General features: G+C 46.9%; 41 protein-coding genes (1 of these 41 cut by a window edge). 22 read left to right on the top strand and 19 right to left on the bottom strand.

Annotated elements, in window-relative coordinates:
- The 3 genes from glnD to DN599_RS16075 form a co-directional block, all read left to right on the top strand.
- Positions 1-592, top strand: partial view of a bifunctional uridylyltransferase/uridylyl-removing protein GlnD gene (gene glnD, locus DN599_RS16090; protein ID WP_110458607.1) — the 3' portion only. 1,979 nt of this gene lie to the left of the window's left edge; only the last 592 of its 2,571 coding nucleotides appear in the window; the start codon falls outside the window, past its left edge; its stop codon occupies positions 590-592.
- Positions 593-904: 312 nt separating this feature from the next.
- Positions 905-1,729, top strand: a complete 825-nt coding sequence (dapD, locus tag DN599_RS16080) for a 2,3,4,5-tetrahydropyridine-2,6-dicarboxylate N-succinyltransferase (RefSeq protein ID WP_110458606.1) — start codon at positions 905-907, stop codon at positions 1,727-1,729.
- A gap of 280 nt (positions 1,730-2,009) precedes the next feature.
- Positions 2,010-2,354 (top strand): DUF3718 domain-containing protein, encoded by a 345-nt coding sequence (locus DN599_RS16075; RefSeq protein WP_110458605.1) that lies wholly within the window; start codon positions 2,010-2,012, stop codon positions 2,352-2,354.
- 232 nt (positions 2,355-2,586) lie between these two features.
- Here DN599_RS16075 and purU read toward each other — a convergent pair whose 3' ends face one another.
- The 5 genes from purU to DN599_RS16050 all read right to left on the bottom strand — a co-directional run bounded on the left by purU (position 2,587) and on the right by DN599_RS16050 (position 7,200).
- Entirely contained in the window at positions 2,587-3,420 is an 834-nt protein-coding gene (gene purU, locus DN599_RS16070) for a formyltetrahydrofolate deformylase (protein WP_110458604.1), read from the bottom strand.
- A gap of 72 nt (positions 3,421-3,492) precedes the next feature.
- Positions 3,493-4,926 carry a PTS transporter subunit EIIC gene (locus tag DN599_RS16065; RefSeq protein WP_110458603.1) on the bottom strand — a complete coding sequence of 478 codons (1,434 nt, stop codon included), beginning with the start codon at positions 4,924-4,926 and terminating at the stop codon, positions 3,493-3,495.
- The gene (locus tag DN599_RS16060) at positions 4,923-5,387 is read right to left on the bottom strand and encodes a flavodoxin (RefSeq protein ID WP_110458602.1); all 465 of its coding nucleotides are present in this window, start codon (positions 5,385-5,387) and stop codon (positions 4,923-4,925) included. The genes DN599_RS16065 and DN599_RS16060 overlap by 4 nt, the downstream gene beginning before the upstream one ends.
- A gap of 672 nt (positions 5,388-6,059) precedes the next feature.
- Positions 6,060-6,857: a tRNA pseudouridine(65) synthase TruC gene (gene truC, locus DN599_RS16055; RefSeq protein ID WP_204165146.1), complete on the bottom strand. Its 798-nt coding sequence runs from the start codon at positions 6,855-6,857 to the stop codon at positions 6,060-6,062.
- Positions 6,858-6,879: 22 nt separating this feature from the next.
- Positions 6,880-7,200 carry a YqcC family protein gene (locus tag DN599_RS16050; RefSeq protein WP_110458600.1) on the bottom strand — a complete coding sequence of 107 codons (321 nt, stop codon included), beginning with the start codon at positions 7,198-7,200 and terminating at the stop codon, positions 6,880-6,882.
- A gap of 149 nt (positions 7,201-7,349) precedes the next feature.
- Between DN599_RS16050 and DN599_RS16045 the strand changes: the two genes are divergently transcribed.
- Positions 7,350-8,363, top strand: a complete 1,014-nt coding sequence (locus DN599_RS16045) for a DUF3549 family protein (protein ID WP_110458599.1) — start codon at positions 7,350-7,352, stop codon at positions 8,361-8,363.
- On the top strand, positions 8,360-8,749 hold the full coding sequence (locus DN599_RS16040; RefSeq protein WP_110458598.1) for a DUF3301 domain-containing protein: 390 nt from the start codon (positions 8,360-8,362) through the stop codon (positions 8,747-8,749). The genes DN599_RS16045 and DN599_RS16040 overlap by 4 nt, the downstream gene beginning before the upstream one ends.
- A 1,473-nt stretch (positions 8,750-10,222) precedes the next feature.
- Here DN599_RS16040 and DN599_RS16035 read toward each other — a convergent pair.
- Positions 10,223-10,474 (bottom strand): Mpo1-like protein, encoded by a 252-nt coding sequence (locus DN599_RS16035; protein WP_110458597.1) that lies wholly within the window; start codon positions 10,472-10,474, stop codon positions 10,223-10,225.
- A 4-nt stretch (positions 10,475-10,478) separates the two neighbouring features.
- Positions 10,479-11,132, bottom strand: coding sequence for a GNAT family N-acetyltransferase (locus tag DN599_RS16030; protein WP_110458596.1), 654 nt, complete (start codon positions 11,130-11,132; stop codon positions 10,479-10,481).
- Positions 11,133-11,348: 216 nt separating this feature from the next.
- Here DN599_RS16030 and DN599_RS16025 point away from each other — a divergent pair, with 216 nt between their 5' ends.
- Complete coding sequence (locus tag DN599_RS16025) at positions 11,349-11,579, top strand: DUF2789 domain-containing protein (protein WP_110458595.1); 231 nt, start codon at positions 11,349-11,351, stop codon at positions 11,577-11,579.
- Between the two features lie 147 nt (positions 11,580-11,726).
- Here DN599_RS16025 and DN599_RS16020 read toward each other — a convergent pair whose 3' ends face one another.
- Entirely contained in the window at positions 11,727-12,131 is a 405-nt protein-coding gene (locus DN599_RS16020; RefSeq protein WP_110458594.1) for a DUF3192 domain-containing protein, read from the bottom strand.
- A gap of 115 nt (positions 12,132-12,246) precedes the next feature.
- On the opposite strand from DN599_RS16020, the gene DN599_RS16015 reads away from it, so the two are divergent.
- Positions 12,247-12,582, top strand: coding sequence for a hypothetical protein (locus DN599_RS16015; RefSeq protein WP_110458593.1), 336 nt, complete (start codon positions 12,247-12,249; stop codon positions 12,580-12,582).
- A complete protein-coding gene (locus DN599_RS16010; RefSeq protein WP_110458592.1) occupies positions 12,582-13,355 on the top strand; it encodes a Zn-ribbon-containing protein in 774 nt (257 codons plus the stop codon). Before DN599_RS16015 ends, DN599_RS16010 begins: the two co-directional genes overlap by 1 nt.
- A 99-nt stretch (positions 13,356-13,454) precedes the next feature.
- On the opposite strand, the gene syd is transcribed toward DN599_RS16010, so the two are convergent.
- Complete coding sequence (syd, locus tag DN599_RS16005) at positions 13,455-14,117, bottom strand: SecY-interacting protein (protein WP_110458591.1); 663 nt, start codon at positions 14,115-14,117, stop codon at positions 13,455-13,457.
- A gap of 60 nt (positions 14,118-14,177) precedes the next feature.
- Between syd and queF the strand changes: the two genes are divergently transcribed.
- A complete protein-coding gene (gene queF, locus DN599_RS16000; protein ID WP_110458686.1) occupies positions 14,178-15,035 on the top strand; it encodes an NADPH-dependent 7-cyano-7-deazaguanine reductase QueF in 858 nt (285 codons plus the stop codon).
- A gap of 222 nt (positions 15,036-15,257) precedes the next feature.
- On the opposite strand, the gene DN599_RS15995 is transcribed toward queF, so the two are convergent.
- The 3 genes from DN599_RS15995 to DN599_RS15985 form a co-directional block, all read right to left on the bottom strand.
- A complete protein-coding gene (locus tag DN599_RS15995; RefSeq protein WP_110458590.1) occupies positions 15,258-16,262 on the bottom strand; it encodes a 4'-phosphopantetheinyl transferase family protein in 1,005 nt (334 codons plus the stop codon).
- A 353-nt stretch (positions 16,263-16,615) separates the two neighbouring features.
- On the bottom strand, positions 16,616-17,809 hold the full coding sequence (gene hmpA, locus DN599_RS15990) for an NO-inducible flavohemoprotein (RefSeq protein WP_110458589.1): 1,194 nt from the start codon (positions 17,807-17,809) through the stop codon (positions 16,616-16,618).
- Positions 17,810-18,023: 214 nt separating this feature from the next.
- Entirely contained in the window at positions 18,024-18,380 is a 357-nt protein-coding gene (locus tag DN599_RS15985; RefSeq protein ID WP_239473332.1) for a RidA family protein, read from the bottom strand.
- 237 nt (positions 18,381-18,617) lie between these two features.
- On the opposite strand from DN599_RS15985, the gene DN599_RS15980 reads away from it, so the two are divergent.
- Both DN599_RS15980 and DN599_RS15975 read left to right on the top strand, forming a co-directional pair.
- Positions 18,618-19,094 carry a cupin domain-containing protein gene (locus DN599_RS15980; protein ID WP_110458588.1) on the top strand — a complete coding sequence of 159 codons (477 nt, stop codon included), beginning with the start codon at positions 18,618-18,620 and terminating at the stop codon, positions 19,092-19,094.
- 325 nt (positions 19,095-19,419) lie between these two features.
- Complete coding sequence (locus tag DN599_RS15975; RefSeq protein WP_110458587.1) at positions 19,420-20,274, top strand: PA4780 family RIO1-like protein kinase; 855 nt, start codon at positions 19,420-19,422, stop codon at positions 20,272-20,274.
- A 142-nt stretch (positions 20,275-20,416) separates the two neighbouring features.
- Here the strand turns inward: DN599_RS15975 and fusA are convergent, their stop codons facing one another.
- A complete protein-coding gene (gene fusA, locus DN599_RS15970) occupies positions 20,417-22,465 on the bottom strand; it encodes an elongation factor G (RefSeq protein ID WP_110458586.1) in 2,049 nt (682 codons plus the stop codon).
- A gap of 428 nt (positions 22,466-22,893) precedes the next feature.
- Here fusA and DN599_RS15965 point away from each other — a divergent pair, with 428 nt between their 5' ends.
- The 6 genes from DN599_RS15965 to pfaD all read left to right on the top strand — a co-directional run bounded on the left by DN599_RS15965 (position 22,894) and on the right by pfaD (position 41,735).
- Positions 22,894-23,193 (top strand): hypothetical protein, encoded by a 300-nt coding sequence (locus DN599_RS15965; RefSeq protein ID WP_162599229.1) that lies wholly within the window; start codon positions 22,894-22,896, stop codon positions 23,191-23,193.
- A 712-nt stretch (positions 23,194-23,905) separates the two neighbouring features.
- Positions 23,906-24,766, top strand: a complete 861-nt coding sequence (locus DN599_RS15955) for a helix-turn-helix domain-containing protein (RefSeq protein ID WP_110458584.1) — start codon at positions 23,906-23,908, stop codon at positions 24,764-24,766.
- A complete protein-coding gene (locus tag DN599_RS15950) occupies positions 24,766-31,938 on the top strand; it encodes a type I polyketide synthase (RefSeq protein ID WP_110458583.1) in 7,173 nt (2,390 codons plus the stop codon). Before DN599_RS15955 ends, DN599_RS15950 begins: the two co-directional genes overlap by 1 nt.
- Positions 31,938-34,154 carry a PfaB family protein gene (locus tag DN599_RS15945; RefSeq protein ID WP_110458582.1) on the top strand — a complete coding sequence of 739 codons (2,217 nt, stop codon included), beginning with the start codon at positions 31,938-31,940 and terminating at the stop codon, positions 34,152-34,154. Before DN599_RS15950 ends, DN599_RS15945 begins: the two co-directional genes overlap by 1 nt.
- Positions 34,154-40,021, top strand: coding sequence for a beta-ketoacyl synthase N-terminal-like domain-containing protein (locus tag DN599_RS15940; protein WP_110458581.1), 5,868 nt, complete (start codon positions 34,154-34,156; stop codon positions 40,019-40,021). Before DN599_RS15945 ends, DN599_RS15940 begins: the two co-directional genes overlap by 1 nt.
- Before the next feature lie 91 nt (positions 40,022-40,112).
- Positions 40,113-41,735: an eicosapentaenoate synthase subunit PfaD gene (gene pfaD, locus DN599_RS15935; RefSeq protein WP_110458580.1), complete on the top strand. Its 1,623-nt coding sequence runs from the start codon at positions 40,113-40,115 to the stop codon at positions 41,733-41,735.
- Positions 41,736-41,853: 118 nt separating this feature from the next.
- Here the strand turns inward: pfaD and DN599_RS15930 are convergent, their stop codons facing one another.
- Complete coding sequence (locus DN599_RS15930) at positions 41,854-44,154, bottom strand: penicillin acylase family protein (RefSeq protein WP_110458579.1); 2,301 nt, start codon at positions 44,152-44,154, stop codon at positions 41,854-41,856.
- A gap of 124 nt (positions 44,155-44,278) precedes the next feature.
- Between DN599_RS15930 and DN599_RS15925 the strand changes: the two genes are divergently transcribed.
- Together DN599_RS15925 and DN599_RS15920 are read left to right on the top strand one after the other, a co-directional pair.
- Positions 44,279-44,530, top strand: a complete 252-nt coding sequence (locus DN599_RS15925) for a hypothetical protein (RefSeq protein WP_110458578.1) — start codon at positions 44,279-44,281, stop codon at positions 44,528-44,530.
- A 301-nt stretch (positions 44,531-44,831) separates the two neighbouring features.
- Entirely contained in the window at positions 44,832-45,635 is an 804-nt protein-coding gene (locus DN599_RS15920) for a molybdate ABC transporter substrate-binding protein (protein ID WP_110458577.1), read from the top strand.
- A gap of 90 nt (positions 45,636-45,725) precedes the next feature.
- On the opposite strand, the gene DN599_RS15915 is transcribed toward DN599_RS15920, so the two are convergent.
- The 5 genes from DN599_RS15915 to DN599_RS18760 form a co-directional block, all read right to left on the bottom strand.
- Positions 45,726-48,560 (bottom strand): TonB-dependent receptor domain-containing protein, encoded by a 2,835-nt coding sequence (locus tag DN599_RS15915; RefSeq protein ID WP_110458576.1) that lies wholly within the window; start codon positions 48,558-48,560, stop codon positions 45,726-45,728.
- Positions 48,561-49,109: 549 nt separating this feature from the next.
- The gene (locus tag DN599_RS15910) at positions 49,110-51,542 is read right to left on the bottom strand and encodes a TonB-dependent receptor (RefSeq protein WP_110458575.1); all 2,433 of its coding nucleotides are present in this window, start codon (positions 51,540-51,542) and stop codon (positions 49,110-49,112) included.
- A gap of 273 nt (positions 51,543-51,815) precedes the next feature.
- Positions 51,816-52,346, bottom strand: a complete 531-nt coding sequence (locus DN599_RS15905; RefSeq protein ID WP_110458574.1) for an outer membrane beta-barrel protein — start codon at positions 52,344-52,346, stop codon at positions 51,816-51,818.
- Between the two features lie 263 nt (positions 52,347-52,609).
- Positions 52,610-53,347 (bottom strand): cytochrome b/b6 domain-containing protein, encoded by a 738-nt coding sequence (locus DN599_RS15900; protein WP_110458573.1) that lies wholly within the window; start codon positions 53,345-53,347, stop codon positions 52,610-52,612.
- 123 nt (positions 53,348-53,470) lie between these two features.
- Positions 53,471-54,304, bottom strand: coding sequence for a choice-of-anchor H family protein (locus tag DN599_RS18760; protein WP_239473331.1), 834 nt, complete (start codon positions 54,302-54,304; stop codon positions 53,471-53,473).
- Between the two features lie 444 nt (positions 54,305-54,748).
- Between DN599_RS18760 and DN599_RS15890 the strand changes: the two genes are divergently transcribed.
- The 3 genes from DN599_RS15890 to DN599_RS15880 are packed head-to-tail and all read left to right on the top strand — an operon-like array spanning position 54,749 to position 57,301.
- Positions 54,749-55,069 (top strand): PepSY domain-containing protein, encoded by a 321-nt coding sequence (locus DN599_RS15890; RefSeq protein ID WP_239473330.1) that lies wholly within the window; start codon positions 54,749-54,751, stop codon positions 55,067-55,069.
- Positions 55,070-55,095: 26 nt separating this feature from the next.
- Positions 55,096-55,773, top strand: a complete 678-nt coding sequence (locus DN599_RS15885) for a response regulator transcription factor (RefSeq protein ID WP_110458572.1) — start codon at positions 55,096-55,098, stop codon at positions 55,771-55,773.
- A 7-nt stretch (positions 55,774-55,780) separates the two neighbouring features.
- Positions 55,781-57,301: an ATP-binding protein gene (locus tag DN599_RS15880; RefSeq protein ID WP_110458571.1), complete on the top strand. Its 1,521-nt coding sequence runs from the start codon at positions 55,781-55,783 to the stop codon at positions 57,299-57,301.
- The last annotated feature ends 370 nt before the right edge of the window (positions 57,302-57,671 follow it).

Here is a 57,671-nt window from a genome sequence, read left to right as displayed (position 1 = left end):
AGCCTTGGTGCTCATCTCTAAACACACCACCCGTGGTGGTACAGAATTATTTGTCTATACCCCAGACAAACCGAGATTATTTGCCACCGTCATGGCGGTACTCGACAATAAAAACATCAATGTGCATGATGCTAATATCATGAACTCAAAAGACGGATATGCACTGGATTCTTTTGTCATTTTAGAGCAAGATGGCAGCCCAGTTTCGCAGTTATCTCGGATTCAGAGTTTAAGAAAAGCCTTGGTCAGAGCCTTAAGCAGCGATACCGCCAAACTGCCCAAGTTTAAAAAACTGCCGCGCAAGATGAAGCCCTTTAGGGTACCGACTCAGGTGAGTTTTTTACCTGCGCGCAAGCAAGGCACCACCATGATGGAGCTTATTGCATTAGACAGTCCCGGCTTATTGGCTAAAGTTGGTGATATTTTTTACCGTTGCCAAGTCACACTGCTGGCGGCCAAGATCACCACGATAGGTGAACGTGCAGAAGACTTTTTTATGTTACAAACAGCCGATGGCAAACAGTTAGACCCAGTTCAACAAGAGGAGCTCAGCGCCGCGTTAATCGAAGCGCTCGCCGAGCCAAATAACTAGGGCCTGTTAATCTTTCAAGGTTGTTTTTGCAGCGGATTGCAGGGTATTTATACAAGGCAGAAGCTTTGTAGTGTAGTTATTCTACATAAAAAGCTGAGAACGCAGTAAAAATACCCAACAAACGCTGCCCGAAGGGTTCGGCTAAAAACGTTTTACTCTTTGTTAAGTGAATTTTGCTTAGATGACTAGGCTGCAATCCACTCGCCTCGATTAACACGTTTTTGTCTCGAACAACATTCAACCAGCAAAGATCAACAGGCCCTAACTACTTTTTATTCAGCAATCATCTTTAATGATAATCGGGAGACGTTAATGGAGGCTTTACGCCAACGTATTGAAGCAGCTTTTGAAGCTCGCGCAGAAATTACCCCTACCACGGTCGATGCCAGCGTGCGGGCCGACGTAGAAAAAGTCATCAGTATGCTAGATAAAGGCGAGGCGCGCGTCGCCGAAAAAATTGATGGTCAGTGGCATGTGCACCAATGGTTGAAGAAAGCCGTTTTACTCTCTTTCCGTATTTTCGACAACCAAGTCATCGACGGTGCAGAGACTAAATATTTTGACAAAGTGCCAATGAAATTTGCCGACTATGACGAAGCACGTTTTAAAGCCGAAGCCATTCGAGTGGTGCCTCCTGCTGCCGTGCGTAAAGGCTCTTATATCGGTAAAAATACCGTATTGATGCCATCATATGTCAACTTGGGCGCTTACGTCGACGAAGGCACTATGGTCGACACCTGGGCTACTGTGGGCTCATGTGCACAAATTGGTAAAAACGTGCACCTGTCTGGCGGCGTTGGCATTGGCGGTGTGCTTGAGCCTCTGCAGGCTGGCCCAACCATTATCGAAGATAACTGTTTTATCGGCGCGCGCTCTGAAATTGTTGAAGGTGTGATAGTTGAAGAAGGCTCGGTTATCTCTATGGGTGTCTACATTGGCCAAAGCACGCGTATTTTTGACCGTGAAACTGGCGAAGTGCATTATGGCCGTGTTCCTGCGGGCTCTGTCGTTGTGTCGGGGAACTTACCGTCAAAATGTGGCACTTACAGCCTGTATGCGGCAATCATAGTCAAGAAAGTCGATGCAAAAACCCGTGGTAAAGTGGGCATTAACGAACTACTGCGTATCGTTGATTAATCCACATTGCACCGAACGTTAACGCCAGCTGCGCTATCAGCTGGCGTTTTTATGCCCTAAACACAGGCATAGCCTTATACGCGTCGCCCTATTCTACTCCCCCTTAATCTTTGGGTCTCTGACCGATTTGCCCCCACAAAGACACATTTGTTTACCTGCAGATACCATTCGATACATGCCTCACATTCAGATACATTTTCAGACAATTTACTCACAGCTTTTGCCGCTAAAAACGACTTAACTCAACTTTAACCGCCATAAAAGATGTTAGGAGTTCAACATGAAAAAGTTACTCTCAATCGCTATCATTGCCATAGCGCCGCTGGCTTTCTCAACTCAGGCCGCCATGACAGTGCAGATGGAGAACGCCTTAATTGCCGTATGCAAAGCAGGCGCCAGCAATAATGTAGTTAAGTTCAATGGCACCATGCAGGAATACCGCATTAATAAACAGCGTATTTTCCCAAGGCTCGTCTGTAATCAGCAGAGCTTTTACCAATTCGCGCAGTCCCAAGGTGCCGAGCGGACCGCACAGCAGATATTACGCTACACCAAAGGGAATGTGACCATTACAGATATTGCCATGCATTATGAAGATGTACAGATGCTTGCCGTTAACTATTAACGGCTCATCATGAGCCATGGAACGTTAACCAAGAGAGATTAGCCGTAATCAACAAACCAATGACGAAAGCTGAAGCTACATAGCCAATAGGTTAGCGATTCGAAGTTAAGGAGTTGATGTGGCTCTTAATTGACCCCGTCGCCTATCGACGGGTCAACAAGTGATCCAAATGATATTGATACCATCATTACTGTTGATGTCATTCAATTGCAGCGGAGCGAGAGCCATACTATCAGAACACGACCGTCTTATTGCCATAAACAATCACGCTTTCTTGCAGCACTAATTGCAACGCTTTACTCAACACACTTTTCTCTACATCACGACCACATTGAGCCAGATCATCGGCGCTAAAACTATGATCAACAGGGATCACATCTTGCTTAATAATCGGCCCTTCATCTAAACAGTTATTGACAAAATGCGCCGTAGCACCAATGATTTTCACCCCTCGTTCCCACGCTTGTCGATAGGGCGAAGCTCCCACAAAAGCGGGTAAAAAGGAGTGGTGAATATTGATGATGCGATTAGGGTGTTGCTCAACAAACTCAGGTGTTAACACCCGCATATATTTGGCTAAGACCAAGTAATCGGGTTGATATTGAGCGATAATATCCAACATGGTTTGCTCATGTTCTTGACGGGTCACTCCTTCATGAGAAACATGATAAAAAGGGATACTAAATTTTTCAGCTAACGGCTTAAGTATGTCGTAATTACCAATAATAGCTGAAATTTCAACATCCAAAGCACCGTAATACGCTTTCATAAGCAAGTCACCAAGGCAATGAGCCTCTTTGGTTACCATCACGACAATCCGTTTGGTGCTTTTGGTTACCAATTTTAAATGACGCTGAACGGGTAACACCTTACCGACATCAGCCAGCAATCCCGGCTCATCCTCGCAGCCTTCAACCTCGGTGCGCATAAAAAATCGTCCCTGAGCATTATCAACAAACTCACTGTTCTTAACGATATTCAATCCGTGGGCATAACAGACCCCAGTTATTTTAGTAATTAAACCAGGCGCATCGGCGCAGTCGGTGATCAATACTTTTCGTTGCATCATTTTTCTCCATTAACCTAGAGCTAAGCCGATAATGACATTTTTTTACTCACAAGCCCGGTAATTTAGTCGTTATGATGACGGTTTTCGCCGATTTAAATACTGCTGTAACAGGCGGCGAATACTCTCCGCTTTAGTACCGTAAACCAGTTGTACGCCACTTCCTACCATCACCACCCCTTTAGCACCTAGTTGTGATAGGCGTTGTTTATCAACAAGTGCAGCTTGCTTAACACCGATCCGCAGTCGAGTTAAACAAGCACTCAATTCACTAATATTATCTTTACCGCCTAATGCCGAGATTATGGCAATAATCCCAAGACGCTGCGCCGCCTGCCCGTCGACTCGCCCAGGGGTTTTTAAATTAAAGGTCATAATGGAAATACGAAACACCAGATAATAGATCACTGCCGTCAGCGGGCCTAATACCCAAAACCAATGTGTATTACGTGACAATCCAAACAGTAAGGTAAAATCCACCAGTCCATGGGAAAACACCACACTGTGGTGAATATCTAAAGCTATGGCCACCGCATAGGCAAGTCCGGTCATCAAAGCATGTAATAAAAACAATAACGGCGCGACAAGCATAAAGGCAAATTCGACCGCTTCGGTCACCCCCGTTAACCAGCTAGCCCCCGCAGCTGAGAGCATGATCCCTGCAACGCGATTACGCTCACTCTTATCCGCGCAGCGCCAAATAGCCAACGCCGCAGCGGGTAATCCCCACATTTTAATCAGATAGCCACCAGCCAGATGCCCCGCTTCAGCGTCACCCGCTAAATAGCGTGCCACCTCGCCCCGAACCACCTCGCTTTGTGTCACATATTGCCCCATTTCAAGATAAAACGGCACATTCCAAATATGGTGCAATCCAAACGGAATTAATAACCGCTCAACACTGCCGTAAATAGCAAAGGCCAATATGGGATCTTGATACACGGCCCAATCTGAGACGCCCTCAATCCAGTGAGATAGCGGCGGCCATAGTAAAAGGGCGCCATAGGCCAAGCCCATTGCAATAGGTAACATTAACAATGGGGCGCTACGGTGACCTTCAAAAAAAGAGAGCACCGCCGGCAGTCGCAATCGCTCGCTGAACCTAACCGCAATACAGGTTAATGCGCCAACAACAATGCCACCAGCAATACCTGTATCGAACGTTTGCGACCCTAAAATGGTCTGTCCCTCAAGTTGATATATATCGATCCACGCCGACAAACTGGCAAAAAACACCCCATAGCCAAACACCGCTGTAAAGGCGGCAATCCCTTGATCACGACAAAAACCTATCGCTATAGTCACCGCAAACAACATCGGCATCATAGCGAAAATCAACTCACCTATGGCTAACATTACTATGGCACTATTAGGCGAAATAAATGGAATGGGGTTAATGGCCAAGCCAACCATCAACCCCGCTGCTGGTAAAATAGCAATTGGGAGTAATAATGATTGGCTCAGTTGCTGGGCTAATTTAAACCACTGATGGCGAAGTTGTTTCAATCGACGTTACACGGTGAGGTAAGTAGCAACCATTGATTCAACCAGACTTTGGCTTCAACCTCTGGTTCCATGGTTTCACAAGCATCAAGCTTAAGTAGCTCACCGACCCTAGTTGCACCTAATTCAGTTAATAACTCATCAAACTTAATTCCTGCATGGCAGAAAGTCTCGTAACTTGAGTCACCCAAGGCTATGACCCCGTAAGCTAACTTAGGTAGATAAGGCGCAACCTCTCTGAGTGTCTCAAACCAAACATTAAGCTCATCAGGAATATCCCCCTGCCCTGTAGTCGATGTAACGATGAGTAATAACTCATCTTCTGGTGGCACAAAGCCTGCTAAAGTTTCGGGGGACATGAGCGCCACAGGCCAACGAGCATCGACTAGTTGTGCTTGTAAGGTTTCGGCCACAAACTGGGCGTTGCCATATACAGTGCCAAAAACTAGATTAATTTTTTTCATTTTTTCTTTAGCCCTCGGGACAAAATTTACATATAATTCAAACATACTTTATTGAAAGCTTGATGGCTACACTAGGTTATTGAGTTTCAAGGATCAATTAGATGCGTCACTCGAGCCGAAAAAAACATCTAAAGCATGTTCAACGAAGCGCCCATATTAGACGCATGTGTTATTTCAGAACCATCCACTCCCTCGCTTCACCTCATTCCTGTGTACTGGATATTAGCAATGAAACGCAGTTATTAATCTGCCAAACTGCCAAAGATAAACAGGAGAGTAAATAGTCAACTTAGCGCCAGTCATACTCTAATGGTAAAGATAAACCTTACTTGCTCAATTGAGTCACTCAAACGTCTGTGGGCCAGCTGACGTTTGAGTGACAATACGATTGAAATACGCCTTATGAACCAGCAATTGTTGTTACTCAAGGTGGCGTAAGGCGTTACATGGTGATGCAGCGGAGCATTTGCGTAATACCAATTACATTAGTTCTCAGGCCCTTTGGTGATAAAAATGTACTGGAGTTTTATTGTCAATTTTATAATATAAACAGCCCATTACTCCAATTAACACCTTATACAAGTGCATTTTACTCATCAATATCAATCGCGTATTTGCTGACTATTTATTGAGTTTGACTGGGATACATTAGCGGTGTTACACCAAAATGAATCAGCGAGCGATGAGTAAGTTTGGCTCATCAGACAACAACTCATCATTCCAACCAAAAGCGTCAAACAAGGTCAACCACTCTGGTTCTAACTCAGTTTCGACACTCATAGGCTCACCCGTTCTTGGGTGGATGAAGCTTAATCTTTTAGCGATAAGCCATAACCGATTGATGCCAAAGTGCTCCCTAAAAAAGCGATTCTGCTTACCATCACCATGAGTCGTATCACCCACAATAGGATGACGCAGATGCGCCATGTGTCTGCGAAGTTGGTGCTTACGCCCAGTATGAGGCGTTAACTGCACCAATGCATAGCGACTGGTAGGGTAACGTCCTGAAGCAAAGGGAATTTCACAATTAATCAGTGGCTGGTATGTGGTTTGCGCTTCTTGAGCTGCCTTATTAGGGTCCACATCCTTATCACCCAACTCATCAAACTCCTGTTTAAGTGGATAATCCAAGGTATCACCTTGCAACATATTTCCGCGCACTATGGCTAAATAATGCTTTTCAACCGCTTTTGAAGCAAATTGCTGACATAACATATTGGCCATTTCACTGCTTTTAGCAAACAAGAGTACACCCGATGTTGGCCTATCTAAGCGGTGCACAGGAAACACATGGCAACCGACTTTGTCACGCGTCATCTGCATGGCAAAAAAACGCTCTCGGCGAGCAAGGTAACTGCGATGCACTAATAAACCGGCTGGTTTATGGATCACGACCAGATCTTCATCTTCATAGAGAATAACAATCTCTGGGGCTGACTCAGCGGCACTACAGACTTCATCACAGGGCATAGCTTGCGGATCGGCTATTGGGTTATCTTGGTTCACTTAAAAACTCATCCAATTGATTAATAAGATTAATTAACATTTTCAGCTCGATGCGGTGTTGCCATACATATTCGGCCATCGGTGCTAACGCTATGTTAGTTGGCAAGGGAGCACGCTGGGCCACAAGCACACTCATCTTAAGAATAAAAATAAATTGTAGCCAATGCTCAAACGGCATCGACTCACAGGCAAACGGCGTAGGATCGGCCATGGCCTGCGTTGACGGTGGCTCATCAGCCCATAACGCCTGTGATTTTAGCTCCTGGGCAATGAGGGCTAATTGCTTTTGGGTAAACTGGTACAACATCGTAATTTCCTACCATCATTGACTATGAAACTTGTCTCTAGTGACGGATATCTTGGCTATTTTGCGCCAAATTATACCATCTCGGTAGAGTTCTCCCTATAATGACGGCCATTGAAATCTAGTCCCCACATGTAACGGCATTCTAACTCATGACTGAAATCACCACTCTTACCCAATTTTTAACCACGGCCAACTCGCAATTCGAAGTCTATGATCTAGGCCGCAGGGTACAACATATCGATAAGTTAACATTTGCCCAAATAGAGCAACTAGAAGCGCCTTACCCTTCACCTATTCAAGGCCATGCTCAGTTTGCGTTGGTATTTTGGGACGCTTCAAAACAGTATTACATCTGGTTTTTAAGGCTCCCTTTAGATGAGCGAGGCTTACTCTCTCCAGCCCCAAGAACCCAATTTATTCGTATGGTACTTGAGGCGCTGGGCAGCGACCCCACCCAACCCATATCTGAAGAACAACAAGATAGACTGGCTAATCACCCTTTCGCCTTTAAGCCAAGCGCCGAAAAGCTGGCACTGTTTAATGCCTTGGTTAGAAAGCAGCTCGGCCAAGTGGCTTCTGCGCAGTATGAATTCGCCTATCAATACCTCTCCGGTCAGGTGGATAGCCGTCGCTGGCAAGATGTTGGTCTGCAAGGGATTGCCGATATATGTGTTCGCTCTGATGAACTCGATCATCAAGCTCAGATTGAAAACGCTTTGGAGCACGGTGCCATTGAGGTACAAATCGCCCTATGTCAGCAATTAGAGCATTTAACCATTTCTGCCGAATTTGCTGAACGCTTATTGGAGAAGCTCTATAGCGTGGAAGCTGAACATAAACTTTACTTTATGCGCGCCCTAGCATCCCAAGCGAAGTATTCTCAAAAAGCTATTCATTACTTTGCCCAGCACGATTGTTTAGATAAAGAGACATTAATTACTATTGCAGCGCGTAATTGGATGGCGCTAAAAGACGATCAGACCCGCACTCTTTATCTCGAAGCACTTGCAAAACAAGATCAACACTTCTTTAACCAAATATTTGCTGATATCGTAGCCATTCCAGCGATTAGAACCGAGCTCTTAATGGAGCTACGTAACCCCAATCGCAGCACTACATTGTCTGCCGCTATAGGTGGATTATTTAAGGTAACGAAAGCATGATGACAGACTTTTTATTGATTGCGGCGCTCGTGATCATTGCGGCTTTTTTCTGGCAATTAAGGCAGATGGCAGAATTAAGCCGTTTGTTTGCCAGTAGCGAATGTAAAAAGCAGCGGGTACAGTTTTTGGCTATCGCCATGGAATCGGCCCGTCCCAGCATCGGCGGCAATAGTGGCCTTACATGGAAAGCTAAATTCCTATTGGACTTTAGTACTGACGGCCTCAATCAATATCAAGCAACTATCTGGATGCATGGCAAAAAGATACAAAAAATTCAGTGGCCAATATTCCCAGAACCCGAGTGGCTAGATGCGCCACAAGCCAGTGGCTCTATTGGCGGCGGTTGCGGCAGTCGTGGTGGCTGTAAACCCAATGGCTGTAAATAACACTATGCCTGTAAAACAACGCCAAAAGAAAATTAAAACAAAGCTAAACTCAATTTAAGCGATATGTGACAAGTCCTCAAAGAAAAAGCGCGGCTCAATAAAGAGTCGCGCCTTCTGTCTTTCGCTAAGCTATCCTGCTATGCCTGTGCTCCCTGCACCATCCATGGGTTCGAATTGCTCCTTGCCTCTTCCTTGTATCCCTTTCGTCCGTGTACTTGACGTACTGTCCCTTTACTTGGTCATCCTTTTACCAAGTTTGCTTACTCCTTAAGCATGTCCTATGTCGTCCTTGTGCTTCCTTGCAATACATTCCGTGTTTACTGCCATCCTAGACAGAACGTGTTCATCCATGAGTATTCGGCTTTCCTTAGTCTGCTAGCACTCATCCTGAGCGCTACATCCTTGTCACTCCTGTGTGCTATCGATCCTGATAGCACTGAATCATCTTGACTCATTGTCCATTAGCCTTCATCCCTGAACACGATTAATTGTAAAACATCGACGATCATTTAATGGGATATGAATAATTCCGTCTGGAGATTTACTATGTTCTGTATAGGTTGCAAGCCAAACAAAATATTGTTTAAAAAGGATAAAAGTGATCTAGCGCAGACTTTACTACATTAACAAACACCTTTTATCCTACGTGCTTGTGAGAGATAGCTTACAAGGTAATGAGTAGATACAGGCTGTTATAAAAAGAGGATAATTAATGCTTGTTAACCACGCAGTGAAACACCTAACCATGACTATAGCTCAATCGTAAGCTCAACTGATTATGCTATTTTACCTAAAAAGAAAAAGGCGCACTAAAAAGTGCGCCTAATATACTTTTGTTAGCCTTCCTGCTATCAAAATGCTCCCTGCTTCATCCTTAATGCTACAGCGTCCTGCTGACTCCAACCAGTCCTTTAACGTCCTAGTTGTCTCTCCTTAGATCAGTTATTCCATTAACTGAGGCACCCATTCCCTTGAATATTTATGCGTCCTGCAAGACAATCCTTGTACCAAAGACTTAAGTCGTTATTCCTTGTGGCAACATCCAATGTCACTAGAGTCAATCCTGACTCTTTCCAATACTTTATTCCAAGTACTTCATCCTGAAGTGTCTTAAAGTATGACTTAAGTAAAATCCATAAAGTAATAAGAGTATAATCATAACTGTCGAAGAATGGACTATGAGCAAAACAATCATAATTCCTAGGCTAAATCCTACCCACAAACAAAAACAGTAAGATATTGTTTTATAATGAAACAAACTAAATAACAGTAATGAAACACTCAATTTAAAAGTGAATAACGCACATCATTGTGAGAGATCTCTTACATATGCATGAGAGATCAGGTGCTATCCGCCATTAACCGCCAAATGAATTGAACAAGATGTTTCACTCATAGCAACAGCTAAAGCCACTACTCCCGCTGATTTGGCTTAAACCAGAATAACCCTATTACCCACTGCGTAAACATCAGCTAATCAGCCAAAAAACTGTATATTGGGTGAGTAAACATGACGGGACTATTATGCTCAAAAACATAGTGCCCTAGCCAAGCTGGAGCATAGCCCACAATAGGGAGCAGTAATAACAAGCAAACGTTACCCAATGAGATTGCTAAGGCAATGAATAGTAATACCAAACTACTGCCAACATAGTGCAGTGCACGACACATAGGATGCTGATGTTGTGATACATAAAACGAGTAAAAATCGCTAAAACGGCGCATAGGTTTATTCACTTTCTGCGCTGCGATAAAATAATAACTCGCCCTCTACATCATCAATGATCAGACTCTCTATGGCTGCGAATCCGAGTTTGGCAAATAGATGAGCATGCTTATCTTCAGTCACAAATACGCCAATACCATCAAGCTCTGGTTGTTCATCACACCAACTCACCACAGCCTGTATTAGGCGGGCTCCTAAGCCTTTATTTTGCTCTATTGGCGTCAATGCAATAAATTGCAAAATACCACAATGAGTACTAGGTAGCAGTTCTAATATTGAAGCTTCTTTGTTCATTAATGCTTGGGTCGAATGCCAACCAGTACTGATCAACATTTTTAATCGCCAATGCCAATAACGTGCCTCTCCCAACGGAACTTGCTGGGTTACAATACAGGCTAATCCAATCAACCTTTGGTCATCAAACAGACCAATTAAAGCTTGCTCTTCTTGCCATAAACTATGAAGTTCTTCACGAATTGCTCCGCGTAATTTTTGTTCATATTGGGCTTTATTACCTTGGTGCAGTGCCGCAATAAAGAAAGCGTCATCATGGTAGGCGTTGTACAAAATAGAGGCCGCTATACGCAGATCTTCAGCGGTTAAATATACAGCCTTCTTATAGTCATTATGGGCCGGCTCAGAAGCTTTATTGTTCATGACTGAATGTCCACATTTGCGATCAATACACTTAATGTAACAAAATTGTTAATTCGAGCAAACCCTAATATTTAATGGCTTCATAGTGATTTTCCTATAGTGATTAATTAAACCTTTCTCTACACAAAGCGTTGACTACTTGTCCTATGTTAGTAACTTAATCATTTTGATCCATACTCAATAGCAGTGACTTATTTTGTTTACAAGGGGCAAAAAATGGATATCACCACACCCAATCTCAATAGTTTATTTGCACAGTTAGGGTTACCTAATAGCGATCAGGCGATAGCAGACTTTATTGCGCAACACAAAATGGCAGACAATACCCATATTGCAAACGCCGACTTTTGGAATCAATCTCAACGCCATTTTATTAAAGAATCTCTCGAAGAAGATGCGCAGTGGACAGAGGTGATCGATCAATTAGACGCCCAGTTAAGAGCATAAACTTGCAGATTAAAGAGGAGAAAAAGCTTGGCTCGATATCGCATTAACGAGCCAAGTATCTAATCGCCGTCATGGCCTTTATCATTGCACCATATAACATAGCGAGCTCAAGATAATTAATCCTTTAACTGAGCAGCCACGCTTAGCTTAGAGGTTATCATAGGCCGCATTACCCCAACCAATCACTTGGTTATTGGCTAAGACAATCGGCGTACATTCTTCTTTAGTCGTGGTGCCATCTTCTTTGGTGCGCTGGGTACGATAATAAAGTACGGTAACCTCTCGATCTTGTTTAATATACGCCTCATTGAAATCAGCCGTGCCCATGAGAGTGATCACCTGCTCTCTATCCATCCCAATGGTTAACTTCGACAAATTAGCCCTATTTTTAGCTTGTGTGACTTGCCAACTCTGACCCTTATCCCAGCTGGCGTCTTCGTCACCAATATTGATCACACAACCTGACATTCCAATGGTTGATGCTGTCAAAATAATCAAACTCAGTAATTTTGTTTTCACTTTAACTCCCTGTTTATCTATTATAATCAGCATTGTTTACAGCAAAGTACATGCCATAGCGCTATCCATTTGAATAGTAATGACTTTTATTTATTCGACTATTTAGATGAATACAAAAATTGCTAAAAAGTAAGGAATTTCACTCATCATGACTCCGATCGAACAAGTCCTTGCAGTGGCGAAAGCGATTGTCGATTCTGGCAAGACTCCAAGCCTAGCACTGATAAAATCTAAGCTGGGAAATTCACTGCCTATGCCGGTGTTCATACAAGGCATACAGCGCTTTAAGGCGTTATCTAAGGAAGAAGTGGCGGCGCTTGATGCAAGCTATCGCCTGCCCGTCGTGCTAGAGCAGTCCACCGGTGCCGAGACCGCCTTAGCCCAATTGCAACAACAAGTACATGCCTTAACACAACAGCAACAGGAGTTAATCAATAGGATCTCCGCCCTCGAAGCCAAATTAACACAGCGAGATCACCATTAATGCACGTCGTGGAATTAAGATTTGAATGCTTCGATAACACCACCATCACCGCGGCAGAACAGGCTATCAATGGGCTTCTCGAAGCTTACCGTGCTAACGGCCAAGTCCTTGGGCGCGAATTTGCCGTGGCATTTAATGACGGGGAGTTTCGCGTACGTCTGCTGATGCCAGAAAAAAGCAGCCTAGCAAAACGCTATAACAGCCCATGGGTCGAGCACGCCCTAGGCAAGCTGACCGAAGCAAAACTGTTGCACCCTCGCGAAAAATATATCGGCCAAGATATCAATTCAGAAGTGACCAGTACAGAGACACCGAGTTGGCAGCTAATTTACACCAGTTACGTGCATATGTGCTCCCCACTTCGCAACGGTGATACCCTGCAACCTATTCCGCTATACCAGATCCCAGCCACCTTTAATGGCGATCATAAGCGGATCATTAAATGGCAAACCGAATGGCAAGCCTGTGATGAACTGCAGATGGCTGCGGCCACCAAAGCCGAATTTGCAGCACTTGAAGAGTTAACCTCGAGTGGCAGCGACCTGTTTAGACGAGGTTGGGATCTGCGCGGCCGCGTCGAGTACCTAACACACATCCCAACCTACTATTACTTATATCGCGTTGGGGGCGAAAGTTTAGCGTCTGAGCAACAACGGCCATGCCCGCGCTGTGGCAATCAAGACTGGTTACTCGATGAGCCCTTACTAGATATGTTCCACTTTCGGTGTGATGACTGCCGCATTGTCTCTAACATCTCATGGGATCACCTTTAACTATTAATTGAGTGAACTCCCTCCAACAGGCTCATCAACGGGGCATACATTGATGAGCCAGATTGACTCAGTTGTACTGTTAGCCAGCAACGTAAACCTTTAGCTTTTACCTCTGAGGTTAGCCCACATGGTTTTAATCCGCTGCCATATACCGGGATGCTCAAGCTCGGGCAGAGACTCTTCGACATGCTTAACCGGCGGGCATACTCTGGGAGATAACGCGTCGATAAACTCATTTAAACTCTCGGCTAACTGTTGATGTGGCACCTGTCCAGGGATCTCTAGCCAGACACTGCCATCATTATTATCGACCACCAACATCTGATCGCCTTCATTAAGCACGCCAATAAACCAAGTTGGGCTCTGCTTAAGTTTTTGCTTCATCATCAAATGGCCAATCAAGTTTTGCTGTAAATATTCAAAATCTTGATGATTCCACACCTGCAGTAGCTCACCCTGCCCCCAGGCAGAGTCAAACATTAACGGCGCCGCATAGTAAGCCCCATAAAAGGCATTGATGCTGTGATGCAGTCCCAGCTCTAAGGCATGTTCAATATTATTAAAGCCTGCGGGTGATTGCCGCTCAACAGCCTGCCAACGCACAGCAACCTCAGGACGCTTCAATACATCGGCTTTATCTTCGCTTAAAATACACTCAGAATCCTCCCCTTGAGGGTAATATCTAGGCGGTTCAGCTAGCTTTTCAATATAACTTTGGTGGTAAACGTCAAAAAAATTATCTAAAGCAGGTAAAGAAGACACTTAGCAGCAGTCCAAAATGTGAGTATAATGTATGGCTATTTTGACATGGAAATCCACTCGATGACACCAGTTCATGACCCATACAGTGATGCTCCCGCCCTTGCTGAATTAACCTTAGGCAAATCGACGGGCTATCAAGCACAGTACGATGCCAGCTTATTACAGGGCGTGCCGCGCAAACTTAATCGTGATGCCATTGGTTTAAGCGATCAATTGCCATTTCATGGGGCCGATATTTGGACAGGTTATGAACTTTCATGGCTCAATGCCAAAGGTAAACCTATGGTTGCCATTGCCGAGTTCAGCCTAGATGTGAATAGCGCCAATTTAATCGAATCTAAGTCGTTCAAGCTGTATCTCAATAGCTTTAACCAGACTAAATTCAATAGCATTGAACAGGTGCAGCAGACACTAACAGACGATCTTTGCGCATGTGCTCAAGGAGAAATCTCGGTTAAAGTTATCGAGCCAAAGCACTTTGGCAGCCAAAGAATCGTCGAGCTACCCGGTACCTGCATCGATGATTTAGATATCGAAGTCGATGACTATCACTTTAGCAGCGATTACCTTATCGACAGCACCGATGACAAAAGTATTGTCGCAGAAACCTTGACCTCAAACTTGCTCAAGTCCAACTGTTTAATCACCTCACAACCGGACTGGGGCACTGTGATGATTCGCTATCAAGGCCCTAAGATTGATCGTGAAAAACTGCTGCGTTATTTGATTTCGTTTCGTCAACACAACGAGTTTCATGAACAGTGCGTCGAGCGTATTTTTGTGGATCTCAAAAAGTTATGCCACTGCGCTAAATTAACCGTTTATGCTCGCTATACTCGCCGAGGAGGACTCGACATTAACCCTTATCGCAGTGAATTTGAAAATCCACCCGAGAGCCATCGCCTCGCGCGCCAATAGTCACTTAGGCGTTTGCTAACAAAGCGACAAGCTAATAGAGACAACTTGTAACACAATGATTTATAACATCAATATTATAAAAAGCCCGTACGCCTAACGGGCTTTTTTATTGCACCGCTCAAGTACACTCGGCCCCCAGACAGGCACAATCATTAGCGACAGAATTCACTCACATAGCCAATGTCATCGCACTGACACACAGACTCCCCCAAGATAACCAACCTAGCAATAATGTAATAATTGCAGCACATTCAACTGCATTGCCCGTAGCGTCAGTTTATCTTCGTCCTCAGGTTTAGCTTCTTGAGTCTCGGCGCGCTCAAGGCTCAATGCAAAGCGGTATTGAGCATCAAGGTGGCCTAACACCAGCTGCCAACTGTCGTTCAATCGTTTACCCTGCTCATCATGAAGCGACAAGGTAATATTGCGCTCAATCTTAGCTTGCATTCCCTCACGTAAAGCATGACGAGCACACGCTTTATTATCGACTTGAGACTGACAGTCTGACGCTGAGATCTGCTGGTAAGCAACAATCTGCATATATTCAGGTGGAGTCCCTCTTGGCAGCCAAGTTGATTCAGCATTCATCGCATCATCATGCTGTAGCGGCTCAAAGGCAAAACTAAAGGATTTAAGTGATAACGCCAGCCCCAAGCCCTTAGCCTTGATATATGACTCTTTAAGCGCCCACAGATCGAAAAAACGCCCTCGTTGCTGCGCCTGCGGTAAATCCAGCAGGCTATCGGTTTCATCGCAAGTGAAATAATGGTTCAAAATAGGGTAGATATTGGTGCTTTCGCGTTGGCGCTCAATATCGACACCAAGCGAGAGCCAGTGGTTAGCATGAGCGATGGCCACCAGCAGATAATCGCCACTGTGGCTGATATTGAACAATAACGGACAACGGGCGAAACAAGCCGTGGACAACACAGGCTTGCCTTTATCAAGATAGGTAAACTGCCATTGTGAAGGAGCGATTTCAACTCCCATGTCACGGGCGAACTGCGACAATATAGCGCGTAAATAACTTCGTACCAGTAAGCCTTTCACACGCGCATCAGGCTGTAAAAAACGGTCGGCTTTGGCTTGCTCGTCATCGGGTAGCCAAAGGCGCAATTGCTGCAACTGTGTTTGGCTTACCTTTTGAGGAGCCAAATCACATAAATAGAGGGTCACCGCCGATAATGGCTGAGGTAAAGCAAATGCGGGCACGATAGCAAACACCATGAGAGAACATATGCCCTAGTATAACCTCCTCCGGTGGCATTAATCGCGATGAGTTTGCAGCAAAAAGCTAATAAGGATTAAGCACACCGAAAGATTAATGCGTTTACCCCCTCGCCTACATCGGCTCTCGTTCTCGACGCTCTACATTAAGCGGTGGTATAAACACTTTATCAGCTCAGTGGCGGGTTAACATGAGTGATGGGATAAAAATAAGTGATGAGGTGGCGATCTTAAGCAAGATTAAGCTAAAGCGACGCTCCCTTAAACGTGACGGGCCCAGCGCCGTGTTTTCAACGTGCTGGGCCTTTATTTTTCTAGCCTATTTTTTATCTAGCCAATCGAGCAGCGATTAATTACACGCTTTGATGCGGGCCAAAGACCTCGTAATGCAACTGACTAGGCGCTATGCCAAGTGCTAACAATTGTCGCTTTACCTCAGCCATAAAGGGCACAGGCCCACAAAAATAATACTGTGCATTAGGGAGTAATCTGCCTATAACCTTGTCCAACTCGATAGTACCAGTAAACTGATAATCCTCACCGATACGGTCATCACTGCTTGGCTCGCGGTACCAGGTATAGGCTGCTAAAGGCTCATAACTAGCCGCTTTTTGCTGAATATCTGACTTAAAGCCATGAAACGCGCCAAATTCACAGGCATGTAACCAAGTGATGTCGCTGTGATGTTCAGAGCCCATCAACTGATTAAGCATGCTCATCATTGGGGTCAATCCCACACCCGCTGAAATCAACACCACTGGCGTATCATCATCTGCCGCCAACACAAAGTCTCCCGCGGGTGGGATCACCGCCAGTTCATCACCCACATTAAAGCCATCATGCAGTTTAGATGAGACTAAGCCACCCACTTCACGCTTAACACTGATCCGATAACTACAGCCATTGGGAGCATCTGACAACGAATACTGGCGAATTTCTTGTTGCGCAAAATCGCTATCTTGTACCTGCACACTTAAATATTGCCCTGGCACAAAATCCATAACCGCTTGGCCATCATTTGGAGTGAGAACAAATGAAGTGATCACCTCAGACTCTTGCTGCTTGGCGATAATGGTAAAAGCCCGCGTCCCTTTCCAGCCACCGACTTGCTCGGCACGAGTTTGATAAAGCTGACTTTCACGACCAATAAAAATATCGGCTAACACACCATAAGCACGGCCCCATGCATCGAGTACTTCATCGGTCACAGCCGCGCCCCCCAACTCTTTTAGCGTGGCTAACAGATGATGCCCAACAACTTGGTACTGCTCTGGTTGAATTAAAAAGCCGGTATGTTTTTGTGCGATGCGCTCCACTGCGCTGCCGAGCACTGCTAAGTTATCGATATTTCTCGCATAAGCCGCAACCGCATTAAATAGCGCGACTGGCTGACCACCATTATGTTGATTGGCTAAGTTAAATGTATCTTTTAGTTCGGGGTTATGCTGAAAAAGACGCTGGTAAAAATGGCTGGTTAACGCCGGGCCTGCTGATTCTAATAGTGGAATAGTGCTTTTGACAATTTGGATAGTATGCTTATCTAACATAGTGCGACACCTTAACATGCAAATAATATATATTTTTAAGGATGATAAAGATGTATTTGATTTAGATCAATGTTTTTAAACAACCTCGACAAAGTAAGTTAAACTTATCGCGCTAAAATGCCATCAAGCCGCCACGACTTAATAAGATAGAACACCAAGGATGTCGACAAACAAAGCGCTGTTAATCGACACCATTTCACACCAGCTAACCCTGTTACACTGCAGCGACAAAAGCAATTTCAACCAGATAGTTAGGATCGGCAAGCTCAGCTTTTATACAGGCTCGACTTGGCGCACACCCTGCAGGTAACCAGGCATCCCACAGTGCATTAAAGGTGGGAAGGTAAGTAAAATCTGTGATGTAGATCGTCGCCGACAGTAAGCGGGAATGATCGCTGTTTATTTGCGCTAATGTTGCTTCTGCTTGGGCAAAAATCTGTGACACCTGACCTGAGATATCCGCGTTGGTATCGGCAGCAATTTCAACAAAATGACCAATACCGTTATACACAGTGGCATCAGACCAACGTGTTGTGGGATTGAGGCGCTCAATTTTCATACTCTGTGTCATTAATGACTCCTTTAATCGATTATTAGCTCGTTATGGTAATGTCATTAATTAACTTGGGCTAGCGGCCGTACAAAAATAGCGCCTTAAGTAACATCAAAGCGGTATTGGCTTTGACAAGTATTTTAAGAGCGCGTTTAATGGCGCTGTGCGAGCATACCTCATAAGCAAGTGCATAACCCATGCTAATAGCACACGCTATGCCCTCTACATAATTTAGACATTTAATAGGTACTTTACATGCAAACAGCCGATGACTTTATTCAACAACTCGAACTCGAACAACATGTTGAAGGTGGTTACTATCGCTCCTCTTTTCGCTCACAGAGTGATTTCGATACCACGCGCTCACTGTGGAGCAGCATCTACTTTTTATTGCGTACTGGTGAGGTGTCGCATTTTCATCGCTTAACTTCTGATGAGATGTGGTATTTCCATGCGGGGCAATCATTAACTATCTATATGATCGATGAACAAGGGGAATTAACCACGGCCCAGTTAGGTCTCGATATCGCCGCGGGTGAACGTCCACAATTTTTGGTGCCCAAAGGCTGCATTTTCGGCTCGGCCATGAATCAACCCGGATTTTCACTGGTCGGTTGTATGGTTTCACCTGGGTTTACTTTCGATAATTTTGAGCTGTTTAGCCAACAAACCCTACTCGCCCAGTACCCGCAGCACCAAACCATTATTGAGCGCCTGAGTCGCCCTGAATAACGCCTAATTAAACACATAAGCTCAAATAAAGCGCATAAAAAAGATCCGAGAATATCGGGTCTTTTATTTTAGTTTACCCATCATTTTGCGGCGTATTCTTATGCTGCACCACGGGAAAACGAAGATTCCCCCCCCCCACTAAACCCCATACACCTCGGCCCGAAACTGATTAAGTCACCTACAACGCTAGGATCTGTGGCATCACAACGGCAGACATTATTGCTCACCCACATAAATCATTAAAGACAGTAGTTCGTAAGCCACTATCAGCTTATTTACTGGTGTAGAGGTACCATCCGAGGCTGAAGTAAGGTATAACGACGCAATGAAAACTCCCAAACGCATACAACCACTCGTTGACGATGGTCTCGTCGATGAAGTCATCAGCCAATTGATGAGCGGTAAAGAAGCCACTGTCTACATCGTTCGCTGCGGGACAGAGATCCGCTGCGCCAAAGTCTATAAAGAAGCGACTCAGCGCAGTTTTAAAAAAGCCGCTCAATATCAAGAAGGTAGAAAGAGTCGAAATAGCCGTCGCAGCCGTGCAATGGAAAAAGGCTCAAGCTACGGACGCGAACAACAAGAGCAAGCCTGGCAAAATGCCGAGGTCGATGCCCTATATAAATGCGCCGCCGCCGATATTAGAGTCCCCACTCCCTTTGGCTGTTTCGATGGTGTGTTATTAATGGAACTCATCACTGATGCCAATGGCGATGTGGCGCCGCGCCTCAACGATGTGATGTTAAGTGCCGAGCAGGCGATAAAAGATCACGACACCATGATGAGTTACATCACCCGCATGTTGTGCACTGGCATAGTCCATGGTGATTTATCCGAGTTTAATGTGTTACTGGACGAAAATGGCCCGGTGATCATTGACCTGCCCCAAGCAGTTGATGCTTCGGCCAATAATAATGCCAAAGCCATGCTCGCTCGTGACGTCAACAACATGACAGGCTATTACTCGCAATTTGCCCCCGAGCTAAAACAGACTCAATATGCCAAAGAGATGTGGGCCCTGTATGAAAAAGCCAAATTAACACCAGAGACGAAGTTAACCGGTCAATTTGCAGAAGATACCCATACCGCCGATGTCAATTCGGTGCTCGAAGAGATCCAAGCCGCCTTTGAAGAGGAGCAAGAAAAACACGAGCGTATAAGAGAAGCCAACGAGCTGTGATCCCTTACTGTTAAATGATAAGGCGTTACATTATAACGCCTTATTTTAATCGACCTCTTTTATAACCGTCTTTTATAACCCAAGGTAAAAAAACCGTGACTCAAAAAGGTTTGACCCTCTGCGTGATGAGAGCATTAGTTAACTAATCACGCTTGGCGCTAGCCACCAGTTCCCGCTGCACATGCTCTGGCACCACATCATAACGACTAAAGCTTATCGAAAACTGTCCATCCCCCCCCGTGAGTGATTTAAGCCGAGTGGAATAATCATCCACCGTTGCCAGTGGCGCTTCGACCGCCACCTCTACCCTATTGTTATCGAGTGCTTGCGTGCCGCAAATGATACCGCGATTGGCACTGATATCACCTGTGATATCGCCGACATGCTCTTGTGCTACTTGCACTTTCATCTCAACTATCGGCTCTAAAATGACCGGGCTGGCAGCTTGCACCGCTTCAATAAAGGCTTTTTTACCGGCCATCACAAAGGCGATCTCTTTCGAGTCGACACTATGGTGCTTGCCATCGAGCAGCGACACGCGCACATCTTGCATCGGGTAACCCGCCAAGGTGCCACAGTTCATCGCCTCTTTTACCCCTTTTTCTACCGCCGGAATGTATTGGCTAGGCACGGCGCCGCCCACCACTTTGCTGACAAATTCAAATCCAGCACCACGGGGTAAGGGCTCAATAGCCAGCATCACTTCACCAAATTGGCCCGAACCACCCGACTGCTTTTTATGGCGATAACGCGCCTGCGCTGTGGATATAATGGTTTCACGATAGGCAACCGCAGGCACATCGGTATCCATGTCGACATTAAACAACTCGTGGGCTTTTTCCAGCGCAATGTGCAGGTGTAAATCGCCTTGGCCTTGTAATATGGTCTGGCCTTCAGCCTCATTTTTAGCGATATGTAGGCTAGGATCTTCCACCATTAATTTATTGAGCACTTCGGCAATTTTTTGCTCATCGCCACGACGCTTAGCGGACACCGCTAGGCCAAAGATAGGCTCTGGCAGATCAAGCTCTGGCATACGAAATTCATCTTCATCATGACTGTCGTGTAATACCGCCCCTACCGTCAATTCATCGATTTTAGACACGGCGCAGATATCCCCAGGAATGGCCGAAGTCACCGCTATCTGTTTATCCCCTTGTAGTTTAAATAAATTATTTACTTTGAAAGGTTTACGTTCATCGCCAACAAAGAGTTTCATGCCTAAATGCACTGTGCCTTGGTGCACTCTAAAAATCCCCATGCGGCCAAAAAAGGGATCTATGGTGACGCGAAACACCTGCGCCAGAACGTGAGCATCGGCAGAGGGAATCACCTCCACCCGCACGGCCTTCTCGCCTGCACCTTTAATAAACTGCTGCCGGTTGCCCTCTAACGGATTGGGGCATAACTTAATGATCAGTTCAAGCAGCGCGGCAATCCCCACTTCGGTTTCGGCACTGGTAAAACAGATGGGCACTAAATGCCCCCGTCGTAATGCCGCCTCTAACGGCGCATGCAGCTGCTCGGGGGTTAACGTCTCTCCCTGCTCTAAATAAAGGGCCATTAACTCATCATCTTCTTCCAATACCGTATCGATCAGCTCATCACGGGCGCTGACAACATCATGAAATAGCGCCTCTCCTTGCAGCTGTGGTTCGGGGTGCAGATAACAGTCAATCACGTCATCGAGGCGCACATTAGGTAAATTAACAGGCAGGCAACGAGGGCCCAAGTTGGTTTGAATATCGTCTAACAAGGTGGCAAGTTTGTCGCCATTACCATCGATATGATTGATGGCGATGAGTACCACCTTACCTTGAGCCCTTGCGGCTTCGAAAGCCCGCTGAGTGATGGTTTCAATCCCAGTGGTGGCGTTAATGACTAAAAGCACTGTCTCGACACCCGGCAGCGGCAATAGTGTTCGACCAAAAAAGTCGGGTAAACCTGGGGTGTCGATAAAGTTGATGTGATGATTGTCGATGTCGAGATAGAGAAAGGAGGGTTCGAGGCTGTGGCGATGATCTTTTTCTTGGGCAGTGAAATCGGCATGATTTGTGCCCTTATCCACCCTGCCTTTTTGGGGAAATGCCTTACCCTCAAACAGCAATGCCTCTAACAGTGATGACTTACCTGCCCCAGAGTGTCCAAGTACTGCCAAATTACGGATCTGTTCAGTCATGAACTCAGCCATACCGGCCTCCTTATTTTAATGTAATTCAACGAGATAGCAGCATTTTAATGTAGTGATATTTCGAACAAGATAACTATTACCTCTGTAACCAAAAAGCATTAGCTGTTATCGATTTGATACTAAGCAGTATAGGCTCGTAAAGACCATTGACTATTGATCAAGATCACGGATTAGCTCACTGGCCAAATGGTTTCCAGTTTGTTACAACAATGATGCAAACACATCTCCCCCTCCTTTTATAAACATCAATAACACTGACTCTTCGGCTACTGGGGTGGACATTTAACGCTCTCTTTTGGGTTGTCAAATCGATAAAAAAATGTAAACGTCAACATTTGAAAGATGTCATCATTGTACAAACTGAAGAGTTTTGCATGATGTTAGCGACACTATACGAATAAAATGGAAGATGAACTAAGGAGAAACTTGTGTCTATAAAATCAATGGGGATTGCTAAATCGATGGGACTGATAATCTCAATTCTCGTAACTACGGCTTGCAGTACTACTGACAATAAACCGATGACAGCAGAGCAAGCGGCATTGAAAGCAAAAAATCAACAACAACTTGCTGATGCGGGATATGAATGTCGAAGTGAAAAAGTCACTGGTTCGAGTATCAAAAAACGGATCTGTGATACGCGTCAGCAACGTGAAGAAAGACAGAACTCAGATAGAGATGCCATTAACGACCTTATCCGCCAAACACCAGCACCAAAAAGTAATTAATCTCGGGCACCTGTTAACACTAGAGCGGGTTGACTAACACTCAATCGTCAAGTCTCAGGCCTAACCAAAGATATAAAACGATATCAGGGTAAAGATAGCTAGGGCCTGTTGATCTTTCAAGGTTGTTTTTGCAGCGAATTGCTGGGTATTTATACAAGGCAGAAGCTTTGTAGTGTAGTTATTCTACATAAAAAGCTGAGAACGCAGTAAAAATACCCAACAAACGCTGCCCGAAGGGTTCGGCTAAAAACGTTTTACTCTTTGTTAAGTGAATTTTGCTTAGATGACTAGGCTGCAATCCACTCGCCTCGATTAAAACGTTTTTGTCTAGAACAAAATTCAACCAACAAAGATCAACAGGCCCTAGATATTATCTTTACCCTTATAACGTCTATCCTTTTCAATACCTAATTTTTCACGATACTCACTCGCGGCTTATCGCCTTAAATAATGCCCTCTAAATAACGAGCAAATAAACTTTCAGTTACCCCATCGACTTTGTTATAGCGCACAACTGTACGCTAAAGATAATATCAGCAGCCAGTTTTAAGTCCCAGGTGATTGTATTGACCCTAAACCTACTGTAGTCTGCTGGGCAAATAGCTATAAATCACTGCGATATTGCTTTTGTACCGAATGAGCCTGCAGCTCACAAGGCTCCATATACAGCGCCAATGTCCCAGTAGATTATTCATGGAAACTTGCAATACCTATGGTTGAGCCTCTGAGCGCTAATGCGTATGTAAATAGTGATAAGCCGGATGACTGTACGCAAGATGTCACTGAATTGAGGCATAAAAATGCCACTACGACGCCTGAGATGCGTCGATTTATTCAAGAGTCCGACCTCCCCGTCAGCCAACTGGCAAAGGTCCTTAACATCAGCGAAGCCACCGTACGCAAGTGGCGTAAACGCGACTCTGTCAATAATACGCCTAATACGCCTCATCATCTCAATACCACCTTAACGCCGATGCAAGAATATGTGGTCGTTGGGCTGCGCTACCAATTAAAAATGCCACTCGACCGGTTATTAGAGGTGACGCAGCAGTTTATTAACCCAAATGTATCACGCTCAGGGCTGGCGCGCTGCCTCAAGCGTTATGGCGTTTCCCGTGTTAGTGATATTGAAAGCCCCAATGTGCCCGAACGTTACTTTAACCAGTTGCCGATAGCCCAAGATAGCCACATTGCAACCTATACCCTCAACCCCGAAACATTAGCCAATACCTTGGCGCTGCCCAAGGCCGATGGCGACACTGTGGTGCAAGTGGCATCATTGACCATTCCACCACAATTAACTGATTCCACTCCAAGCTCAGTGCTATTGGGCATAGATCCGCACAGTGACTGGATCTATCTAGACCTATATCAAGATGGCAATACCCAAGCCACCAGACGCTACATCGCCCATGTATTACAGCATGGGCCGTTTCATTTACGTAAGTTATTGGTACGAAACTACCACACCTTTTTACAGCGATTTCCTGGTGCAACAATGACACATATTGCACCAGTCGCTAACACTCACAACAAGACGCCTGACATTCAGGCAGCCACTGGAGACTCATAATGAGCCAGACCGATAAGCCTAATGTTAAACAAGACGCCGAGCAGCGTGACTCACGCCTCAATAAGCGCCTTAAAGATATGCCTATCGCCATAGTAGGCATGGCCAGTATCTTTGCCAACTCGCGCTACCTGAACAAGTTTTGGGACTTAATTAGCGAGAAGATCGACGCCATTACCGAGGTGCCAGACACCCACTGGAACAGCGAGGATTACTATGATGCCGATAAAACCAAAGCCGACAAGAGCTACTGCAAACGCGGTGGTTTTATGCCCGAAGTCAACTTTAACCCCATGGAGTTTGGGCTGCCGCCCAATATCTTAGAATTAACTGATACATCGCAGTTATTGTCGCTCATCGTCGCCAAAGAAGTGTTGGCCGATGCCAATCTGCCGGCTGACTATGACCGTGACAAAATCGGTATCACCTTAGGCGTCGGTGGCGGTCAGAAGATCAGCCAAAGCCTTAACGCACGCCTGCAGTACCCTGTACTTAAAAAAGTATTCAAAAACAGCGGTATTAGCGATGCTGACAGCGAAATGCTGATCAAAAAGTTCCAAGATCAATACATACATTGGGAAGAAAACTCATTCCCAGGATCGTTAGGTAACGTCATTGCGGGTCGTATTGCCAACCGTTTCGACCTTGGCGGCATGAACTGTGTTGTCGACGCCGCCTGTGCAGGCTCGTTAGCTGCTATGCGTATGGCACTGAGTGAACTCGTCGAAGGCCGCTCAGAGATGATGATCACCGGTGGCGTGTGTACCGACAACTCACCCTCTATGTACATGAGCTTCTCGAAAACCCCTGCCTTTACCACCAATGAAACCATTCAGCCATTTGATATCGACTCAAAAGGGATGATGATTGGTGAAGGCATTGGCATGATAGCGCTTAAGCGTCTTGAGGATGCCGAGCGCGATGGCGATCGTATCTATTCTGTCATTAAAGGTATCGGCTCATCATCAGATGGTAAGTTTAAATCTATCTATGCGCCGCGCCCTGAAGGTCAAGCTAAAGCCCTAAAACGCGCTTATGATGACGCAGGCTTTGCGCCGCACACCCTAGGCCTTATCGAAGCGCACGGTACGGGTACTGCCGCCGGTGATGCAGCTGAATTTAGGGGCTTAAGCTCTGTCTTTGCAGAAGGAAGCGACAGCAAACAACATATCGCGCTGGGTTCGGTGAAATCGCAAATTGGTCACACCAAATCAACCGCAGGGACGGCTGGGTTGATCAAGGCCGCGTTAGCGCTGCACCACAAGGTGTTGCCAGCCACCATTAACGTCAGCGAGCCCAATCCAAAACTGGATATCGAAAACTCACCGTTTTACTTAAACACTGAAACTCGCCCATGGCTGCCACGCCCCGATGGCACGCCGCGCCGCGCCGGTATCAGTTCATTTGGTTTCGGTGGCACCAACTTCCACTTCGTACTGGAAGAGTACAACAGCGAGCATGCACGTACCGATAGCAAGCTGACCCAGTACCGTCAGCGCAGCGTTGCTCAAAGCCTGCTCTTTACTGGCGCGAATAATGCGGAGTTAATCGCAAGCCTCAATAGCGCTCTGAACGCCGCCAACAATGGCACTCGCCTAACCGACATCGCCAGCGGTTATGGTCTACGTAAACTTGAGGCTAATGCCCCGCGCCTAGGCTTGGTTGCTAGCAGCAATGAGGAACTCATCAAGCTGATTAACCAAGCGCTAACCAAGCTGCAATCTAGTGACGAGGCTAACTGGTCGCTACCAGGTGGTATCCATTACCGCGCAGCGGCGATGAACAATGGCAAAGTGGCCGCGCTCTTTGCGGGCCAAGGCTCACAATACCTTAATATGGGACGTGAACTTGCTTGCCATTTCCCAGAGATGCGCCAGCAATTTGTGCTTGCAGATAAGGTATTTGACGCCAACAACAAGACGCCATTGTCTCAGGTGGTTTACCCAATCCCAGTATTTAACAGTGCTGCTCAACAAGCCCAAGCCGCGCTACTGACCAACACCGCTAACGCGCAAAGTGCGATTGGTGCCATCTCAATGGGTCAATACGCGCTACTGACCGCAGCAGGTTTTGAAGCCGACATGGTCGCCGGCCACAGCTTTGGTGAACTCAGCGCGCTGTGTGCGGCTGGGGTTATCAGCAGTGACGATTACTACAAGCTCACCTTTGCCCGTGGCGATGCCATGGCAACGAAACTCGATGACGGTGTCGACTCTGGCGCTATGTACGCCATTATCACCACAACGGCAAGTGACCTTGAATTACTTGAAACCACCATCGCTCAATTTGATGGCGTAAAAGTAGCAAACTACAACGCGCCGACTCAGCTGGTGATCGCAGGCCCTACCGACACCACTTCAGAGGCCGCAAAGGCGTTAAGTGACCTCGGCTTTAAAGCGATTTCACTGCCGGTTTCAGGCGCGTTCCATACGCCACTGGTTGGCCATGCTCAAGCTCCGTTTGCTCAGGCTATCGATGCGGCGAAGTTCACTAAGCCGCAGCGCCCTATCTATTCGAACGCCACCGGTCAGCTGTATAACTCGGCCGCTAAGACCATTAAGAGCGAGTTTAAGCAACACATGTTGCAATCGGTTCGTTTTAGCGAGCAGTTACAAGCCATGTATGATGCCGGGGCCCGCGTATTTGTTGAGTTTGGTCCGAAGAACATCTTACAAAAGCTGGTTGAAAATACCCTTAGCGACAAGATGAGCGAACTGTGCACCGTCAGCATCAACCCAAATCCAAAGGGCGATAGCGATCTGCAACTGCGTCAAGCGGCAATGCAGCTTGCTGTCAACGGCATTGCACTAGCAAACCTCGACCCTTATGCGGCGCCAATTGCGGCCGAAGAACAGCCATCGCCAATGAACATTACGCTAACGGCCAGCAACCATATTAGCCCGGCAACTCAGGCGAAAATGGCAGCATCATTACACACTGGCACTATCTCTGCCGAAACAATCATTAAGGAAAAAGTGGTTGAAGTAGAGAAGCTTGTCGAAGTTGAAAAAATTGTAGAAGTAGAGAAGATTGTGGAAAAAGTCGTACATGTGAATAGCGCGCCGCAAGCAGGCGAAGTCCAAAACCCTCAAGCACATAGCCCATCAGCGTCAGCTAACTCTGCGCCCGCCAGTCATGATGCTTTAGCACAATTCTTTGCCGCTCAGCAACAAACGGCGCAGCTACATCAACAGTTTTTAGCGATCCCTCAGCAATACGGTGAGACCTTTAACGCCTTGATGACGGCTCAAGCGCAGATGGCCGCCGCAGGTGTGGAGATCCCAGCCAGCTTGCAACGCTCCATGGAGCAGTTCCACCAACATCAGGCGCAAACGCTGCAAAGCCATACGCAGTTCCTTAAGTTACAAGCGAATAGCAATACTGGCGCTCTGAACTTATTAAACCCAAGTGTTCAAACAAGACCTCATGACGCAGCGACTCACGCGCCAGAAATGCGCCGTTTGGCTACTAATGCTCCAACACCAAATGCAATACAAACACCAACAACAGTGACGCCGCCAGCCCAAAGCACGCAGGCCCCGAATGTTAACGCGCCTGTTGCTATCCCGACCCCCGTTGTCGTGCCCGCCATCGAACCTGTTATCACGCCAGACATCGTCCCAGCCGCGCCCGCAGCAACACCGGGGTTAAGCAACCAGCAGGTACAAGACACCATGATGAGTGTGGTGGCCGAAAAAACCGGTTACCCGACAGAGATGCTTGAACTGAGCATGGATATGGAAGCCGACTTAGGCATCGACTCTATCAAGCGCGTGGAAATTTTAGGCACAGTGCAAGATGAGCTACCGGGTTTGCCAGAGCTGAGCCCTGAAGACTTAGCCGAGTGTCGCACCTTAGGTGAAATTGTTAGCTACATGAACAGTAAGCTACCAGCCACAGGCAGCGCGCCAGTGGCTGCAAACGCACCAGTCGCTAACACAGCGACTCAAAGCGGTCTGACTAACGCGCAAGTGCAGAGCACCATGATGAGTGTGGTGGCCGAAAAAACCGGTTACCCCACTGAGATGCTTGAACTGAGCATGGATATGGAAGCCGACTTAGGCATCGACTCTATCAAGCGCGTGGAAATTTTAGGCACAGTGCAAGATGAGCTACCGGGTTTGCCAGAGCTGAGCCCAGAAGACTTAGCCGAGTGTCGCACCTTAGGTGAAATTGTTAGCTACATGAACAGNAAGCTNCCAGCCACTGGCAGCGCGCCAGTGGCCGCAAACGCACCAGTCGCTAACACAGCGACTCAAAGCGGTCTGACTAACGCGCAAGTGCAGAGCACCATGATGAGTGTGGTGGCCGAGAAAACCGGTTACCCAACAGAGATGCTCGCCCTCGAGATGGATATGGAAGCCGACTTAGGCATCGACTCTATCAAGCGCGTGGAGATTTTAGGCACAGTGCAAGATGAGCTACCGGGTCTGCCTGAGCTAAATCCTGAAGACTTGGCCGAGTGTCGCACCTTAGGTGAAATCGTTAACTATATGAACAGCAAGCTACCCGCTGAAGGCTCTATGAACAGCAAACTCGGCGCTGCATCGTCAGCCGCTGCGCCTGTAATGTCAGAGCCCTTAAATGACAAGCCTGCTGCGATCTCAAGTGAGCCCAGTGTTGAACTGCCACCTCATAGCGAGGTAGCGCTAAAAAAGCTTGATGCGGCGGAGTTAGTTAATAACTGTTTCGCCGCTAACACCAACATTGTGCTCAAGGATGATGGTCACAATGCGGGTGTACTCGCCGAGAAACTGGTTAAACAGGGCTTACGAGTTGCCGTTGTGCGTTTACCAAAAGGTCAACCACAGTCACCGCTAAACAGTGATATCAAAAGCTTTCAAGCTAACAGTGCCGATGAAACTGGCATCGCAGCCGTGATCAAGCAGATTGAACAGCAGCTAGGCGTTATCGGTGGCTTTATTCACTTGCAGCCGCAACAGGCGCAAGTAGCGAATAATAACGGCGTGCAACTTAGCGACGACAGTTTCAATCACTTGAGCCAAGCCTTCCTGTGGGCCAAACTGTTGCAACCAAAATTAACCCAGGACACAGGCGCGCGACGTGCGTTCATCACAGTGAGTCGCATCGACGGTGGCTTCGGTTATTTAGACGCTGAGCAGTTAAAAACCGCAGAGCTTAACCAAGCCGCACTGGCTGGGCTCACCAAGACCTTAAGCCACGAGTGGCCAAGCGTATTTTGCCGTGCATTAGATATCGCACCAGCACTGGACGCTAGCAGCTTAAGTGATGCCATCGCCAACGAGCTGTTTGATAGCAATGCAAGATTGAACGAAGTGGGGTTAAGCCTGAATGAGCAAGGTCAACTGCAGCGCACAGCCTTAATTGCAGGCGATGCGAGCGTAAAAACAGCAAAAAGCGACCTAAACAGCGCAGATAAAATACTGGTGACCGGGGGAGCAAAAGGCGTGACCTTTGAGTGTGCCCTAGCCCTAGCTAAGCGTTGTCAGTCGCACTTTATCTTAGCCGGTCGTAGCCAACATGTGAGCCTCAATAATCTGCCAAGCTGGGCACAAGGTAAAGCTGCAAGCGAGCTCAAATCAGCGGCCATTGCCCACATCATTGCCTCGGGTGAGAAACCAACGCCTAAGCAAGTGGATGCACTCGTGTGGCCAGTGCAGAGCAGCCTAGAGATCAATGCGGCACTGGATGCGTTTAACGCGGTAGGCGCTAGCGCAGAATACATCTGTATGGATGTTAGCAATGCTGATTCGGTAAATGGTGCGCTGAGCGCCATGACCCAAATAACGCCAATCACGGGTCTTATCCATGGCGCTGGCGTCTTGGCTGACAAACATATTCAAGACAAAACCTTAGATGAACTGGCACGGGTTTATGGCACCAAGGTCAACGGCCTCAAGGCGCTACTTTCTGTCATCGATACCTGCCAGTTAAAACTGGTTGCCATGTTCTCATCGGCAGCGGGTTTCTATGGCAATACCGGCCAAAGCGACTACGCCATGTCGAACGACATTTTGAACAAGGCGGCACTGCAGCTCTCAGCTAAGCACCCTAACGCTAAAGTGATGAGCTTTAACTGGGGACCTTGGGATGGTGGTATGGTTAATCCAGCGCTGAAAAAGATGTTTACTGACCGAGGCGTGTATGTGATCCCACTGCAAGCTGGCGCTGAGCTATTTGCGACCCAACTGCTAAAAGAGAGTGGCGTACAACTGCTCGTTGGCACCGATATGCAAGGCAACAGCAAAAGTGACACAACCGCTAAGGAAGCGACAGTAAAAAAGCCTAATGCGGGTGAGGTGCAACCTGCACAGCGCCCGCAGCGTGACGTCACAACATTGACTGAAGTGACACTTAAGCGAGTGCTAAAGCCTGATGCATTGACCTTTGTTCAAGATCACCGCATTGGTGGCAATCCCGTATTGCCAACGGTCTGTGCTATCCAATGGATGCGTGAAGCGGCGCTTGAACAGTATGGGCTAACGCTCATGGTGCAAGACTATAAGTTGCTCAAAGGCATAGTGTTCGATTCAAGTGATAGTCAAACCTTAATGATGAGCTTAACCCCGCAATATGAAGCGGGTGCACTCAAAGGCATTAAGGCGTTGATCAGCTGTGAAGGGCGGCCTCAGTACCAAGCACGCTTGGTAAAAATAGGCAACATGCAACATAGCACTAAGCAGTTTGATCAGCTCAGCCAAGTCACGCCAGTGACCGACAAAGCTGCGCTTTACACTGACGGTACCCTGTTCCATGGCCCGCGTTTACAAGGGCTAGATAAGGTACTGCGCTTTAGTGAGCAAGGCTTAGTGGTGAGCTGCAAGCTCCCTACTGTCGACCAACAAGATTGTGGCGATTTCGCCCCAAATTTGGTCGCTAAAGGATGTCAGCCATTTGCGGAAGATCTGTTACTGCAAGCGATGCTAGTGTGGGCAAGGTTAACCTATGGCGCGGCCAGCCTACCCTCGACCATTGGCGAGTTCGTCAGTGCATTGCCGATGGGCTTTGGCGACCAAGGTTATATCGAGCTCACCGTGGTTAAAACCAGTGGTCGACAGCTCGTCGCCGATGTGGCGCTGTATCATCAAAATGGTGAACTCAGCTGCGCGATGAGATCAGCCAAAGTGACCATTAGCAAAAACCTGAACAGTGCCTTTGTTGCCGATCAACACATTAAAGAGGATCATGCATAGTGACACTCAATAATGGGGCACTCGATAATGGCACACTCAATAATGGGAGCGTAACCCAAAGTGATAGTGAGCTAAACCAAGATGAGGCGACGCCACTGCGCGTCGCCGCGCTCGTGCTTAATAAAGGTGATGCATCGCTCAATGGGCTAAGTGATGAGTTAGCTAATGACTCACCACTAGTGATTGAACTAGCCCAGTTCACAACAGATCTTGAGATGGCACTCAATCTTGTGGCCGCAGGCGAAGTCGTCACCATTGAATCGAAACAAAGCACCTTGTTATTAATGCCCGCGCTCATGGCCGCCCAACGTAAGTTGCATCCGCACGCGTACCTCGCAGGGATGCAATACGACCAAACGGCTCAAGGCGCATCGGTTAAAGCCCTAGGGCAAGCAAAGCGCGATTTGGCAAAGGTTAACTGTCAGCGCAGCCTCTTTATTGATAGTGAGCAAAGGCATCGGCAGCTCGATAACAGCCAAGTGGCATTTGACTCACTTTGCCAACTGATTAACGATATTGCCCAGCGCACCATCACCCGTGACGATAACTCCCGCCATTACTGGTTTACAGAGCGTTATCAAGCACGGGTTGCCACATTAAATCTGCAGCTTAAACCTGAAAATGAGCCAATGAGCCATGTCGCCATGGTACTCACCCAAGGTACGGGACGATTAAAGGCGAGCTCCTTACTTAAGGCAGAGCGCTTATTCTGCTTACTCTCTGGTACCAGTGAAGCCGAGTTAAGCCAAGGCCTATGGGCGCTTGCGGCTAAGCTAGATAACATTAAGATGATGGCTGATGACTCAAAAATCAGCTCAGCTTTGCTGGCGTTAATGCAGCAAAATTTACATGAGTTTAAGCTAAGCACCAGCCCACGTTTTGCACTGACACTGCAAGCAAGCAACATCGAATCGCTAGCACAAGAGATAGTCTCGATGAGTGATGCGCTAAGCCGTGTGTTTAAAGAAAAGGGGCAATATAAAACCCCAGCCGGCAGCTATTTTACCGCGGCGCCCCTTGGACAATCGCATCTGGCCTTTGTTTATCCCGGTGTTGGCACTGTCTATCACGACATGCTCAGCGAACTGCATCACTATTTCCCAGCGCTATTTGCCCGCTTGGAGCAGCAAGGCGATCTTAAAGCCATGCTGCAGGCTGATGCGATCTATCATAGTGACAAACAGGTGGCGGAGCAGATGTCACTGGGCGATATGGCGATTGCTGGCGTCGGGGCGAGTTATCTGCTAAGCAAACTATTGATGGATGAGTTTGATGTTAAGCCACAATATGCCCTAGGTTACTCCATGGGAGAAGCCTCCATGTGGGCTAGCCTCGATGTATGGCAACAGCCTCATCTGTTAATCGATAAAACCAAAAGCGATCCACTATTTACCTCTGTAATATCGGGTGATCTCACCGCGGTGCGTCAAGCATGGCAACTTCCCCTTGATGAGGCGATTGAGTGGAACAGCTTTCTGGTGCGCAGTGCGCCTGAGCCGATAACCGCGCTGCTCGACCGTTACCCTAGGGTTTACTTGGCCATTACCCAAGGTGATACCTGCGTGATTGCGGGCTGTCAGCATAGCTGCCAAGAGCTACTTAAGGAGCTAGGTAAACGTGGTATTGCCGCCAATCGTGTCACTGCGATGCACACGACACCGGCACTCAGTCAGCATGACAATGTGATCGCTTTTTATGAGCAAAATATCATGGCTGAAGCGGTTAATCACCCAGTGACATTTATCAGCGCCGCCGATACTGGCAAAGGGATAGACAGAGGCGTTGGCGATCAGCAGGGGCAGTTGAGTCCAAAGCTTATTGCGACATCGATTGCCGATACCTTCTGCCATAGCTTAGATTTTACCGCCCTCGTCCAGAGCGCTACGCGCCAAGGTGCACGGCTCTTTGTCGAGGTTGGTGCCGATCGGCAAAACTGCACGCTAATCGACAAAATATTAAAAAACAGCGATAGAGAGCAACTGCTCGATAATCGCTTATCCTCCTCGGCAAACCATACATCTCAATGCTGCACCGTACCGCTAAACGCCAAAGGGAGTAGCGATATCGCGACTCTACTTAAGGCGATCGGACAGTTGATCAGCCATCGTGTCCCCGTCAGCCTAACGGTGCTGCAACTGGGACTCAAGCGTCAATTAGCACTGCATCAGCAGCTAAACGGCAATGACGCCAATACCTTATCAAGAGGGGAAGCTTAATGCCTTCAAACGAAGTGCCTTCTCAAATGTCTGCGCCAACACCTAAAAGAGCGACTAAGATCGCTATCGTCGGACTGGCCACACTGTATCCCGATGCCAAGACGCCAGATCAATTTTGGCAAAACTTGCTCGATAAACGTGACTCAAGAACCATTCTCAGCAATGAGAAACTGGGCGCTAACAGCGCCGGCTACCAAGGCGTTCAGGGGCAATCTGACCGATTTTATTGCGATAAAGGCGGCTATATCGAAGACTTTAGTTTCGATACCACAGGCTACCAACTGCCTAGCGAACAACTAAATGGCTTAGACGATAGTTTCAAATGGGCGCTCGATACCAGCCGCAAAGCGCTGCTCGATGCTGGCGTAGCGTTAGACTCGGCTATTCTTTCGCGTACAGGCATTATCATGGGGACGCTCTCCTTCCCCACGGCTAAATCGAACGAGCTGTTTCTGCCGCTGTACCACAATGTGGTCGAAAAGGCGCTGCAAACCAAGTTGGATAGCCGCGATTTTCGCTTGCAGCCCTTTAACGCACAGACCCAACACAGCTCATCAATCGATTGTGCCAACGGCGCTATTGCCCACAACGCCTCTAAGGTTGTGGCCGATGCGCTGGGGCTCGGTCGCGTGCAACTCAGCCTAGATGCGGCCTGCGCCAGCTCAGTCTACTCGCTAAAATTGGCCTGTGATTACTTAGCCACGGGCAAAGCCGATTTAATGCTGGCAGGCGCCGTATCGGGCGCCGATCCCTTCTTTATCAATATGGGCTTCTCCATTTTCCATGCCTACCCAGATCATGGGTTTTCAGCCCCCTTTGATAAAAACAGTAAAGGCTTGTTCGCCGGTGAAGGCGCTGGCGTACTCGCGCTCAAACGACTCGACGATGCCGAGCGTGATGGCGACAAAATTTACGCCGTGGTTAGCGGCATAGGCCTGTCTAACGATGGTAAAGGCCAGTTTGTCTTAAGCCCCAACAGCAAAGGGCAAGTTAAGGCCTTTGAACGCGCTTACCGTGACAGCAATATTGAGCCAGAAAACATCGAAGTCATCGAATGTCATGCCACCGGCACACCACTGGGCGATAAGGTTGAACTCGCCTCGATGGAGCAGTTTTTTGCCCCAAGGCTTAACGGCTCGGCCGTACCTATGATTGGCTCGGCAAAATCTAACTTAGGCCACCTACTCACGGCTGCTGGCATGCCCGGGATCATGAAGATGATCTTTGCCATGCGCCAAGGTGTATTACCACCCAGTATCAATATCAGTGAAGCAATCGGCTCGCCAAATGGTCTGTTTGGCTCTCATACTTTGCCAAATCAAGTCACCCCTTGGCCGGTAAAAGCCAATAATCAAACCCGCCTTGCTGGCGTGTCGGTATTTGGTTTTGGTGGTTGTAATGCTCACCTGTTATTAGAGTCTTACGTGCCTTCGCCTCAAGCGGCAACTCAGGCTGCAGACATAACCCCAAGTCAAACACAGATCTGTAGCAATGGCTCCAGCCCCCAATTTGCCATCAGCGGTATCGCCGCTCACTTTGGCCCATTAAGCACCATCAATGCACTTAATGACTGTGTTACCCAAGGTAAAAACGCCTTTATCGAGCTCCCCACCAAGCGCTGGAAGGGGTTAGATAAACACCCCGAGCAACTGGCTAAGCTTGGGTTACATGGAGTACCACAAGGGGCTTACGTCGACAGTTTTGAGCTGGACTTTTTACGCTTTAAACTGCCGCCGAATGAAGATGATCGCTTAATTTGTCAGCAACTGATGTTGATGAAAGTGACCGATGAAGCCATTCGCGACGCCAAGCTAAAACCCGGTCAAAAAGTGGCGGTGTTAGTGGCGATGGAGACAGAGCTCGAACTGCACCAGTTCCGCGGCCGCGTCAATCTGCATACTCAATTGAAACAGAGCCTAGATACCATGGGCGTGACACTCACAGACAGTGAATATCAGGCCCTTGAATCCATCGCCATGGATAGCGTCCTCGATGCCGCCAAGCTCAATCAATACACCAGTTTTATTGGCAACATCATGGCGTCGCGTATCGCTTCCCTGTGGGACTTTAACGGCCCAGCCTTCACCATCTCAGCCGGTGAGCAATCGGTGAGCCGCGCACTCGATGTGGCCGACAATATGATGGTGCAAGAACAGCTCGATGCCGTGGTAATTGCCGCGGTCGACCTCTCTGGCAGCATTGAGCAGGTGATGCTTAAAAATGCCATAGCGCCAATGGCTGCTACGCCAAACGACGCAGGTTGGAGACTGGCTGAAGGCGCGGGTGCTTTAGTACTCGAACCGCTTAATCAAGTCGACCAAAGCCAAGCCCGCCAAACCCAAGCTAGACAGAGTTATGCCACCATTGAGAGCTTAAACTTTGGCGCTACCAGCACGGTTAGCCGTATTATGGATGAGCTACTCACGCTCACCGGGACTCATGGCGAGCAGATAAGCTTAGTCGAGCAGAGCATAGCGCCAGGCAGCGCACTGACATCAAGCCAGTTGCAACAAGCTTTACCCTTAACCCATGCGCGTTTTGAGCAGGGTCAGCAGCAACTTGGCCACAGCTTTGCCGCTGCAGGCATGACCAGCCTTATCTATGGACTGTTGCGCCTCAATCAACAAGCTGCGCAAGGTTCAAGCCAACATGCTGTAATTGCGAACGTCAGTGAAAATCAGTGCGCCCTCACCCACCTCAGTCAAAGTGCTGCCCAGCACAGTGCCCTGACTCAGCGCTTGGCTCACACTTTAGGCACCCACGCTGAGCGCAGCTTAGTGAAACAGGTCAGTTTAGGTGGCCGCGATATCTATGCTCATATTGTCGACGCGCCACTGCCAGCGCTTGAGACCATTAAAGCCAAAGTGGCCACAGCGCATGGCGCGCCGGTAAGCGAAAATGCACCAGCACTGATCAGCTACTCACTGCCGCATAGTGAACCGTCAGCGAATAACCCCTCTTCTACCACAGCGCCATCATCGGCCCAGATTGCAGCAGCAATAGGTACCCAGAACATAATGACAAGCAAAACACCCAGCGCACTTGATGCGAGCCACTTAGACCTGCCTCAAGGTGAGTTAGCCGCATTTCAACATAATCAACAGCTCGCGCAGCAGGCCCACCTTGCCTTCCTTAAGAGCCGTGAAACCGGCCTAAAAGTGGCTGATCAACTGCTCAAGCAGCAGCTTGCGCAAGCCACAGGCACAGCGCCGACTCAGTCGCCAGCTCGGACTCAAGAGCCGTTTCAAGTACTGGCAGCGACGCCTCAAACTATGACTCAGGCACCCCTTAAGCCACAGCATGATAAAGTCGAGCCTTACCGCGCCCCTGTGCCAGCACACAAGCCATGCATTTGGGATTACCATGATCTGGTCGAGTATGCCGAAGGCGACATTGCCAAAGTATTTGGCCCAGAATATGCCCCTATCGATAACTATTCGCGCCGCGTTCGCCTACCGACCACCGACTATCTGTTGGTGTCGCGGGTAACGAAACTCGATGCCAAGGTCAATGAGTACAAACCAAGTTCAATGACCACTGAATATGACATCCCAGAGGATGCGCCTTACTTAGTCGATGGCCAAATCCCTTGGGCGGTTGCGGTTGAATCGGGTCAGTGCGATTTGATGTTGATCAGCTACTTAGGCATTGATTTTGAAAACAAAGGCGAGCGCGTCTACCGTCTACTCGACTGTACGCTCACCTTCTTAGGCGATCTGCCACGGGGCGGTGACACATTAAGATATGATATTAAGATCAACCACTACGCCCGTAACGGCGATACCCTGCTGTTCTTCTTCTCTTATGAATGTTTCGTTGGCGATACCATGATCCTCAAGATGGATGGGGGGTGTGCGGGTTTCTTTACCGATGCAGAGCTGGCAGACGGCAAAGGCGTCATTCGCACAGAAGATGAAATTAAGGCCCGTAATAGCGCAACTAAGCTACGCTTTAATCCGTTACTGGATTGCCCGCAGACTCAGTTCGATTACGCCGCGATCCATAAGCTATTATCGGCCGACATTGCAGGCTGTTTCGGCCCGTCACACGCAGGTCACCCTCAACCGTCACTGTGTTTTGCCTCTGAGAAGTTCTTGATGATCGAGCAAGTCAGCAAGGTCGACAGAACGGGCGGTGCATGGGGACTTGGGTTGATTGAAGGTCATAAGCAGCTGGAACCTAACCATTGGTACTTCCCCTGTCATTTTAAAGATGATCAGGTGATGGCGGGCTCCTTGATGGCCGAAGGCTGTGGTCAGTTGCTACAGTTCTATATGCTGCACTTAGGCATGCACACCCAGACGAAAAATGGTCGTTTCCAACCACTTGAAAGTGCCTCACAAAAGGTACGTTGCCGTGGTCAGGTTATTCCGCAGTCGGCCCAGCTTACCTATCGTATGGAAGTGACCGAGATTGGCTTCAGCCCGCGCCCTTATGCCAAAGCCAACATCGACATATTGCTTAATGGCAAAGTGGTGGTGGATTTCCAAAATCTCGGCGTGATGATCAAAGAGGAAGATGAGTGCACCCGCTATCACGCTCCATTGACGCTTAGCAACGCAGTGCAGGCTGACTCAGCAAGTGCTAAAAAGGGCTATCAAGGCGCGTCCATTAACGCCCCCTTGATGGCACAAGTGCCTGATTTGAGCGCCGCGCCTAACAAAGGCGTGATCCCGCTGTCCCATGTTGAGGCGCCTATCACACCCGATTATCCCAATCGTGTGCCCGATACCGTGCCGTTTACGCCGTACCACCTATTTGAATTTGCCACAGGCAATATTGAAAACTGCTTTGGCCCTGAGTTTTCAATTTATCGCGGAATGATCCCGCCACGTACCCCGTGCGGCGATCTGCAGTTAACCACCCGCGTGGTGGAAGTTAACGGTAAGCGCGGAGAATTTAAAAAGCCGTCAAGCTGTATTGCCGAGTATGAAGTGCCAACCGATGCGTGGTATTTCGATAAAAATAGCCACCATGCTGTCATGCCGTATTCGGTGCTGATGGAGATCTCTTTGCAGCCTAATGGCTTCATCTCGGGTTACATGGGCACCACATTGGGCTTCCCGGGGCTTGAGCTGTTTTTCCGTAACTTAGATGGTAGTGGCGAGCTACTGCGCGATGTCGACCTGCGCGGTAAAACCATAGTCAATGACTCGCGTCTGCTGTCAACGGTGATGGCAGGCACCAACATCATTCAAAGCTTTAGCTTTGAGCTGAGCACCGACGGCGAGCCCTTCTATCGCGGCACCGCAGTATTTGGCTACTTCAAAGGCGATGCGCTTAAAGATCAACTGGGCTTAGACAATGGCAAAGTCACTCAGCCTTGGCATGTGGCCAACGGCATTAGTGCCGATACCAAAGTAAATTTGTTAGATAAAGCAGGCCGCCACTTTAATGCGCCAGCCAACCAGCCTCACTATCGTCTTGCTGGCGGTCAGCTTAATTTTATCGATAGCGTCGAAATTGTCGATAACGGTGGCACCGAAGGTTTAGGCTATCTCTATGCTGAGCGCACTATCGATCCTAGCGACTGGTTCTTCCAGTTCCATTTCCACCAAGATCCTGTGATGCCGGGTTCCTTAGGCGTTGAAGCCATTATCGAAACCATGCAAACTTACGCCATCAGTAAAGATTTGGGCGCTGGATTTAAAAACCCTAAGTTTGGCCAGATTTTGTCAAACATTAAGTGGAAGTATCGCGGTCAGATCAACCCACTCAATAAGCAGATGTCGATGGATGTCAGTATTACCTCGATTAAAGATGAAGGTGGTAAGAAGGTGATCACGGGTAATGCAAGCCTAAGTAAAGACGGGCTGCGTATCTACGAAGTCACCGACATTGCTATCTGTATCGAAGAAGCCTTGTAAAAAATAGATCACTTGAGGTATTGGGATAGCTGCCAATACCTCAAGTTAGACAATCGAATAAAGCATAAAAAATGATAAGGGTCTTATTTAAATGAATCCCACCACAACCAGCGACAAATTATCGCCATGGCCTTGGCAGGTCAGTGATACCGACATCAGTTTTGACACTGCCGCCATGGCCGCAAAGCTGAAAGATTTCAGCCGCGCCTGTTATGTCATCAATGACAGCGACAAAGGCGTAGGCATCGCGACACAAGCCAGCCTAATGACGACTAACAACACTCAAGGCCATCCAGTGAGCGCTTTCACCCCAGCACTGGGTACCGAAAGCCTTGGCGACAGCAATTTCCGCCGCGTTCACGGGGTAAAGTATGCCTATTATGCTGGCGCGATGGCGAACGGCATCTCCTCAGAAGAGCTGGTTATCGCCTTAGGTAAAGCGGGCATTCTGTGCTCATTTGGCGCAGCGGGGCTCATCCCTAGCCGCGTTGAGGCCGCCATTAACCACATTCAAGCCGCGCTACCCAATGGCCCTTACATGTTTAACCTTATTCATAGCCCAAGCGAACCCGCCCTAGAGCGTGGCAGCGTCGAGCTATTTCTTAAGCATAAGGTTCGCACCGTTGAAGCATCGGCTTTCTTAGGCCTCACACCACAGATTGTTTACTACCGCGCAGCAGGGCTTAGTCGCGACGCCCATGGCAACATTGTTGTTGGCAATAAGGTGATCGCCAAAGTGAGCCGCACCGAAGTGGCAGAGAAGTTTATGATGCCAGCACCGGCTAAGATGCTACAGAAACTCCTTGATGAAGGGTTGATCAGCGTCGACCAGATGGCGATGGCGCAGCAGATCCCCATGGCTGATGATATTACGGCCGAAGCCGATTCTGGCGGCCATACCGATAACCGTCCTTTGGTTACATTGTTGCCGACGATTCTAGCGCTAAAAGAGGAGATCCAAGCCAAGTACCAATACCCAACGCCACTTCGCGTAGGTTGTGGCGGCGGTGTGGGCACCCCAGATGCGGCATTAGCGACCTTTAATATGGGCGCAGCTTATATCGTTACCGGTTCAATCAACCAAGCCTGTGTCGAAGCCGGGGCCAGTGAGCATACCCGCAAACTGCTGGCCACCACAGAGATGGCCGATGTCACCATGGCACCTGCCGCCGACATGTTTGAGATGGGCGTTAAGCTTCAGGTGGTTAAGCGTGGCACCCTATTCCCGATGCGCGCTAACAAGCTGTATGAGATCTACAGCCGTTATGACGCTATTGAGTCCATTCCTGCCGATGAGCGTGAAAAACTTGAGAAGCAAGTGTTTCGCTCAAGTCTCGACGATATCTGGGCAGGCACTGTTGCCCACTTTAACGAGCGCGATCCTAAGCAAATTGAGCGCGCCGAAGGTAACCCAAAACGTAAGATGGCACTGATTTTTCGCTGGTATTTGGGACTATCGAGCCGCTGGTCAAATTCTGGCGAAGTGGGGCGTGAGATGGATTACCAAATTTGGGCAGGCCCTGCACTTGGCGCCTTTAACCAGTGGGCCAAAGGCAGTTATTTAGATGACTACCAAAACCGTAACGCGGTGGATTTGGCGAAACACTTGATGTACGGCGCGGCTTACCTCAATCGCATCAACAGCATCACCGCCCAAGGCGTAAAACTGCCTAGTGAACTACTGCGCTGGAAACCCGTTGAGCGCATGGCCTAAGAGCTAAGTTCAAACTCTAGCTGCAAACTCTAGCTACTAGAGTTCAAGCCGCGAGTTCGATAGATAGTCAAAAACCAGCTTAAGCTGGTTTTTTATTATCTAGCACTCTGTATCTTGGTCAGTTTGCGGGTTGCAGCACTAAACGCGCCTGAATCGCTCCAGGTAATAACGGCGTGGCAGCCTGCTCTGCATACTCATCGAATCCGGCGCGGTAATAAGGCGATAGCGGATGCCCCGACTGCCCGCCGGGTATGGTTAAAATAGCGTGCGACTCAAGCCCTGGCTGCACAATAAAGCGCTGTGATGCACCAAAATTAGGGCGCTGCACCGCAGGCATAAAGGTGTCGCCAAAGCCTGCAACCTTAGGCATATCTAGCCAACGGCTCAACAGCGGCATCGGCTTACTAAACGGGTGCTGAATATGCAAGGTATTCACCTTACCCCACGCCAAGTCTTCATAACGATGACTCTCACTGTGCTGGGCCATCAGAAACTGAGTGGCCATCACATAGGTACCAATCACAAACTCCTGCCATGAAGCGTACTCACTGGGTAACCAGCTTGCTGGCTGCTCGCGTAACAGCTGCCACATGGCGGGTTCAAGATAGCGCTTTAACACTGACAGACTTAATTGATGCTGACTCAATGGTGTCTCTATCGCCGCAAAACTGCGATCGACAAGCTGGCTTCTAAACTGTTTCACTAAGGTAAAGCCTATCGACTCGCTGCAAGCACATTCGCCCCATTGTTGCAGATGATGAATATCTTCGGCAAAACGCTGCGGTTGAGACATCAACGTCTTAAGTAGGAGATCATGCCAAGGTCGATAAAAGCGCGCCTGATTATCCAGTTGAATACGGTAAAAATCGGCTTCGTTAAATTGCTCTTGCTCTTGCAACCTATCACGCACTTGTGCGCTGCGCGCGCCCAATGCATAGCCTCCATCGCCAAAACGCCTTGCATCGTTTGTGCTCATCACCCGCGCATTCGCACTCCATAATCTAGCACCGCTGGGATTGAATGCCTGCGGTAAATGGCTTTCACCTTGTTGCCACAATGACAGTTTTACCTGCTCAGGCTCTTGCGCCACATCACTTGGATTGGGTCTTGCCGGCACCGCTCCCGCTATTTGCCATGCCGCATTGCCTTTAGCATCGACAATCAACATATTTTGCACCGGCACGCCAAAACCATGGGCAATGGCTATCCCCTGCTCAGCATCGCCTACGGTCTCAAGTGCCATTAACTCCATATTGACGGCGTAATCTTGGTGTGCCACCCAAGAGAGCGCATAAGGTTGACCTGCATAGGTTTTAACCGGTCCAAAGCGAGAGGTTATCACCTGATGATCCACAACATCACCAGCCAAGGCAATGGGCTCTTGTTCTTGGGTTAACGGTTCATCGGCGGTAATGGCGACCCAATCGGCGGTATCGATGTAAGCATTAGTAAAGCCCCAAGCCACTTTACCATTAGAACCGACCACAATCGCGGGAGCCCCGGGTAGGGAAATCCCGGTCACTTGTACCGCTTGGCCGTTTGCATCAGGATAATTGAGCTGCGCCCGATACCAGATAATAGGCACGGCAAATGACAGGTGCATATCGTCAGAGAGCATGGCATGTCCTGACTCGGTTAAGGTGCCAGTGACCGCCCAGTTATTACTGCCAACTTCAGCCATCTCGCCAATCACGCTATCGCGGCGATTTGCCATTAGGCTGCTTTCGAGCATAGGAATAAGCGGCGGATCGGAGGGGAATAAACTGTGATCTAATGCCGCCTGATAGTTCGAGGTTTGGGTGATAAATGCCCGCATCGGTTTGCCAAACATCCGATCTATTAGGGTCAGCGTGATATCTCTTGCTATGGTATTACTCTGTAAATCCAGATACATACTGTAAATGACCAGCAAGCTATCACTTGGATGCCAAGGCTCAGGGCGACTGCGGGTCAGTAGGTATTCGAATGAGCGTAATCGCTGCTGAGCTAACGCTTGATTGACGCCATCGGTATAACGATCGAGCAACTGTTGCTGCGCCACGGGCAACTGAGTCAATGCCTTATTGGCACGCTTTCTCAGTTGATGGAAACGGCGCTGTTTGTCGAGGTTAACCGCTATGGGGCCAAAAATTTCACTCAGCTCACCCGCCGAATTACGCCGCAGCAGATCCATTTGAAAGAAGCGGTCTTGACCGTGGGCAAACCCCAATGCAAAAGCCACATCTTGGCGATTTTTGCCGCTAATGACCGCTGTGCCTAGTTTATCTCGCTCAATGGAGGTTACACTGCTGATCTTGGCTGTCTTCAATTCGCCAGTCAGTTTAGGTAGACTCAAGTGCAAACTAATATAGGCGCCAACGAGCAGCAAAAAGGCAACCGATAACAGCAAGATGACACTTTTTTTTATTATGTTAATCATGAAGTAACACCAACTTCGCTTGAATGGCCACCACTATAACCAAGTTGCGCATATGTTAACAGTATGGCCCCATTTTTTATGACGTAAGCATTAGGCTCTAAGCCGTTGAGAGCAAAATATTATTATGGCAAAACCCAATAAGAAAGGCCCTAGTCGGACTGTCGATATTGTCTGTGCTCAGTGCAAATGCAAACTGTATAAATACCGTAAGGGAGGCAAAGGCGCACTGGTTAAATGTTTTAAAGAGCGGATAAGCGAAGACTATACCTTCGCACCGGGTATCTGCCCTCAGTGTCAGCAAGCCTTTGCAAGGCCAACGTTGGTCAGAGGCGTTCCGGCATTTAAAATTATCGGTACTAAGGCTCTGATGAAATAATGGCCGTGATGAAGTAATCGCCGTGATCAATTGAGGCTAGTTGTGAGCTTAATCCCCCCTTGTAAGGTATTAAGCTCAATGCAGTGGCCAAGCTGTTGGCACTACTAATGCTCTCTCACTGAGAGTGATAGCCAACCAAACAAGTCTCTCATGATGGGCTGCGACAATTTGTCGTATTATCAACGTAAGTTAGCGATCTCTACTGCAAGTCTTTCACCCAAGCTAATCCTTCTATTGCGAGCCGCTATCAACTCAGGTTTCATACCCTGAGCAACTATCGTTTACGTATAGGAATACAATAATGAAGCATCAATGGATATTAGGAACCTTACTGACTCTCGGATTAACCACCACGGCTGCGGCACATGACAACCCACTGCAATTTCGCGCAGCCGGGAGTTTAAAAGTCGCCATGACAGATATCATCGGGGCATATCAACAAGCAAGCGAAAACGCGAGCAATATAAATGCGCAATTTGCGCCCTCAGGACTGCTACGTCAACGTATTGAGCAGGGAGAAAAAGTCGACCTGTATGCATCTGCGAACATGAAACACCCCACCGCATTGCATAACGCGGGCCTCAGTGGTGAAGTGGTGATGTTTGCCCGTAATAAGCTGTGTGCCCTAGCCCAGCCAGAAGTAACCGTAACGCCTACAACCTTACTCCAGCAGATGTTAAATAACACGATTCGCTTAGGTACATCGACTCCCAAAGCCGATCCCGCTGGGGATTATGCTTTTAAGGTATTCGAGCGAGCGGAAAAACTGTCACCAAATGCCCAAAAAATACTAAGCAGCAAAGCCTTGCAATTAACCGGCGGCCCAACCAGTGCTAAAGCACCTGATGGACGCAATCCCTATGGCTGGGTGATGGAAAATAACCAAGCTGATATTTTTTTGACCTATTGCACCAACGCAGTCTTGGCCAAAAAACAGGTGGACACACTGCAGATAATCGCCCTACCCGATAATCTCAGCGTCGGCGCTAACTATGGGTTGACGGTACTCAATGGTGCCCACCCTCAGGCCAACGAATTAGCCGAGTTTATAATCGCGCCACAAGGCCAAGCCATTCTTGCTGAGTACGGCTTCGATACACCGTAATTACTAAGTTAAAAAAACAATAATAAAAAGGGCACTGAATACTGTGCCCTTTTGTGATTTATCTAAAGCAGATATCTATTAGCTTATAGCTTATAGCTTATAGTTGGCGCCTAAGAAGAATGCCCGTCCATTGGTGTCATATAGACCATCACCGTCATAAACATAAGGGTTACGTGGCGGTGCAATATCAAACGCATTCTTCACACCAAAGCGAAGAGATAGCGAATCGCTGAAATCATACGAACCAGTAAAGTCCCAAACGGTATGCGATGGAATATCGTTATAGTTGTTGTTTTCTGGCTGCCAATCATTACTAGCAACGGCTGAATGACGGTAGTTAGATCTTGCTTCTAAACTAAGCGCATCATATTGCCAACCTAGGCTAAACATCGCCTTCCAGCGTGGATCTGTGTATTCACCCACATCAACTTGCAGATCAGCGTCAAATCCTGTCGGATTGTATTCCCACTTTTCAAGATAAGTGGCAATAACATGGACTCTAAAATCACCAAAGCTGTCAGTTGGGATATCATACTGACCTTCAATATCTACACCTTTAACGTCGAAAGAAGCTGAGTTAACAGGAGCTTGAACGAAATCGATAATATCACCAGTGGTGTCATCTCGAGTAAATAGATCACAATAAATGTTATCTAGTGACTCAGAATCATAACAATAACGAACTGCTGTACCTACGCCAATGTAGTTAATAGCATCACTGATCTCAAATGCCCAATAATCCACTGTCAACGAGAAACCTTCTAGGTAACTCGGTGTATATACCATACCTATAGTATAATCGTTTGAAGTCTCAGGCTTTAAGTCGGGGTTACCCGCATTAGTTCCAGGGCGTGTACCTTGATACCAAGAATCCGTTGGATTCCAACCTTCAGGTAAACCTACCGCTTGACAGTTTTTCTTACGGTTATCATTGGGGCCTAATTCGACGTTAATCTTGTCACATACGTCGGTAAAACCAACAAATGTCTGTCCACCTGGATCAAATAGTTCACCAATATTTGGCGCACGCACAGATTTAGACTTTGTGGCGCGAAGGCGAAGATCTTCAATTGGTGCCCAGTTTAGGCCCACTTTCCATGCATCATCAGAACCTGCTGTGCTGTAGTCCATCCAGCGATATGCCAAATCAAGTCCTAAATCGTGGGCCATAAATACATCAGCTAACAATGGGACACTGAATTCAGCAGCAAATTCAGTAACGTCAAACTCACCTCGAAGTGGATTTGCGGTATTACCGAAGATGGTACCATCAACTAACTCTTGATCTGGGTTAGTTTCAGATTCTTCTTTACGATAATCAGCACTAAAAGCCGCATTAACGTATCCTGCAGGCAACTCAAATAGTGCACCATTAATCACTAAACCAGCGGTTGTTTGAGTGGTTTTCGCCGTTTGACCAGCACTAGTGCTAACCCAATCGATCGCCTCTTGACTCGCTTGGTTTACGCCAAGTAGATTCAACGGTACACAGCCTGCGGCTCTTGCGTCGGCATCACGACAAACAATACTACCATCTGCAGCAAACACAGCATCTTTAGCTTGGTCATAACGATCAGCCAAGATCTCACCACCCCATAACGTTGTCTCTTTTAGCTGGCCGCGTTGTGCGTGAATTGAGTAATCCCAATTGTCACTGATTGCACCTTCAACACCAATTAAGAACCTAAAGGTTTCACGATCTTGGTTATACGTTCGATTACCAAACTCGGTATCCATACGATACAGATTAAAATAATCCATACCTGTATCCGCCATTAACTGACGAGTTTCATCTGGAAGAAACGCATTATCTGATTCAATGAAGTTTCTAGTGTGGAAAACTGGAGAGCTCTCACCATTAGACTGATAATCTACATAAGTAATTTCATTAAATATTTTGTGATTGTCATTAATCTGATAGTCACTGTTTAATGTAAATACATTTCGTTCGAGAGGAGTTCGAATAAATCCGTAGTTAACTGGATCGTATCCTTCACAGCTAGGCCCACAGTAGTCCCCGTTATTGCCAGGACCTTCGATAAGACCTTCACCATAATCAAACTCTTTCATGTTGCCATTGGCATCGAAAGTATATTGACCATTAGGAGAAAAGAAAGTACCAGCCTCATTGATCCAAGAAAGTGGTTTGCGACCAATATACGGAATACGAGTTGGTGCGCCCTCTGATGTATCTGGGTTATAAATACTTCCTACGGGATTACTTAAAAAATCTCTGTCTGAAGGACGTACTTCCGTTTGCTCTGCATAGGTAAAGTTAAATACCGTCGATAATTTGCTGTCGAAAAAATCTCCTCCAGCAGTAACCGAGAACTGATACTCTTCACCACCACTTTGCTCAGGTTGGGTGTAAGAAGCATCAAGCTCGACACCCTGCACATCATCACGAGTGATAATGTTAATTACACCCGCTATCGCATCTGAACCATAAACCGCAGATGCACCACCAGTGATCACTTCGATTCGAGCAACCATAGCTGTTGGAATAGTATTTAAGTCAACCGCAGAGCTACCATTTGCACCAGCAACAAAACGACGACCATTAACCAATACTAATGTGCGATCACTTCCTAAACCACGAAGGTTAGTTTGGTTTAGACCACTAGCAAAAATGGTATTATTAGTGGTTTCAGGCGATAGACCTACAGTCGAAGATGGAAGTTTATTCAAAATATCAGCAACGTTTGTGATACCCATATTCATCATGTCAGCACCGGTAATTACAGTAACCGGAGTAGGTGATAATTCACCGATACGCTTGATTTTTGAACCTGTAACCTCAATACGTTCGATTTGTTGCTCTTCGGTATCTTCGGCGTAAGCGCTTGCACTCACCATTAGGGCTGTCCCAGTTGTTGCAATCAAAGCAACCCTGACAGCTTTTGATAAACAGCTTATTGATGTCATGTTAACATTCCCTTGGTATATTTATTGAGCTCATATTTGTGTTCTTGCTTTGAGCTTTATATTTTTTAAACGAAAATCAAATATCTTACTTTGATTTAACAAGCAAATTTACACAAAGAAAACAAATAGTCAACAGCGCCACCTCAAAATTAACAGATGGTACCAACTTCAATAGGTAGACATCGAGATAAATATCGAAGTCATAACAATCCATTCATCAGACCATTAAGCTACATTCAATGGCCTTCTTATCGTTATAGTCACTTTTTATCGCCTTATCTGTACTGAACATTATGCAGGAAGGGCGATAAATTTGGCTTGATGACCAAGGTTTTGACATTTTCTCGCCACAAGTGAACAAGCATAATGGCTCAATATGATGAAGCCATTCCATCACTAACAACACACTAATAACAATTTCTATATATACCACGGTTCAAATGCCTATCAGGGAAATTACACCTCAAGAGACATAAGGTATAAAAAAACGCAGCAAAAAAAATGCTGCGTTTTTTATCGTTTGAGCTAACTGATAATTTATAAGATTACTTACAACCGATAACTTAAACTGAGTTTAGCGTTTCGCTCCGCTCCTGGCATTCCACCAAGAAACATGGCCTTATCGTAATAGGCTTCATCAAATAGATTATCTACGTTGAGCTGAACGCTCCAGTTATCGGCATGGTAACTCACAGCGGCATCGACAACCGTATAACTGGGTACATAACCCTTGGGTATACCAAATGATGTTGAATCCGTACTGCGCTCATCGACATATTTTGCGCCAAAGCTAATATCGAGTGGACTCGATAATTTAAACCACTCAGCCCCGTAAGTGACCCAAGCACTGGCAGTAACATAAGGCACCCCTTTTTGACGAGTGTCATAGGTTTTTTTGGTGGGATCTTGTTTATTACGCGCATCTTGATAAACCCCGTTGACATTGACCGACCACTGCTCATTTAAATGCGCATTGAGATCTAACTCGACACCAGAGGTATCCTCTGAACCATCATAAAAATAGCGCGAAACATCAGGGCCCGAAGTATCATCATAATCGGGATTAGTATATGGCAAGTTGGTTCGTGAACTCTTAAACAGTACCAGAGATGCTAATAATTGATCATCAAACGCTTTCACACGAAGACCCAGATCGTTACTAATTGACTCAGAGTCTTGCCTGTCTTTTTCATTACCAGTGACACCACCTAAAACGCTATAGGCAGTGCGTCCTTTAGAGTGATTAATAAACACAGAGATATTGTCTGTCGGCATATACGTTACCCCTAAGTTATAAGTAATGCCATTATCTGAGGTATCCGCCTCGGGCTTGGGCTCAGCTAAACTTTCGCGATACCTAGGGTCAACACCAAAGTGCTCATAGCTTTGCTTAATCTCATTAAAAGCCACACCCACTCGAGTGGTAAACCCATAGGGAAAATAGCCAACATGTTGCACGCCAACGCCCCATGCCTTGACCTTCTTATCATAATTACTGGTCAGTAACGGATCATAGTCAGCAAACTCGCCATCGGCCCAGTTAGGTGAACGCAGATCAAAGATATAAGGCAATTTCCCTTGGTAAATGACCTCACCTGCTTTATTTTTATTAACCTGATCGGCATCATAAATCGAGTACTGCTTAAATCGAATGTTTCGATCCTCATAATTGGCGTTAACCAAAAGCTCGTTATCTATACCTGCCAACTCAAAATCGTAACGCAAATCGGCAAAGTATTGCCATGAGGTTTCATCCGCCGAAACTTGACGATACTCCTGACGGCGAGCGGCGAATGGATAAAGAATATCATCGACAACCAGTGGCGCTCTAGGATCGGCATTGATAACGCCGCTCCGCTTCCAATAAACATAGTTGTAGGCGCCGGTTTGACGCGCAAACCCTGATTGATAATCGCGGTACTGCAGCTGCTGATTCAAGAAGAGATTGTCATCAAAAAATATGTTGTGAGTGAGCTTAAATCTTAACTCTTCACCTTCGTTGCCTTTCGCCATCGGCGAAATAATGCCGGCATTACCAAAGTCATAAGGGGTTAAACCATCAGTCGCAGACAAAGAGTCAGACAGTTGCTGTCGCTGAGCATCGCTCAGCTGCAAGCCTGCAGCGGTGGGATCGTTAACGAGGTCTTGCCAGGTCACATCACCGGCGCCTAAACCATTAACTGACGCCGTATTAAATATACGGATGGGATGACCAATAGAATCTACCGCGATTGCGTCCTTAATATAAGCTGTGCTCAACATGATATCTTGACTATCGTCTAACAGATATTTAAGTGAACCATAGACTTCATCTCTATCAGTGCCAATATCACGATAACCATCGCTGCGAGCCGATTTAGCTACTAGGCGATAAGCCAACTTGTCGGTGATACCCGCGGTGGAGTCCAGCCCAAACGAATGGGTATTCCACTGGCCAACCTCTGCAGTAAATTCATGCGCGGCATTAAACTGTGGTTTCTTTTCAATCAAGTTAATCACGCCACCAGCACTTCCCATCCCGTAAAGCCCCGTTGCAGGGCCTTTTAGCACTTCGACTGACTCGACATTAGTCAACGATCGAGTGGGGTTAAACGTGTTACCTAGCCCAGCGCCGCCATACATACCATCATAGGTGTAGTTTGCTCCGAGTCCACGGATCACGATATTGTCACCAATACCGTAATTATTACCCGCCTGAGTAACCCCGCTAATATTACGCAGTAAATCTTGAAGATCGGTGGCGCCTTGAGTGGTAATGAGTTGTTCATCGACTATCACCACTGCCGCAGGCGTTTCCATCAAGGACATATCAGACTTGGTCGCCAAACCAGAATTCATCACCACCTGATTTTGCCGTCCATAAACGGTGATACGTTCAACCTCGGGCGATAAGCCGCCTTTAACTTGTTGAACCTGTTCTGCCGACACCTGTAAAGATAAGATGCAAGCAAGCGCGACTGCTGAAAAGCGCATATGTTTCATTGTATTGTTATTCCCCATAAATAGTCTGCAAATGATAATAATTATCAATAAGATTGCAATACAGGCAACATCAATCAATACAAATGAAAACCTTTGTATCTGTTTTAATAGGCTTTTATTATAATTTTTTACTTTGTAAATACCGTTTTAACACCATATTGATCATGATTTGATTTAGCATAAACATAAAAAATGCAGCCTGTTGGCTGCATTTTTAAGCTAATCGACTTTTTAAGCCTTGGTGTAATGGCAATCTATCGCGACAACTCAGTACTAGAACTGGTAATGCACCCCGAGATAAAGATTACCAAGATCGCTATCAACGGTTTCATCTAATCCTGTGGTATCCAAATCGGTGTAAACCATTTCATAAGCAATTCTCACATTGACTTTGTTGCTAAAAGCCATATTAAATCCCGCTCCCCATAACCAACCAATACCATCATATTGAGTGTTGGCGTCAATTTGTGTCGAAGCCATACCCGCCTTAATAAACATCGAATAGGTATCATTAAAATAATGGTGAAACTTAGCTGCAAGTGAGATGTAATTAGCCTTAACATCACCATTATCAACATAATTGTCTGTCATAATATAAGCCGTTTCTAACGCGAAGTTTTTACTCGTATAGTAGCCACCGTATACACCGTAACTCAGGGCTGACTCATCAAACTCACCCGCCTTTAGCTGTGAATGCCCCGCCATAGCCCCAAGATAGTAGCCTTTAATATCAGCAACCGCTGAAGCGGGGCTTGATGTAAAAGCGCCCATCAATGTAAGTGCAAGTATCAGAGTTCGCTTCATTACTCCCCCAAAAAAAAGACATTTAACAATTGCCCAACATACTAGCCTAAAAATAATGATTAATTAAGTCTTTAATGTATGAATAATGGTACTTTTTATCTAATTTGATTGTTGATATTTAACGCACTCAAGTGCTATTTGCACCGTACTCATTTAGGTTAAATCACAGCATAAAAAATTGGACACACCCTGCACTGTGCCCAATACATTAATTAACACACCAGCCTTTGGTTTGACTTTAATGATAAAAAGCTCAAGCATTGCTAGTCTTCTGGTGGTCGATTCAACCACTTTTTACCCGATATCATTGCCGAAACTAAACCAGGTTGGTGCTTAAGTTCTGCGACGATAACCCCTGCAATATGCAGTAATATCATAAAAATAAGTAAGTAAACGCTATAAACATGCACTTCGCCTGCCAGGGACTTAAACGGTTTTATCTGTGCCAATTTTTGTTGGTCGACACCTGTCTCATCATAAGCCTTTAATGAAGAACCATCGACACCACTCTGAGCAATATAGTCACTGACTAGTCCCCCGAGTGGAGGATAATAAATATCGGTTCCTGCACGAATAAGACCAGTACACATAATAGTGACCATCAGAATCATCATGGCAAAAACCGCTAAATTACCAACGGGGTTATGATGTAGGTACTGAGGTGATGCCCCCTCTTTTAGCTTAGCGTTATAAGCAGATATTGCGGACAAACTGGGTAGCATTTTAGATAAACGGGCACTGTTTGAGCCAATGATGCCCCAAACTAATCTCACGGCTAAATTAAGCGCAAATAGATAGCCGACAGTCACATGAAGCTGCTTAAGCTTAACCTTGGCCTCTAAACCACTAATTCCCAAATCGCCTTTATACATCATAATGGCACCAATAAAAACCAGCCCCATTACACACAATACATTTATCCAATGAAACAGCCGTGTAGGTTTATCCCAAACACGATAAACTTTCACTTGTTCACTACTGACTTGTTGCACCTGATCCATACCTTCCCCCCAGCATACAAAAATATCCTACCCCCTAATATACGCCTAAATAGGAAGATTTTTGTGAAATACCATTTACCCTTTAAAAACGAACGACATTGCTACATCTCCAATCTATACCTGTTACTGGCTAGGCGTTGAAACAACCCGTCTGATGATTGCAAACACCCATAAAAACAACATAGCAAACATAGATATCGCACCACCAACTATCACTTCGGTGCCTTCATCTGCATAAAAGTCGCGGTCGGCACTTTCTAACGGTAAGCCATAAAGTTCATCGAGATCATCGCTACTGATGGTGGCCACAATATCACTGTAGCCAACCTCATAAAGGTCAATTAACACATCGTAATGGTCCGTTGGGTACCCCGAATGCAATGTGGTCAATACTTCAAAATCGTCATTACTGACATCATCAAAAATAGTGAAGATCTCAGTGGTGTGGTACAGCTCCCAGGGTCCGCCATTTCGGCTCAAATACAACATGGCATACACATCGGCATATTGATTAAGGTTACTACTGTGCACATCGGCATCAAATGTCACGCTAAAGGTTCGATAAAAACCATCGTAATCAATATCCTCAAACAGGCGCGTACTGGCATCATAGATAGCAAATTCATAATAGATGGCCGCATTCAAACGGGCGGCACTAGAGCGCAATCCGCTGCGGGTATCGACATTAATTTGCTTATCGGCAATGACTTGCTCACGGGTTTTTCGCGGGGTCTTCACCACGGGGATGTGTTTGAGTCTATTGGCCCCCTCAAGCTGCGCCGCATTCATTGCTTGGCCGCGGTGACCCAATACGGGGGGCAATGCTTGCCCCTGTTGCTTGACGCTAACCGATACCGCGCTGATCTGCAGCAAATTGCCTGAGTCTCTCATCTCACTACTCGCAACAGCACTGCCTGTAACGGCTGCCAACAAGCTCACAGCTAGTAATATATTCATCGCAAAGCTCCGCTTTATCATCAGTCGAGGTAACGCCATCGCTGCATACATCATTCGCGGTAATATTAATCTCGACAACATCAAGGCGCTGCCCATCGCCACTTTAATATTAAACCGTCTCGTTACATGCTCCACCTGCCGGGCTGCATTCATATTTGTTAATGTAACCATAATTCCATCACCTTAAATCGGTTCAATTGCATAGGGGCATTTAATCCCATTGAAAATGAACATAAGCTGAATGCTAAAATACAGATATTCAACGAGATATCATTTAAGTGACATTCAGCGAGCATTCATATTCAGCTCGCAATAATGTTCACGGTAACCGCGTGATGCTTATCCATATTGACCAGCTCAAGCTAGATTGAAGCACCTTGATATGTTTCTTATTTTTAGCGGATCTTTTACACTGGGTCGATAACAGCAATAAGAGTACAGTTGATGAAAATTGCAGTCATTTTGATGGTCGGTGTGTGTTTATGTTTGCCCCCATTAGCGCAAGCATCGAGCCTTGGCTTATCGATATTGTCCAGTAGCAGTATGATGCTGGCCGCAGAAAAAAGCGTCCCGCAGCCACTGCGTGTCAAAAACCGCCAACAAGCGACCCAAATGGTAAAAAGCCAATACGGTGGCAAAATACTGAGCATGCAATCAACTAAGGTCAATGGTAATTCAGGGTATCGCGCTAAACTGCTCAGCGCCGACGGTGTGGTGTTTTATGTCTCAATTGATGCCGTTACCGGGCAGATGTTCAGGCGTTAGCCACAGGACAGCATAAGGAGCTCCCAATGCGCTTACTACTGGTCGAAGACGATTTAGCCCTACAAGCCAATTTAAAACAGCACTTAATCGATGCCCATTACACCTTAGATGTGGCCAGCGATGGTGAAGAGGGGTTATTTCAAGGTCAAGAATATCCCTATGATGCGGCGATAATTGATGTAGGCCTGCCTAAACTCGACGGCATCGCCTTGATAACCCAGCTTCGCGCCAGTGGCGTTGAGTATCCTGTGCTGATTTTAACGGCGCGAGACAGCTGGCAAGATAAGGTTGAGGGGCTCGATGCTGGCGCAGATGACTACTTAACGAAACCGTTTCATCCAGAGGAGTTAGTTGCGCGCCTTAACGCGCTGATTCGCCGCTCGGCGGGTAAATCGAGCCCACTCATTCAAAATGGGCCCTTCAGCCTAAATACGAGTAGTCACGACATCAAAGTTGGTGAACAACCCATTAATTTAAGTGGCTCAGAATACAAGCTATTTGAATACTTTATGCTGCATATTGGCGAGGTAAAATCTAAGACGGTGTTAATTGAGCATATTTACGATCAAGACTTTGATTTAGACTCCAATGTCATCGAAGTTTTTATCCGCCGACTACGTAAAAAACTCGATCCTGATGGTCAATATGGACTAATTGAAACCCTGCGTGGCCAGGGTTATCGCCTGCGCCAGCTGCAAGATTAGGTGCGCCATGAAAAGCAGTAAGCCAAACGCTTCGCCAAGCATATTTAACTCTCTTCGTATTCGCTTGATATTAAGTGCCCTACTGCTAATCGTCCTGTTACTGCCCAGCATTGGCATCGCCCTAAACAACGCCTTTAAACAACAGGTATTAAGCAACACTCAAGATCAGCTCAGCGCCTATCTCTATTCGGTACTGGCGGTAACAGAAATGGAACAAGGCGAGCTATTTATGCCTGAACGCCTACTCGAAAACCAATTTAATGTTATCGGATCTGGATTATATGCTCTGATCTCCAAGCAAGTGTTACCCCAACCACAGAACAATGATATTTCAACGCCCAACATTTCTGGGTTAACCAGCACCCAACAACACCAAAATGCGCAAATCACCCCAGTCACACCAACCGTGCAACCGAGCATGGTATCAACAACCCAAATATTGTGGTCATCTAATTCGTTTCTGGGGCAACCACTGCCCACGACACTGCCTCACCCCAATGTTGGCAAGGGGAGTTTTAGTGAAATAAACCTCGATGGTGAGCCCTACCTCATTTACAGTTTTAGTGTACGTTTTGCCCCAAGCTCAACGACCTCGAATGATGAGTTGACCGCAGCGAGTAATCAGCTACAAGCCATCACAGTGCATATTATCAAAGACTTTGCCAGCATCAGTGAGCAACAACAGGCTTTTAGTCAACACCTATGGAGTTGGCTATTTATTCTAATGCTAGTGGTAGTCGCGATACAGTTAGCTTGGCTCAGTTGGACACTTAAGCCATTGGCCCGCTTTAAGCAAGAGTTACAAGCGGTACAACAAGGGAACTCTTATCAACTAACGGGCCAATACCCAACAGAACTACAAGCCGTTGCCAAACAGCTCAATACCCTGCTAAGTACTGAGCAACACCAACGTAGCCGCTATCGCAATGCATTATCGGATTTAGCGCACAGCCTAAAAACGCCGCTGGCGGTAATACAAAGCCAAAAAGAGTTAAACCCTGCCTCCATTGAACAGATAAGTCAAATTAACCGCACGATTAGTCATCAACTTAAGCGCGCGCAAAGTGCTGCGGGCAATGCCTGGCATCTTGGTATTAAGGTGCTTGAGGTGTCCGATAAGTTACTGCGCACCTTAAGTAAAATTCACCCTACTATTGATATAAAGTATGCCAAATCTCCCGAGCCAAACTGCATTTTTTATGGCGATCAGAGTGACTTAACTGAGTTACTCGGTAACCTGCTCGATAACGCCTGCAAGGCTGCAACCTCACAGGTGAGATTGTCGGTCGTTCAACAAGAGGCGACGCTACGCTTTATCATTGAAGATGACGGCAAGGGAATTAGTGAGCAGCAACGTGATGCCATATTTGAGCGAGGCAAGCGGGTCGATACCTATGAACAAGGCCACGGCATTGGGCTAGCGATTGTCCGTGACTTAGTCGATAGCTATCAGGGCCATTTGACCATTAGTTCCTCGTCACACCTTGGCGGCGCATGCTTCGAAGTCAGCTTTAATCAAGCTGCGTAATAGATAAGCCGCTTAGCAGGAAGTAACGGAACGACTGCAACACATCAGGTCGTCACTAGGGCCTGTTGATCTTTGCTGATTGAGTGTTGTTCGAGATAAAAACGTTTTAATCAAGGCGAGCGGATTGCAGCCTAGTCATCTAAGCAAAATTCACTTAACAAAGAGTAAAACGTTTTTAACCGACCCCTTTGGGCTGCGTTTGTTGGGTATTTCTACTGCGTTCTCAGCTTTTTATGTAGAATAACTACACTACAAAGCTTCTGCCTTGTATAAATACCCTACAATTCGCTGTAAAAACAACCTTGAAAGATCAACAGGCCCTAGGCGTTAGATGAGGCTTAAACAACGAAGATACGACGACCTTCAGCGC

The organism is Shewanella algidipiscicola (assembly GCF_900380485.1).
Taxonomy (GTDB): Bacteria; Pseudomonadota; Gammaproteobacteria; order Enterobacterales; family Shewanellaceae; genus Shewanella; species Shewanella algidipiscicola.
The sequence above is the reverse complement of the archived record's forward strand: the minus strand, read 5'-3'. Positions and strand labels throughout refer to the sequence as shown.

What these genes read in the sequence shown, in the direction of transcription:
- dapD (WP_110458606.1), top strand. Translation starts at nt 905, where the DNA reads ATGGAGGCTTTACGCCAACGTATTGAAGCAGCTTTTGAAGCTCGCGCA.
- DN599_RS16075 (WP_110458605.1), top strand. Translation starts at nt 2,010, where the DNA reads ATGAAAAAGTTACTCTCAATCGCTATCATTGCCATAGCGCCGCTGGCT.
- purU (WP_110458604.1), bottom strand. Translation starts at nt 3,420, where the DNA reads ATGCAACGAAAAGTATTGATCACCGACTGCGCCGATGCGCCTGGTTTA.
- DN599_RS16060 (WP_110458602.1), bottom strand. Translation starts at nt 5,387, where the DNA reads ATGAAAAAAATTAATCTAGTTTTTGGCACTGTATATGGCAACGCCCAG.
- truC (WP_204165146.1), bottom strand. Translation starts at nt 6,857, where the DNA reads ATGCCCTGTGATGAAGTCTGTAGTGCCGCTGAGTCAGCCCCAGAGATT.
- DN599_RS16050 (WP_110458600.1), bottom strand. Translation starts at nt 7,200, where the DNA reads ATGTTGTACCAGTTTACCCAAAAGCAATTAGCCCTCATTGCCCAGGAG.
- DN599_RS16045 (WP_110458599.1), top strand. Translation starts at nt 7,350, where the DNA reads ATGACTGAAATCACCACTCTTACCCAATTTTTAACCACGGCCAACTCG.
- DN599_RS16040 (WP_110458598.1), top strand. Translation starts at nt 8,360, where the DNA reads ATGATGACAGACTTTTTATTGATTGCGGCGCTCGTGATCATTGCGGCT.
- DN599_RS16035 (WP_110458597.1), bottom strand. Translation starts at nt 10,474, where the DNA reads ATGCGCCGTTTTAGCGATTTTTACTCGTTTTATGTATCACAACATCAG.
- DN599_RS16030 (WP_110458596.1), bottom strand. Translation starts at nt 11,132, where the DNA reads ATGAACAATAAAGCTTCTGAGCCGGCCCATAATGACTATAAGAAGGCT.
- DN599_RS16025 (WP_110458595.1), top strand. Translation starts at nt 11,349, where the DNA reads ATGGATATCACCACACCCAATCTCAATAGTTTATTTGCACAGTTAGGG.
- DN599_RS16020 (WP_110458594.1), bottom strand. Translation starts at nt 12,131, where the DNA reads ATGCTGATTATAATAGATAAACAGGGAGTTAAAGTGAAAACAAAATTA.
- DN599_RS16015 (WP_110458593.1), top strand. Translation starts at nt 12,247, where the DNA reads ATGACTCCGATCGAACAAGTCCTTGCAGTGGCGAAAGCGATTGTCGAT.
- DN599_RS16010 (WP_110458592.1), top strand. Translation starts at nt 12,582, where the DNA reads ATGCACGTCGTGGAATTAAGATTTGAATGCTTCGATAACACCACCATC.
- queF (WP_110458686.1), top strand. Translation starts at nt 14,178, where the DNA reads ATGACACCAGTTCATGACCCATACAGTGATGCTCCCGCCCTTGCTGAA.
- DN599_RS15995 (WP_110458590.1), bottom strand. Translation starts at nt 16,262, where the DNA reads ATGGTGTTTGCTATCGTGCCCGCATTTGCTTTACCTCAGCCATTATCG.
- hmpA (WP_110458589.1), bottom strand. Translation starts at nt 17,809, where the DNA reads ATGTTAGATAAGCATACTATCCAAATTGTCAAAAGCACTATTCCACTA.
- DN599_RS15985 (WP_239473332.1), bottom strand. Translation starts at nt 18,380, where the DNA reads ATGACACAGAGTATGAAAATTGAGCGCCTCAATCCCACAACACGTTGG.
- DN599_RS15980 (WP_110458588.1), top strand. Translation starts at nt 18,618, where the DNA reads ATGCAAACAGCCGATGACTTTATTCAACAACTCGAACTCGAACAACAT.
- DN599_RS15975 (WP_110458587.1), top strand. Translation starts at nt 19,420, where the DNA reads ATGAAAACTCCCAAACGCATACAACCACTCGTTGACGATGGTCTCGTC.
- fusA (WP_110458586.1), bottom strand. Translation starts at nt 22,465, where the DNA reads ATGGCTGAGTTCATGACTGAACAGATCCGTAATTTGGCAGTACTTGGA.
- DN599_RS15955 (WP_110458584.1), top strand. Translation starts at nt 23,906, where the DNA reads ATGGTTGAGCCTCTGAGCGCTAATGCGTATGTAAATAGTGATAAGCCG.
- DN599_RS15940 (WP_110458581.1), top strand. Translation starts at nt 34,154, where the DNA reads ATGCCTTCAAACGAAGTGCCTTCTCAAATGTCTGCGCCAACACCTAAA.
- pfaD (WP_110458580.1), top strand. Translation starts at nt 40,113, where the DNA reads ATGAATCCCACCACAACCAGCGACAAATTATCGCCATGGCCTTGGCAG.
- DN599_RS15930 (WP_110458579.1), bottom strand. Translation starts at nt 44,154, where the DNA reads ATGATTAACATAATAAAAAAAAGTGTCATCTTGCTGTTATCGGTTGCC.
- DN599_RS15925 (WP_110458578.1), top strand. Translation starts at nt 44,279, where the DNA reads ATGGCAAAACCCAATAAGAAAGGCCCTAGTCGGACTGTCGATATTGTC.
- DN599_RS15920 (WP_110458577.1), top strand. Translation starts at nt 44,832, where the DNA reads ATGAAGCATCAATGGATATTAGGAACCTTACTGACTCTCGGATTAACC.
- DN599_RS15915 (WP_110458576.1), bottom strand. Translation starts at nt 48,560, where the DNA reads ATGACATCAATAAGCTGTTTATCAAAAGCTGTCAGGGTTGCTTTGATT.
- DN599_RS15910 (WP_110458575.1), bottom strand. Translation starts at nt 51,542, where the DNA reads ATGAAACATATGCGCTTTTCAGCAGTCGCGCTTGCTTGCATCTTATCT.
- DN599_RS15905 (WP_110458574.1), bottom strand. Translation starts at nt 52,346, where the DNA reads ATGAAGCGAACTCTGATACTTGCACTTACATTGATGGGCGCTTTTACA.
- DN599_RS15900 (WP_110458573.1), bottom strand. Translation starts at nt 53,347, where the DNA reads ATGGATCAGGTGCAACAAGTCAGTAGTGAACAAGTGAAAGTTTATCGT.
- DN599_RS18760 (WP_239473331.1), bottom strand. Translation starts at nt 54,304, where the DNA reads ATGAATATATTACTAGCTGTGAGCTTGTTGGCAGCCGTTACAGGCAGT.
- DN599_RS15890 (WP_239473330.1), top strand. Translation starts at nt 54,749, where the DNA reads ATGAAAATTGCAGTCATTTTGATGGTCGGTGTGTGTTTATGTTTGCCC.
- DN599_RS15885 (WP_110458572.1), top strand. Translation starts at nt 55,096, where the DNA reads ATGCGCTTACTACTGGTCGAAGACGATTTAGCCCTACAAGCCAATTTA.
- DN599_RS15880 (WP_110458571.1), top strand. Translation starts at nt 55,781, where the DNA reads ATGAAAAGCAGTAAGCCAAACGCTTCGCCAAGCATATTTAACTCTCTT.